This is a genomic window from Haemophilus haemolyticus M19501 (genome assembly GCF_000222025.1).
GTDB classification, from domain to species: Bacteria; Pseudomonadota; Gammaproteobacteria; order Enterobacterales; family Pasteurellaceae; genus Haemophilus; species Haemophilus haemolyticus_G.
Map to the genome: position 1 here is coordinate 1 of NZ_AFQO01000016.1, position 57,671 is coordinate 57,671.

At 38.9% G+C, this 57,671-nt stretch carries 47 protein-coding genes and 1 pseudogene (1 of these 48 running past the window's edge); 33 read left to right on the forward strand and 15 right to left on the reverse strand.

Annotated features, from left to right (window positions below):
• On the reverse strand, positions 1 to 399 hold a 399-nt coding region (locus GG9_RS0108975; RefSeq protein ID WP_100185037.1), incomplete at its 3' end, for a PRD domain-containing protein.
• A 113-nt stretch (positions 400 to 512) separates the two neighbouring features.
• Between GG9_RS0108975 and GG9_RS00950 the strand changes: the two genes are divergently transcribed.
• From GG9_RS00950 to purT, 4 genes are all read left to right on the forward strand, one after another.
• A complete protein-coding gene (locus GG9_RS00950) occupies positions 513 to 1,115 on the forward strand; it encodes a beta-phosphoglucomutase family hydrolase (protein ID WP_005632655.1) in 603 nt (200 codons plus the stop codon).
• Positions 1,115 to 1,588, forward strand: a complete 474-nt coding sequence (locus GG9_RS00945) for a YqaA family protein (protein WP_005632657.1) — start codon at positions 1,115 to 1,117, stop codon at positions 1,586 to 1,588. Before GG9_RS00950 ends, GG9_RS00945 begins: the two co-directional genes overlap by 1 nt.
• Positions 1,589 to 1,920: 332 nt before the next feature.
• On the forward strand, positions 1,921 to 2,424 hold the full coding sequence (gene luxS, locus GG9_RS00940; RefSeq protein WP_032825182.1) for an S-ribosylhomocysteine lyase: 504 nt from the start codon (positions 1,921 to 1,923) through the stop codon (positions 2,422 to 2,424).
• Positions 2,425 to 2,432: 8 nt separating this feature from the next.
• Positions 2,433 to 3,614 carry a formate-dependent phosphoribosylglycinamide formyltransferase gene (gene purT, locus GG9_RS00935; RefSeq protein WP_005632661.1) on the forward strand — a complete coding sequence of 394 codons (1,182 nt, stop codon included), beginning with the start codon at positions 2,433 to 2,435 and terminating at the stop codon, positions 3,612 to 3,614.
• A gap of 126 nt (positions 3,615 to 3,740) precedes the next feature.
• Here the strand turns inward: purT and GG9_RS00930 are convergent, their stop codons facing one another.
• Complete coding sequence (locus tag GG9_RS00930; RefSeq protein ID WP_005632662.1) at positions 3,741 to 5,393, reverse strand: phospho-sugar mutase; 1,653 nt, start codon at positions 5,391 to 5,393, stop codon at positions 3,741 to 3,743.
• A gap of 239 nt (positions 5,394 to 5,632) precedes the next feature.
• Between GG9_RS00930 and dnaE the strand changes: the two genes are divergently transcribed.
• Positions 5,633 to 9,112 (forward strand): DNA polymerase III subunit alpha, encoded by a 3,480-nt coding sequence (gene dnaE, locus GG9_RS00925; protein WP_005632664.1) that lies wholly within the window; start codon positions 5,633 to 5,635, stop codon positions 9,110 to 9,112.
• Between the two features lie 38 nt (positions 9,113 to 9,150).
• Here the strand turns inward: dnaE and ilvA are convergent, their stop codons facing one another.
• The 5 genes from ilvA to ilvG form a co-directional block, all read right to left on the reverse strand.
• Positions 9,151 to 10,692: a threonine ammonia-lyase, biosynthetic gene (gene ilvA / locus GG9_RS00920; protein ID WP_005632666.1), complete on the reverse strand. Its 1,542-nt coding sequence runs from the start codon at positions 10,690 to 10,692 to the stop codon at positions 9,151 to 9,153.
• An 80-nt stretch (positions 10,693 to 10,772) separates the two neighbouring features.
• Positions 10,773 to 12,611, reverse strand: coding sequence for a dihydroxy-acid dehydratase (ilvD, locus tag GG9_RS00915; RefSeq protein ID WP_005632668.1), 1,839 nt, complete (start codon positions 12,609 to 12,611; stop codon positions 10,773 to 10,775).
• Between the two features lie 112 nt (positions 12,612 to 12,723).
• Entirely contained in the window at positions 12,724 to 14,232 is a 1,509-nt protein-coding gene (locus GG9_RS0108980; protein ID WP_005632670.1) for an RNA-binding domain-containing protein, read from the reverse strand.
• A 13-nt stretch (positions 14,233 to 14,245) separates the two neighbouring features.
• A complete protein-coding gene (gene ilvM, locus GG9_RS00910; RefSeq protein ID WP_005632672.1) occupies positions 14,246 to 14,470 on the reverse strand; it encodes an acetolactate synthase 2 small subunit in 225 nt (74 codons plus the stop codon).
• On the reverse strand, positions 14,470 to 16,128 hold the full coding sequence (gene ilvG / locus GG9_RS00905) for an acetolactate synthase 2 catalytic subunit (RefSeq protein WP_005632674.1): 1,659 nt from the start codon (positions 16,126 to 16,128) through the stop codon (positions 14,470 to 14,472). Before ilvG ends, ilvM begins: the two co-directional genes overlap by 1 nt.
• 246 nt (positions 16,129 to 16,374) lie before the next feature.
• Between ilvG and GG9_RS00900 the strand changes: the two genes are divergently transcribed.
• Positions 16,375 to 17,901 carry a sodium-dependent transporter gene (locus GG9_RS00900; RefSeq protein WP_005632676.1) on the forward strand — a complete coding sequence of 509 codons (1,527 nt, stop codon included), beginning with the start codon at positions 16,375 to 16,377 and terminating at the stop codon, positions 17,899 to 17,901.
• A 1-nt stretch (position 17,902) separates the two neighbouring features.
• The gene (locus GG9_RS09390) at positions 17,903 to 17,998 is read left to right on the forward strand and encodes a methionine/alanine import family NSS transporter small subunit (protein WP_005629210.1); all 96 of its coding nucleotides are present in this window, start codon (positions 17,903 to 17,905) and stop codon (positions 17,996 to 17,998) included.
• A gap of 279 nt (positions 17,999 to 18,277) precedes the next feature.
• Here the strand turns inward: GG9_RS09390 and GG9_RS00890 are convergent, their stop codons facing one another.
• The gene (locus GG9_RS00890) at positions 18,278 to 20,518 is read right to left on the reverse strand and encodes a nitric-oxide reductase large subunit (protein WP_005632679.1); all 2,241 of its coding nucleotides are present in this window, start codon (positions 20,516 to 20,518) and stop codon (positions 18,278 to 18,280) included.
• Between the two features lie 379 nt (positions 20,519 to 20,897).
• Between GG9_RS00890 and GG9_RS00885 the strand changes: the two genes are divergently transcribed.
• From GG9_RS00885 to GG9_RS00840, 10 genes are all read left to right on the forward strand, one after another.
• On the forward strand, positions 20,898 to 22,028 hold the full coding sequence (locus tag GG9_RS00885; protein WP_005632681.1) for a cytochrome-c peroxidase: 1,131 nt from the start codon (positions 20,898 to 20,900) through the stop codon (positions 22,026 to 22,028).
• 80 nt (positions 22,029 to 22,108) lie between these two features.
• Positions 22,109 to 23,545 (forward strand): DNA recombination protein RmuC, encoded by a 1,437-nt coding sequence (locus GG9_RS00880; protein ID WP_005632683.1) that lies wholly within the window; start codon positions 22,109 to 22,111, stop codon positions 23,543 to 23,545.
• Positions 23,546 to 23,830: 285 nt separating this feature from the next.
• Positions 23,831 to 27,328 carry an autotransporter adhesin gene (locus GG9_RS00875; RefSeq protein ID WP_005632685.1) on the forward strand — a complete coding sequence of 1,166 codons (3,498 nt, stop codon included), beginning with the start codon at positions 23,831 to 23,833 and terminating at the stop codon, positions 27,326 to 27,328.
• Between the two features lie 205 nt (positions 27,329 to 27,533).
• Positions 27,534 to 28,466, forward strand: a complete 933-nt coding sequence (uriH, locus tag GG9_RS00870) for a uridine-preferring nucleoside hydrolase UriH (protein ID WP_005632687.1) — start codon at positions 27,534 to 27,536, stop codon at positions 28,464 to 28,466.
• 43 nt (positions 28,467 to 28,509) lie between these two features.
• Positions 28,510 to 29,757 (forward strand): NupC/NupG family nucleoside CNT transporter, encoded by a 1,248-nt coding sequence (locus GG9_RS00865; RefSeq protein WP_005632689.1) that lies wholly within the window; start codon positions 28,510 to 28,512, stop codon positions 29,755 to 29,757.
• Positions 29,758 to 29,839: 82 nt separating this feature from the next.
• Positions 29,840 to 30,763, forward strand: a complete 924-nt coding sequence (gene rbsK, locus GG9_RS00860; protein ID WP_005632692.1) for a ribokinase — start codon at positions 29,840 to 29,842, stop codon at positions 30,761 to 30,763.
• 27 nt (positions 30,764 to 30,790) lie between these two features.
• On the forward strand, positions 30,791 to 31,789 hold the full coding sequence (locus GG9_RS00855) for a substrate-binding domain-containing protein (RefSeq protein WP_005632694.1): 999 nt from the start codon (positions 30,791 to 30,793) through the stop codon (positions 31,787 to 31,789).
• A gap of 104 nt (positions 31,790 to 31,893) precedes the next feature.
• Positions 31,894 to 32,445 carry a TIGR00645 family protein gene (locus tag GG9_RS00850; RefSeq protein ID WP_005632696.1) on the forward strand — a complete coding sequence of 184 codons (552 nt, stop codon included), beginning with the start codon at positions 31,894 to 31,896 and terminating at the stop codon, positions 32,443 to 32,445.
• A 144-nt stretch (positions 32,446 to 32,589) separates the two neighbouring features.
• Positions 32,590 to 32,871: a BrnT family toxin gene (locus GG9_RS00845; protein ID WP_005632698.1), complete on the forward strand. Its 282-nt coding sequence runs from the start codon at positions 32,590 to 32,592 to the stop codon at positions 32,869 to 32,871.
• Complete coding sequence (locus tag GG9_RS00840) at positions 32,868 to 33,086, forward strand: BrnA antitoxin family protein (RefSeq protein WP_005632699.1); 219 nt, start codon at positions 32,868 to 32,870, stop codon at positions 33,084 to 33,086. Before GG9_RS00845 ends, GG9_RS00840 begins: the two co-directional genes overlap by 4 nt.
• Before the next feature lie 38 nt (positions 33,087 to 33,124).
• Here GG9_RS00840 and GG9_RS00835 read toward each other — a convergent pair whose 3' ends face one another.
• Positions 33,125 to 34,327, reverse strand: coding sequence for an aromatic amino acid transporter (locus GG9_RS00835; RefSeq protein ID WP_005632701.1), 1,203 nt, complete (start codon positions 34,325 to 34,327; stop codon positions 33,125 to 33,127).
• A gap of 185 nt (positions 34,328 to 34,512) precedes the next feature.
• Between GG9_RS00835 and GG9_RS00830 the strand changes: the two genes are divergently transcribed.
• Positions 34,513 to 35,376, forward strand: a complete 864-nt coding sequence (locus GG9_RS00830) for a YicC/YloC family endoribonuclease (RefSeq protein WP_005632704.1) — start codon at positions 34,513 to 34,515, stop codon at positions 35,374 to 35,376.
• Between the two features lie 9 nt (positions 35,377 to 35,385).
• Positions 35,386 to 36,228, forward strand: coding sequence for a CAF17-like 4Fe-4S cluster assembly/insertion protein YgfZ (gene ygfZ, locus GG9_RS00825; protein ID WP_005632705.1), 843 nt, complete (start codon positions 35,386 to 35,388; stop codon positions 36,226 to 36,228).
• 43 nt (positions 36,229 to 36,271) lie between these two features.
• On the opposite strand, the gene serA is transcribed toward ygfZ, so the two are convergent.
• The 4 genes from serA to lon all read right to left on the reverse strand — a co-directional run bounded on the left by serA (position 36,272) and on the right by lon (position 41,994).
• Positions 36,272 to 37,504, reverse strand: coding sequence for a phosphoglycerate dehydrogenase (serA, locus tag GG9_RS00820; protein ID WP_005632707.1), 1,233 nt, complete (start codon positions 37,502 to 37,504; stop codon positions 36,272 to 36,274).
• A gap of 29 nt (positions 37,505 to 37,533) precedes the next feature.
• Positions 37,534 to 38,193: a ribose-5-phosphate isomerase RpiA gene (gene rpiA / locus GG9_RS00815; RefSeq protein WP_005632710.1), complete on the reverse strand. Its 660-nt coding sequence runs from the start codon at positions 38,191 to 38,193 to the stop codon at positions 37,534 to 37,536.
• Positions 38,194 to 38,294: 101 nt separating this feature from the next.
• On the reverse strand, positions 38,295 to 39,446 hold the full coding sequence (gene hemW, locus GG9_RS00810) for a radical SAM family heme chaperone HemW (protein WP_005632712.1): 1,152 nt from the start codon (positions 39,444 to 39,446) through the stop codon (positions 38,295 to 38,297).
• 133 nt (positions 39,447 to 39,579) lie between these two features.
• Entirely contained in the window at positions 39,580 to 41,994 is a 2,415-nt protein-coding gene (gene lon, locus GG9_RS00805) for an endopeptidase La (RefSeq protein WP_005632713.1), read from the reverse strand.
• A 189-nt stretch (positions 41,995 to 42,183) separates the two neighbouring features.
• Between lon and GG9_RS00800 the strand changes: the two genes are divergently transcribed.
• Positions 42,184 to 43,059, forward strand: coding sequence for a VirK/YbjX family protein (locus tag GG9_RS00800; protein ID WP_005632716.1), 876 nt, complete (start codon positions 42,184 to 42,186; stop codon positions 43,057 to 43,059).
• A 48-nt stretch (positions 43,060 to 43,107) separates the two neighbouring features.
• Here the strand turns inward: GG9_RS00800 and mazG are convergent, their stop codons facing one another.
• Positions 43,108 to 43,899, reverse strand: a complete 792-nt coding sequence (gene mazG / locus GG9_RS00795; RefSeq protein ID WP_005632717.1) for a nucleoside triphosphate pyrophosphohydrolase — start codon at positions 43,897 to 43,899, stop codon at positions 43,108 to 43,110.
• Between the two features lie 131 nt (positions 43,900 to 44,030).
• Here mazG and pyrR point away from each other — a divergent pair, with 131 nt between their 5' ends.
• The 4 genes and pseudogenes from pyrR to tmk all read left to right on the forward strand — a co-directional run bounded on the left by pyrR (position 44,031) and on the right by tmk (position 47,348).
• Positions 44,031 to 44,570, forward strand: coding sequence for a bifunctional pyr operon transcriptional regulator/uracil phosphoribosyltransferase PyrR (gene pyrR, locus GG9_RS00790; protein WP_005632719.1), 540 nt, complete (start codon positions 44,031 to 44,033; stop codon positions 44,568 to 44,570).
• A 75-nt stretch (positions 44,571 to 44,645) separates the two neighbouring features.
• On the forward strand, positions 44,646 to 45,581 hold the full coding sequence (locus GG9_RS00785) for a peptidylprolyl isomerase (protein WP_032825184.1): 936 nt from the start codon (positions 44,646 to 44,648) through the stop codon (positions 45,579 to 45,581).
• Positions 45,582 to 45,650: 69 nt separating this feature from the next.
• Positions 45,651 to 46,697 (forward strand): endolytic transglycosylase MltG, encoded by a 1,047-nt coding sequence (gene mltG, locus GG9_RS0108985; protein ID WP_032825197.1) that lies wholly within the window; start codon positions 45,651 to 45,653, stop codon positions 46,695 to 46,697.
• A gap of 17 nt (positions 46,698 to 46,714) precedes the next feature.
• Positions 46,715 to 47,348, forward strand: a pseudogene (tmk, locus tag GG9_RS0108990) (dTMP kinase).
• A gap of 606 nt (positions 47,349 to 47,954) precedes the next feature.
• Here tmk and GG9_RS00780 read toward each other — a convergent pair.
• Complete coding sequence (locus GG9_RS00780) at positions 47,955 to 50,189, reverse strand: autotransporter outer membrane beta-barrel domain-containing protein (protein ID WP_005632725.1); 2,235 nt, start codon at positions 50,187 to 50,189, stop codon at positions 47,955 to 47,957.
• Positions 50,190 to 50,387: 198 nt separating this feature from the next.
• On the opposite strand from GG9_RS00780, the gene GG9_RS00775 reads away from it, so the two are divergent.
• The 9 genes from GG9_RS00775 to fruK all read left to right on the forward strand — a co-directional run.
• The gene (locus GG9_RS00775; protein WP_032825201.1) at positions 50,388 to 51,371 is read left to right on the forward strand and encodes a DNA polymerase III subunit delta'; all 984 of its coding nucleotides are present in this window, start codon (positions 50,388 to 50,390) and stop codon (positions 51,369 to 51,371) included.
• A gap of 54 nt (positions 51,372 to 51,425) precedes the next feature.
• Positions 51,426 to 52,208 carry a TatD family hydrolase gene (locus tag GG9_RS00770; RefSeq protein ID WP_005632730.1) on the forward strand — a complete coding sequence of 261 codons (783 nt, stop codon included), beginning with the start codon at positions 51,426 to 51,428 and terminating at the stop codon, positions 52,206 to 52,208.
• 26 nt (positions 52,209 to 52,234) lie between these two features.
• On the forward strand, positions 52,235 to 52,759 hold the full coding sequence (locus GG9_RS00765; protein WP_005632734.1) for a DUF1523 family protein: 525 nt from the start codon (positions 52,235 to 52,237) through the stop codon (positions 52,757 to 52,759).
• A 50-nt stretch (positions 52,760 to 52,809) separates the two neighbouring features.
• Positions 52,810 to 54,102 (forward strand): polyamine export protein PaeA, encoded by a 1,293-nt coding sequence (paeA, locus tag GG9_RS00760; protein WP_005632735.1) that lies wholly within the window; start codon positions 52,810 to 52,812, stop codon positions 54,100 to 54,102.
• Between the two features lie 8 nt (positions 54,103 to 54,110).
• Complete coding sequence (locus GG9_RS09585) at positions 54,111 to 54,287, forward strand: antitoxin VbhA family protein (RefSeq protein ID WP_157997938.1); 177 nt, start codon at positions 54,111 to 54,113, stop codon at positions 54,285 to 54,287.
• Complete coding sequence (locus GG9_RS00755; protein WP_005632737.1) at positions 54,268 to 54,852, forward strand: Fic/DOC family protein; 585 nt, start codon at positions 54,268 to 54,270, stop codon at positions 54,850 to 54,852. The genes GG9_RS09585 and GG9_RS00755 overlap by 20 nt, the downstream gene beginning before the upstream one ends.
• A 79-nt stretch (positions 54,853 to 54,931) precedes the next feature.
• Entirely contained in the window at positions 54,932 to 55,462 is a 531-nt protein-coding gene (locus GG9_RS00750) for a hypothetical protein (RefSeq protein ID WP_005632738.1), read from the forward strand.
• A 71-nt stretch (positions 55,463 to 55,533) separates the two neighbouring features.
• Positions 55,534 to 57,033: a fused PTS fructose transporter subunit IIA/HPr protein gene (gene fruB, locus GG9_RS00745; RefSeq protein WP_005632740.1), complete on the forward strand. Its 1,500-nt coding sequence runs from the start codon at positions 55,534 to 55,536 to the stop codon at positions 57,031 to 57,033.
• Position 57,034: 1 nt separating this feature from the next.
• Positions 57,035 to 57,671, forward strand: the 5' portion of a protein-coding gene (gene fruK / locus GG9_RS00740) for a 1-phosphofructokinase (RefSeq protein WP_005632741.1). It continues 305 nt past the right edge of the window; 637 of the gene's 942 nt are visible here — the first part of the coding sequence; the start codon lies at positions 57,035 to 57,037; the stop codon falls past the right edge of the window.

Genomic DNA, 57,671 nt, shown 5'->3' on the forward strand with positions numbered 1-57,671 from the left:
TTTTTTATGAGTGGGCTTATTTATTACCACATGCTTTAATTGTTTCTGTTCAAGAACCAAAGAATGAATATTCGCTAAAAAATAGGTTTGTTCTGCTTCAGGAATGGGAAACGGCATCAAGTTGAGTAAATCTTGATGGATGGCTAAAACTTGTGGAAAAATAACCGTACTTCGAATTTCTTCGAGCATTTCTGGATAAAGTGGAGAAACGCAACCTCCTCGTTCTATTCGACCTAAGCTGCAAGCAATGTGTAGCAGCATAAAATCCATTTGAGGCGTATTCACATCAGCTTGCCAGTAATAAGCTAATCGATCTCGTAAACGAAATACCACATCAATAATAGATTGATTTATTTGCCTGCGAATTTTCCAACGTTCTAGTTGCTTAAATAACCGCATTTGTTTTATTAGTTCAAAATTTGTTCACTAATTTACCGCACTTTACTGAAATAAAACAGTGCACAGATCACAGTTTTGTAGCAAAATGGTAAAAAATTTGTAAGGATGTAAAAATGTTAGATTATGAGATGTTCAATCCATATGAAGGATTGATTTTTGATATGGATGGAACTTTAATCGATACCATGCCCGTGCATGCGCAGGCTTGGACGATGGTGGGAGAGCGATTTGGCTATGAATTTGATTGCCAAATTATGTATAACTTTGGTGGAGCGACAGTTCGAACTATCGCGGGGGAAATGATGAAAGCAGCGAATATGCCACTAGATCGAATTGAGGATGTGCTGGCTGCAAAACGTGAGTTGTCTTATCAACTGATTCCGACTCAATCAAAGTTATTGCCAACCTTTGAGATTGTGAAATCCTTCCATCAGAAAAAGCCGATTGCTCTGGGATCTGGCTCACACCGTAAAATTATTGATATGTTGATGGATAAACTGGCTATTGCACCTTACTTTAATGCGGTTGTTAGTGCCGATGATGTAAAAGAACATAAACCACATCCAGAAACTTTTTTACGTTGTGCGGAATTAATTCAAGCAAATCCAAGTCGTTGTATCGTATTTGAAGATGCTGATTTAGGTGTGCAAGCGGGATTAAATGCGGGAATGGACGTGTTTGATGTGCGTACACGAGAAATCATTTCGCCAAGATAATGGATATTTTTTCATTTTTGAGCGCTGATTTTTGGCAAACTCATGCATTATGCCTTATGTTTGTCAGCGCATTCTTGAGTGCAACGGTATTACCAGGTAATTCAGAGGTTGTATTTGTTGCGCTTGCTGTACCTAAATTAGTGTTGGGATCTTTATTTAGTGCAGATATATTAGCTCTAATATTGATTGCAACCGCTGGAAATAGCTTAGGAAGTTTAACCACTTACGGGATTGGGCGATGGATGCCAAAATTCGATCCCAAAAATTACCGCACTTTATGGGCAATAAATCAGCTACGGCGTTATGGGGCGATTGCTTTACTTTTGAGCTGGCTGCCTGTAGTTGGCGATTTATTTTGTGCCATAGCAGGTTGGTTAAGATTAAATTTTGTAGCAAGTAGTCTCTTTATCTTTCTTGGAAAACTGGTTCGTTATGTTGCGTTATTGTTTTTTAGTGCACCATTCTTATTATAAAATGCGCAAGAAAAAGCCCCACAATGAATGCAGGGCAAATAACCTAAGGAACCAATTTTATTAAAACAACTGCAAGCTGCTTGTTCTATGAGACTAGCACTTTATAAGAAAGTTCAAATTTTTCTAAAAATTTTTTAAATAAAAATTCGGGATAAAAAAAGCCCCACAATAAATGTGGGGCAAATAACCTAAGGAACCAATTTTATTAAAACAACTGCAAGTTGCTTGTTACATAAGACAATGAGCCTTGCCATAAAGTTCATTAGAATTTGCAAAAAAATGAACATTTATTCAAATTTATTTTTAATTTACTGATTTATAAGGAAAACTTTATGCCATTACTTGATAGTTTTAAAGTGGATCATACCAAAATGAATGCACCAGCAGTACGTGTTGCAAAAACGATGCGCACGCCAAAAGGTGATGACATTACCATTTTTGATTTACGTTTTTGTATTCCAAATAAAGAAATTCTTCCGCCAAAAGGTATTCATACGCTTGAACATTTGTTTGCGGGTTTTATGCGTGATCATTTAAATAGCGATAGCATTGAAATTATTGATATTTCTCCGATGGGATGTCGCACGGGATTCTATATGTCCTTGATTGGTACGCCAAATGAACAGCAAGTAGCACAAGCTTGGCTAGCTTCAATGAAGGATATTTTAGGTGTGCAAGATCAAATAACTATCCCTGAATTAAATATCTATCAATGCGGTACTTATACGGAACATTCTTTGGAAGAAGCACACGAAATTGCAAAAAATGTTATCGCTCGTGGTGTGGGCGTGAATAAAAATGAAGATTTAGCACTCGATGATTCGTTATTAAAATAGGAGAAATCATGACAACACTTGGCACAGCATTAACCCCTAATGCAACCAAAGTAATGATGTTGGGTTCTGGTGAACTAGGTAAAGAAGTAGTGATTGAATTGCAACGTTTAGGCGTTGAAGTCATTGCAGTTGATCGCTATGAAAATGCCCCAGCACAACAAGTGGCACATCGTGCATACACCATTTCTATGTTAGATGGTAATGCATTGAAAACGCTTGTGGAGAAAGAAAAGCCTGACTACATTGTTCCCGAAGTTGAAGCTATTTCGACTGCCACTTTGGTTGAATTAGAACAAGCCGGCTTTAATGTTGTGCCGACTGCAAAAGCTACTCAACTTACGATGAATCGTGAAGGGATTCGTCGTCTAGCTTCAGAAGAGTTAGGGTTACCAACTTCGCCTTACCAATTTGTAGATAATTTTTCAGACTTTCAAAGTGCGGTCGAAAAAATTAGTATTCCTTGTGTGGTGAAACCGATTATGTCTTCTTCTGGACATGGGCAAAGTATTTTAAAGTCTAAAGATGACATTCAAAAAGCTTGGGATTACGCGCAAGAAGGTGGGCGCGCGGGAGCTGGTCGAGTAATTGTTGAAGGTTTTGTCAAATTTGATTATGAAATCACGTTACTGACAGTACGCCATATCAATGGTACAAGTTTCCTTGCGCCAATAGGTCATCGTCAAGAAGATGGTGATTATCGGGAATCTTGGCAGCCTCAAGCTATGTCAGATATTGCATTATCAAAAGCGCAATCGATTGCTGAGAAGATTACCAGTGCATTGGGTGGATTCGGTATTTTCGGTGTAGAGATGTTTGTGTGTGGTGATGAGGTGATTTTCAATGAAGTATCACCTCGTCCTCATGATACAGGAATGGTAACGCTGATTTCTCAAGAGCTTTCTGAATTCGCTTTACATGCTCGTGCGATCTTAGGTTTACCAATTCCCGAAATTACGTTGATTAGCCCATCGGCGTCTAAAGCTATTGTTGTGGAAGGCAAATCACAAAATGTGCAATTTGGTGGAATCGAAAAAGCACTGGCACAACCTCATACTAATATTCGATTATTTGGTAAAGGTGAAGTGAATGGTCATCGACGCTTAGGCGTTTTACTTGCGCGTGATGTATCCGTTGAAAAAGCGTTGGAAAAAGTAAAACAAGCTTATGAACAGCTAGAAATTAGTTTATAAGAATCGAAAGTGCGGTAAAAATTTATCGCATTTTATTAAATGACTAACAGTCGATTTTTTTAGCGATATTAGGTTCATAAAAAACGCACTTTATATAAAGTGCGTTTTATTTTTAGAAGCGATTAATTAGCAAGCTTGTTTGCCATAAGCATCTTGACGAAGAATGTGACGAACACCTTCATCAAATTCTGCCAATACGCGATCTGCATCTTTCGGATCTTTACCGCGAGCATCCAAGTAGAATTTAATTTTTGGTTCAGTACCTGAAGGACGAGCAATTAAGCGTCCGCCATTTTCCAAGTTAAATACAAGGATATCGCTTTGACGATCTGTTTTAGTATGATCGATAAATTGCGCCACTTTCACGCCCGCGATTTCTGCTGGTGGATTGTTACGAAGTGCGGTCATTAATTTTCCGATTTCTGAAAGATCGCTGACTCGAATAGAGATTTGTCCACTTACATAAGCACCAAATTCTTTGGTAAATTCATCAGCATAATCTGCTAAAGTTTTGCCTTGTTTTTTCAAGTTACGCACAAGATCTAAGAACACGATTGCCGCAGAAATACCGTCTTTATCGCGTACTTTGTCTGGGTCAACTAAATAGCCCAATGCTTCTTCAAAACCAAACAATAAGCCAGATACTTTACCGATGTATTTGAAACCAGTTAAGGTTTCTTCTGATTGGAAACCGTATTTTTTCGCAATTTCAGCAAGTGCAGGAGAAGAAACAAGTGAGCAAGCCAATGTGCCTTGTTTGCCTTGATATTGTTTTGCTAAGTACCACCCTAAGAAACAGCCTACCACATTGCCATGTAGTGATTTCCAGTTACCTTGCGCATCAGGCACCGCAACGGCTAAACGGTCTGCATCAGGGTCATTAGCAATAATAAATTCAGCATTCTTTTCTTTTGCCACTTTAATTGCTAAATCTAGCGCACCTTTTTCTTCTGGATTTGGAAAGTTTACAGTTGGGAATGTGCCATCTGGCCAAACTTGATCTGCTACTACGTGAGGTTGTGGTAATCCTGATTTTGCTAGCGTTTTACTTAAAACTTCATAGCCTACACCGTGCATAGCGGTATAAACATAGTTAATGTCGCAAGCTGGCTCTTTAGCTAATGATGCTGTTTTTGCAATGTACGCATCTACAACTTCATCATCTAACACCACATAATTATCGTTACGTGGTAAATCTTGGATATTGCCAGCCGCAACTTTATCAATTAATGCTGCGATGTCTTTATCTGCTGGTGAAACGATTTGACCGCCGCCGTTTGCTTTGCCCAAATACACTTTATAGCCGTTATCTTCCGGTGGATTATGGCTTGCAGTTACCATTACACCCGCAGTGGTATCAAAATATTGGATGGCATAAGCTAAAACTGGAGTCGGTAATTTGCGTGGTAATAAATAAGCTTTTACGCCTGCACCCGCCATAATTTCAGCGGTGTCACGGGCAAAAACATCAGAGTTTTTACGGCCGTCGTAACCAATTACGATAGATGGTTCTTTATCGTAACCTTTTAAATATTCCGCTAAACCGCCAGCAGCTTGAGAAACTAAAACTCGGTTCATCCCCATTGAGCCAGCTTGTAAACGGCCACGTAAACCTGCCGTACCAAATTGCAAACGACCATTAAAACGTGCGTGCAATTCTGCTTCTGCCGCTTTATCTCCGCCTTTTGCTGCATCTAAAAGTGCGGTTAATTCTGCACGAGTTTCTGCGTCAGGATCTTGGTTTAACCAATGTTGTGCAACCTCAAAAAGTGTTGTCATAGCGTTATCCTTATTCGTTGAAATAAATAAAAAAATCGCCCTTAGACTAGCGGAAATCTAACAAAATGAAAACGGCTAATTATTAATTTTTTGATCTACTTAACATTTTTTATTCACGCAATCGGTTATCTGAGCTAATTTGGGAACGCTATTTGTATCGTAGGAATTTGTTTGAAAAATTCGCTATAATATCGCCCCAATATTTACAGCAAAATTTAACCGCACTTTAAGGATTTTCAATGTCATCCCAACCTCGTTTCGTCCATCTTCGCACGCACACTGATTTCTCGATGATCGACAGTATTGTCAAAGTGAAACCTTTAGTGAAAGCCTGTGCAGCTAATGAAATGATCGCGATGGGATTAACGGATTTTACTAATTTTTGCGGTGTGGTGCGTTTTTATGGCGAAATGCTTTCTTCAGGTATGAAGCCAATTATCGGTGCAGATATAAAAGTAAAAAGCCCATTGTGTGGCGATGAATACTTTGATCTTACTTTGCTGGCTAAAAATAATGAAGGCTATAAAAATATTACTTTATTGTTATCAAAAGCTTATCAGCGAGGTTATAACGATTTACCTTATATTGATCAAAATTGGTTAATTGAACATCGCGAAGGTGTGATTATTTTATCTGGCGGCACGCAAGGCGATGTAGGTAAAAAATTGTTGAAAGAAAACATAGCCGAAATTGAAAGTGCGGTCGCTTTTTACCAAGAATTTTTTGCTGATCATTTTTATTTGGCATTAAGCCGTACTGGTCGCCCAAATGAAGAACGTTATATTCAAGCGGCTTTGAAATTAGCAGAACGTTGTAATTTGCCACTAGTCGCAACTAATGATGTGATGTTTTTGAATGCAGAGGATTTTGAAGCCCACGAAATTCGCGTAGCGATTCACGATGGCTATACTTTAGACGATCCTAAACGTCCAAAACATTATACCTCACAGCAATATTTCCGCAGCGAAGACGAAATGTGCAAGTTATTCGCTGACATTCCTTCCGCTCTCGAAAATACACTATTAATCGCGCAGCGTTGTAGTGTGACTTTACGCCTTGGTCAATATTTCTTGCCTCAATTCCCGACGGGAGATTTAAGTACAGAAGATTTCTTGGTGCAAAAAGCTAAAGAAGGTTTGGAAGAACGTTTAGCTTTTTTATTCCCTGATGAAAAAGTGCGGTTAGAAAAACGACCAAAATATGATGAGCGCTTGCAGGTTGAGCTGGATGTAATTAACCAAATGGGGTTCCCGGGTTATTTCTTGATCGTAATGGAATTTATTCAATGGTCTAAGGATAACGACATTCCTGTTGGGCCGGGTCGTGGTTCTGGTGCGGGTTCATTGGTAGCTTACGCATTAAAAATCACTGATTTAGATCCGCTAGAATTCGATTTGCTTTTTGAACGTTTCTTAAATCCAGAACGTGTATCTATGCCCGATTTTGACGTGGATTTTTGCATGGATGGTCGAGACCGAGTGATTGAGCACGTTGCTGAAACCTATGGCCGCGGCGCGGTATCACAAATTATCACTTTTGGAACCATGGCAGCAAAAGCGGTGATTCGTGATGTGGGGCGCGTATTAGGGCATCCGTATGGTTTCGTTGATCGTATTTCGAAATTAATTCCTCCCGATCCTGGTATGACCCTTGCGAAAGCATTTGAAGCCGAACCACAATTACAGACCGCCTACGATAGCGATGAAGAAGTGCAAGCGTTGATTGATATGGCGCGTAAGCTGGAAGGTGTGACGCGTAATGCAGGTAAACATGCTGGTGGCGTGGTCATTTCACCAACCTTAATTACTGATTTTGCACCGCTCTACTGTGATAATGAAGGCTTACATCCGGTTACTCACTTTGATAAAAATGATGTGGAATATGCGGGCCTTGTTAAATTCGACTTCTTAGGCTTGCGTACTCTCACTATCATTAAATGGGCATTGGATATGATTAATGCTCGTATGGTGCGTGAAGGCAAGCCTCGAGTAGATATTGCCGCCATTCCACTTGATGATCCTGAATCTTTTGAATTACTTAAACGTTCCGAAACTACAGCCGTGTTCCAGCTGGAATCGCGTGGAATGAAGGATTTGATTAAGCGCCTGCAACCGGACTGTTTTGAAGATATCATCGCGTTGGTGGCATTGTTCCGTCCTGGTCCGCTGCAATCAGGCATGGTGGATAACTTTATCGACCGTAAACATGGGCGAGAAGAAGTATCTTACCCTGACGCAGAATATCAACATGAAAGCTTGAAACCTATTCTTGAGCCGACTTACGGTATTATTTTGTACCAAGAACAAGTGATGCAAATTGCGCAGGTGTTGGCTGGCTATACGCTGGGTGGGGCTGACTTATTGCGTCGAGCAATGGGTAAAAAGAAACCAGAAGAAATGGCAAAACAGCGCTCTGTATTTAAAGAAGGTGCAGAGAAAAACGGTGTTGATGGTGAGTTATCCATGAAGATTTTCGACTTGGTGGAAAAATTTGCTGGCTATGGTTTTAATAAATCTCACTCCGCTGCTTATGCCTTGGTATCTTACCAAACCCTTTGGCTCAAAACTCATTTCCCTGCAGAATTTATGGCTGCAGTGATGACATCTGAAATGGATAACACGGATAAAATCGTAGGTTTGTACGACGAATGTTTGCGTATGGGCTTAAAAGTAACGCCACCAGATATTAATATCGGCAAACACCATTTTAGTGTCAATGAACAAGGTGAAATTGTATATGGGATTGGCGCGATTAAAGGTGTGGGGGAAGGCCCGATTGACGCACTTGTGACGGCAAGAAATGAAGGTGGGATTTTCAAAGATTTATTCGATTTATGCGCTCGTGTAGATTTGAAAAAAATTAACCGTCGCACCTTTGAAAGCCTAATTATGTCGGGCGCCTTTGATAAATTAGGCCCACATCGTGCCGCACTTTCTAAGAATTTGGAAGATGCGCTTAGAGCTTCCGATCAGCATGCAAAAGATGAAGCAATGGGGCAAACGGATATGTTCGGCGTGCTGACTGAAACCCATGAAGACGTAGAAAATGCCTATGCCAATACACCGCCTTATACCGAAAAACAAATCCTTGATGGTGAACGAGAAACCTTAGGGCTTTATTTAAGTAGCCATCCGGTTAGCCGTTATTTGAAAGAACTTTCTCATTACACTTCAACTCGCTTAAAAGATCTTGCACCAAATCGTCGTGGACAAATTAGCACTGTGGCGGGGCTAGTCGTGGCATCAAGAATTGCGATGACGAAAAAAGGCAATCGGCTAGGTATTGCTACATTGGATGACCGTTCAGGTCGCTTAGATTTGACATTATTTGGTGAAAGTCTAGAACAATTTGGTGATAAATTACAAAAAGATACCGTTGTTGTTGCTTCTGGGCAAGTGAGCTTTGATGATTTTTCTGGCGGATTAAAAATGGCGGTGCGAGAGTTAATGACCTTAGACGAAGCACGTTCTCGTTATGTCAAATCCTTAGCTATTAGTCTTTCTGAGCATCAAATTACACCAAGTTTCATTAAACAACTTAAAGCATTACTTGAGCCAGTGAGTGGTGGAACCTTGCCGATTAACGTGTATTATCAAAGTCCGAAAGGTCGTGCGTTGTTACGTTTGGGCGTGCAATGGTCGATCATTCCAACAGATGAAATTCTGACGGAATTGGTTAATTTACTTGGCGAAAGTGCGGTGGAATTAGAGTTTGAATAATACAAAGGCGTGAAAAATATCACGCCTTTTTTATAAGATTAACGTAAGAAATAACGATAAGATTTGCTTTCTGTTACATCTTCAAAAACATAATTGAGTTGGGCAAGTGTCTGTTCAAATTCTGCTTGTTCGTGTTCTTCAATTTGGAAACCAGCAAGGATATTTCCATAGTCCGCACCGTGGGCACGATAGTGGAATAATGAAATATTCCAACGATTTTGCAACGTTTCCAAGAATTTTAATAACGCACCTTTTTGCTCTGGGAATTCGAACGTATATAAGCGTTCATTATCATTGGCTGCTCGACCTCCCATTAAATAGCGAACGTGCGTTTTCGCAATATCATCATCAGACATATCCTCAACATCAAACCCATTTTTAGTGAGATCTGCAATAATATCTGCTTTTTCTTGCTCATTTGTCGTTCTTACCCCAACAAACACACAAGCTCGTTTATCATCTGCATAACGATAACTAAATTCGGTTACAGCTCGGTTACCTAATACATAAGCAAATTTTAAGAAACTACCGGGTTGTTCAGGCATGGTCACGGCTAATAAAGCTTCTCGGTTTTCACCAATTTCACAACGTTCAGATACATAACGTAATGTGTGGAAATTTAAATTTGCGCCAGACAAAATTGCTGCCATATTTTTGCCTTCAATATGGTTTTGTTTCGCATATTTTTTCAAACCAGCTAAACCTAATGCACCAGATGGTTCTGCTACAGCACGAACGTTCTCAAATAAATCTTTCATTGCTGCGCATACTTCGTCACTATCGACCAATACCATATCATCAAGATATTGTTGGCATAGACGGAATGTTTCGTCGCCAATGCGTTTTACGGCAACGCCGTCGGCAAATAATCCAACATGGGTTAAATCTGTTGGTTCGCCTTTATCGAGAGCGGCTTTTAAGCACGCAGAATCCTTTGATTCTACACCGATGATTTTAATTTCTGGCATAAATTGCTTAAGCAAAATTGCCACGCCCGCAGCTAAACCGCCTCCACCGACTTGTACAAACACATAATCCAAATCTGCCACTTGTTGTAGCATTTCCATCGCTAACGTGCCTTGCCCTGCGATCACTAATGGATGATCGAATGGTGGAATAAATGTCATATTTTTTTCTTTTGAAAGCTCAATAGCTTTTGCTTTGGCTTCATCGAAATTAGCACCATGCAACAATACCTCACCACCAAAACCACGCACTGCATCCACTTTAATGCTTGGGGTGTTTTGTGGCATGATGATCAATGCTTTTAAGCCTAATTGTTTCGCTGATAATGCCACGCCTTGTGCATGGTTACCTGCAGATGCCGCTATTACGCCCGCTGCTTTTTGTTCTGCTGAAAGGCTAGAAATCATTGCGTAAGCGCCGCGTAGTTTAAAGCTATTTACTGGTTGGCGATCTTCGCGCTTGATCCAAATATTATTGTGCAGTCGTTCAGAAAGTTTTCCCATTTTTTGTAAAGGGGTCACTTGCGCTGCTTCATATACGCGTGAACCAAGTTTAACAATGGCATTGATATAATCGGATTGAGAAGGTTGAGGATTGGTGAGTAGGTTTTTCATAGTGTTTGTTTTTATGATGAAGTGCGGTTGGTTTTTCCTTTGTTTTATCCCCCTCTTATGAAGGAGGGGGAACCGTTAAATTATTTTAACAATGTTTTATCGCGTACCGCACCTTTGTCTGCAGAGGTTGCAAAGTGACCGAATACTTTCAATGCGAAAGATACTTCACGTTCACGGCTAGCAGGCTGCCAACCTTTTTGATCTTGTTCAGATCTGCGTGCTGCGAGCTCTTCATTACTGATTTCTAGGTTAATTGCTCGGTTTGGAATATCAATGTTGATAATATCTCCATCGCGTACTAAGCCGATTGCACCGCCAGAGGCAGCTTCTGGTGAAGCGTGTCCAATAGACAAGCCTGATGTACCACCAGAGAAACGACCATCTGTTAATAAAGCACATTTTTTACCTAAGCCCATCGATTTTAAGTAACTGGTTGGGTATAACATTTCTTGCATACCAGGTCCGCCTTTAGGCCCTTCGTAACGGATAACAACGACATGACCTTCTTTGACTTTGCCACCTAAAATACCTGCAACCGCATCTTCTTGGCTTTCAAATACGATTGCAGTGCCAGTGAATTTCCAAATAGATTCATCTACGCCTGCGGTTTTAACGATACATCCGTCTTCAGCGAGATTACCGAATAATACGGCTAAGCCACCTTCTTGTGAAATCGCATTTTCTTTATTGCGAATACAACCGTTTACACGATCATTATCGACAGTATCCCAGCGACAATCTTGTGAGAATGCTTGAGTTGTGCGGATGCCTGCAGGGCCTGCGCGGAAGAATTTATGTAATTCTTCATCTTGATTGCGAATAATATCGTATTGGTCTAGTTGTTCTCTCATGCTCATTCCAAGCACGGTGTGTGTATTTTTATGAATTAATCCAGCGCGATCTAATTCCCCCAACAATCCCATAATACCGCCTGCACGGTGTACGTCTTCCATATGATATTTATTGGTGTTTGGTGCAATTTTGCTTAAACAAGGCACTTTGCGCGATAAACGGTCAATATCTTCCATTTTAAAATCTACGCCTGCTTCTTGTGCTGCCGCTAACAAGTGTAAAACAGTATTGCTTGAACCACCCATTGCGATATCGAGGCTCATTGCATTTTCAAAGGCATCAAAAGTACCGATTGAACGAGGTAATACGCTTGCATCATCTTGTTCGTAATAACGTTTGCAAAGCTCAACAATTTGACGACCTGCTTTTAAGAATAATTCTTTGCGGTCAGCATGGGTCGCCAACATAGAACCATTGCCTGGTAAAGATAAACCTAACGCTTCAGTTAAGCAGTTCATTGAGTTAGCAGTAAACATTCCTGAGCAAGAACCACAAGTTGGGCACGCACTGCGTTCGATGGCATCAATACGTTCATCTGACACATTTGGATCAGCTGCCTCAATCATCGCATCCACTAAATCTAAGCGAATTAATTGATCAGAAAGTTTAGTTTTACCCGCTTCCATTGGGCCGCCTGACACAAAAATTGTAGGAATGTTTAAGCGCATTGCCGCCATTAACATTCCCGGGGTGATTTTGTCACAGTTGGAAATACATACCATCGCATCAGCACAGTGCGCATTGACCATATATTCCACGCTATCTGCGATTAAATCACGGCTTGGTAAAGAATAAAGCATCCCGCCGTGTCCCATCGCGATACCATCATCCACCGCAATGGTGTTAAATTCTTTTGCTACGCCGCCCGCTTTTTCAATTTCTGCAGCAACAAGCTGTCCCATATCTTTTAAATGCACATGCCCTGGCACAAATTGGGTGAAAGAGTTTACCACCGCAATAATCGGTTTACCAAAGTCATTTTCTTTCATTCCTGTTGCACGCCATAAGGCACGTGCGCCTGCCATATTACGACCTTGTGTACTAGTCGCTGAACGTAGTTTTGGCATAAATAATCTCTCCAAGTTTTAAAAGTATATTTTATTCGTTAGACTTTACTTAAAAGTAGTCTGAAGTATTGAATCATTTTTCTTTTAAATCAAAATGTTAGCTCTTAAGTTATTACTTCTGAGTAACTTCATAGTTTCGATAGAAAAAATCAGTTAGTCTGAACCGCTGTTTCGGATTATTATTACTTTCTTCTGTTTTCTCAATCCAGTTTTTTAAAACTAAAGGTTCTATAAATTTTTGGTATGAATAAGTGCTGTTAGCTTTATTGAGTAAAGCTAAAATATCTTTACGGCTTTTTTCTCCCGTAAGTAGAAACTCAATAATTTTTTGTTCTGTTTCGGTACATAAGGGTAAATTAGATTTTATATGTTCATTTTTTGCTGTGAATTCAATAAGAAAAAAAGTTCTATCCTCATCAAACTCAAATTTTGCAGGCTCAGATCCATTTTTACGCAATTCATTTTTAATAGTGGGTAATCCTGTTCCTTTTCCTTCTGATAGCTTAAGTTCTTTCAAAAAATCTCCAAGACGGCGATTTTTATAACGTCTCGCTCTAACATTACCCGCAATTAAATCTGCTTTTTGAATTGATTTATCAGGTCCATTATAACTAATGATCTCTAGTGAATTTGGTTGAATAATGATCTCTACTGGCTGTCTTTCTTGATAATTTCGATGATATAACGCATTAACTACAGCCTCTTCAAGAGCTTGATATGGGTAATTAAATAACCGAATAGATTCTGCTTGTTCTTTTGGTTTTAATATAAATTCCTTGATTAGATTATTTCTGAGATAGCGTAGCGTATCATTAATAATAGAATCAATAGGGCCCTTTATTGATGGAATTTCCACAAAATAATCTGGGTTATTTATTTTCCCTTCAGGAAAAATAGTAATATCAACCTGAGTTTGAGGGAAAAATTGATCGGGATTATCACAAAACATCATTAATGCAATATTTTTAGGATAATATACACCACCTATATTTTCTACTAAGTCTAATTGTTTTAATAAGGATATTTTATCTGTTTCTAGTACATAAGATGCTAATTTACTTTCTGTTTTGACTAAAAAATCATTAATACGGAGTAATGAAATATCATTGATATTAGCCTGTCTATTAATACGATCATCAAAAGGAATTTTATTTGCTAATTCCTTTAATTCTTGTTCCTGTTCGCTATTAGCAATGATAGATGATGTATTATATCGAATATAATATTCATATTGCTTTTGTCTAGATGTAATTGATTGAGGAACCTGATAAGGCCGATTCGAGCCACTAATAACCCATAAAATAATAACTTTCTTACCATCTAGTTCTTCTACATAAGTTTTTGGGAAATAATTAGGTGTTATCAAATGATTAAAACCCAACATCTCACGCTGAATACGATCTATATCAGAATCATCAAGTCCTTTAACTGGTCTTTTTGCAATTCCATTTTCTTCTTCAACGCCAATAAAAATATATCCTCCGCCAATATCCTCAATATCATTTGCAAAAGCACAAATAGAACGATAAATCGAATCTGGGTTCCAACCAGATTTAAATTCAATCCGATTACTTTCGATCGTTTTATGTGTGAGCAATGATTCAATATTGATTGGCAACATAATAGTATTTCTCTTAGTATGTTGGAGCAGTAATCACATCTGGCAATTTTGCCAACTGATTCACTAATAGATCTAAAGTGCGGTCAGATTTTACGGTGATTTTTAACCGCACTTGGGTTTCAATCAGTGTCATTTCCATTGTTGTAACGGTAAATCCGCGGTGGCGTGCTACGCGTAAAATGCGTTCTAGTACTTCAGGACGATGGCGAGCGACGAGTTCCAGTTTATATTCATTCATTAGTTCATCTCCTCTACCATATCCGCGTTACATGCCCCCGGTGGCACAAGTGGCCATACACATTCATCAGGTGGAATACATACTTGTAATAAATAGGCTGTTTTGCTGTTTAATAATCGGTTGAGTGCTGCATCCACATCATCGGCTGATTCAATACGTTCTGCAGGAATACCGAATGCATTAGCAAGCATCACAAAATCTGGGTTGTCATCTAAAATGGTTTCACTGCGACGTTTATTCCAGAATAAATCCTGCCATTGACGAACCATACCTAAACGTTGGTTATCCAATAGCAAAATTTTTACTGGTAAATTGCCACGTTTGATTGAACCTAATTCTTGGATATTCATCATGAGTGAACCATCACCCGTAACCAAAATGACTTCATCTTGCGGGCGTGCTTTTTTTGCTCCCACTGCGGCAGGTAAGCCAAAACCCATTGTGCCGAAACCTGCTGAAGTAATGTAGTTCTCTGGCGCAAAATGTTTCATGTGTTGTGCTGACCACATTTGATGCTGACCCACATCAGTACAAATTACCGCATTATTTAGTTTTCGATTAGATAGGCTGTTGAGTAATGCCCAAGGATCAATCAGGCGATTGCCTTGATTTTCAACATAAGTGAAATCTAATTTTGCTTTGAAATTTCTGATTTGTTCACGCCAAGGTTCAATATCAAGATCTTGTTTGAGTGCATTTAGTGCTTGGATTAAATCCCCTTGTAGGGCAACATCTGCACGGCGTAATTTATGAATTTCCGCTGCATCAATATCGCAATGAATCACTTTGGCATGAGGCGCAAAAGTATCGAGTTTACCTGTTACACGATCGTCAAAACGCGCACCGCATACGAGTAATAAATCGCTTTCTTGCACGGCAAAATTAGCAGCTTTTGTGCCATGCATACCAATCATGCCCATATACACATCATCATTTGGATCAATTGAACCTAAACCTTTTAAAGTTGAGACGGATGGCATTTGTGTCTGGGCTAAAAATTCGCGTAAGGCAGGAACAGCCTTCGCCATACCAACGCCGCCCCCAACATAAAGCACAGGTTTTCTAGCATTTTTTAATAATTCTTTTGCTTCAGCAAGTTTATCTACTGAAAGTGCGGTCGGTTTTTCTGGTGTTTTAACGTAGGCTTTTATATTTACAGGTACTTTACCAACTTGAATATCACGAGGTACATCAATAAGAACGGGGCCGGGACGTCCGCTTTGAGCAATTTCAAAGGCTTCCGCAAAAACATCGGCTAATTCATCCGCACTTTGAACGATAAAACTGTGTTTAGTGCAAGCAAGGGAAAGACCAAGAACATCCGCTTCTTGGAACGCATCCGTGCCGATTAATGGAGAGGAAACTTGACCGGTAATGGCTACAACTGGAATGGAGTCCATCATGGCATCGCCTAATCCAGTGACTAAATTCGTTGCGCCAGGGCCTGATGTAGCAATACAGACGCCCACTTTTCCCGTGGAGCGAGCATAGCCAATCGCAGCCATTGCAGCCCCTTGTTCATTGCGACAAAGTAAGTGATCTAAGCCTGCGTCATAAAGGGCATCGTAGGTTGGCATAATTGCACCACCGGGATAACCGAAAAGAGTCGTGACATGGTGTGCTTTCAGGCACGCCATGATAAGTTGTGCACCTGTCATTGTGTTTGTTTCCTGTTATTTTTATTTTGGGATAAGTTCAGCATTGTAGCGAAATTTCGAGTCATTGGTAGGGCTTGGCACGAAAAAAAACGAAAAAAGTGCGGTAAAAATTGGCTTGCTTTGAATGTTTATGTTCTTTTTATTAAAAAATTCGTGAATTTTTACCGCTCTTTTGGCTTATTTATTGACTGATGATTAGATTTCATTATATTGAAACTCTTTTCATTTTTTTACATAGGATAATTTATGGCTCACTCAGCCCCAAAAGCACAAAAGCGTGAGACTTTTTCTGGTCGTCGCGCATTTATTATGGCCGCGATTGGCTCGGCCGTCGGTCTTGGTAATATTTGGCGTTTCCCTTATACCACTTATGAAAATGGTGGTGGCGCATTTATCATCCCTTACCTTATCGCATTATTAACCGCAGGGATTCCTCTTTTATTCTTAGATTATGCAATTGGGCACCGTCATCGTGGTGGTGCGCCACTTTCTTATCGTCGTTTTAGCCCTCACTTTGAAGTATTTGGTTGGTGGCAAATGATGGTAAATGTCATCATCGGACTATATTACGCCGTGGTATTAGGTTGGGCAGCAAGCTATACATATTTTTCTTTCACTGGTGCGTGGGGTGATAAGCCTATTGATTTCTTCATCGGCGAATTTTTAAAAATGGGCGATATTAAAAATGGTATCAGCTTTGAATTTGTTGGTATGGTAACCGCGCCATTAATTGCGATGTGGATTGTTGCGTTAGGCGTACTTTCTATGGGCGTCCAAAAAGGAATTGCTAAGGTCTCCTCAGTATTAATGCCAGTACTCGTTGTGATGTTTATGGCACTTGTGATTTATTCCTTATTCTTACCAGGCGCGGCAAAAGGTTTAGATGCATTATTTACGCCAGATTGGTCGAAACTTTCTAATCCAAGTGTGTGGATTGCCGCTTATGGACAAATCTTCTTCTCTCTTTCAATCGGCTTTGGGATTATGGTGACTTACGCCTCTTATCTTAAAAAAGAATCCGATTTGACTGGTAGTGGCTTGGTTGTGGGTTTTGCTAACAGTAGCTTTGAAGTGTTAGCAGGTATCGGCGTATTTGCAGCATTAGGCTTTATTGCAACAGCGCAAGGTCAAGAAGTCAGCGAAGTGGCAAAAGGCGGAATTGGTTTAGCATTTTTTGCGTTCCCAACCATCATCAATAAAGCACCATTTGGTGAAGTGCTAGGCATGTTATTCTTTGGTGCATTAACCTTTGCCGCATTGACTTCATTCATCTCAGTTATCGAAGTAATTATTTCCGCAATTCAGGATAAAATTCGCATTAGCCGTGGAAAAGTGACATTCATCGTGGGTGTACCAATGATGCTAGTTTCTGTCATCTTATTCGGTACAACAACTGGCTTACCGATGTTAGATGTGTTTGATAAATTTGTGAACTATTTCGGTATTGTTGCCGTAGCATTTGCGTCTTTAATTGCGATTGTGGCAAATGAAAAACTCGGTTTATTAGGTAATCACTTAAACGAAACGTCATCTTTCAAAGTGGGTTTCTTCTGGCGTTTATGCATTGTATTAACGAGTGGTGTTTTAGCATTTATGCTTTTCAGCGAAGGGGCAAAAGTCTTCTCTGAAGGTTACGAAGGTTATCCAAACTGGTTTGTAAATACCTTTGGTTGGGGGATGTCAATTAGCTTACTTGTCGTGGCATTCTTCCTTTCTCGCTTAAAATGGAAAAGTGAAACCAAGTTAACCATTGATGAAACTAAAGGAGAATAAAATGAGTACTGGTGCAATTATTATGATGATCGTGTCTCTCGCTTTGGTATGGGGTGGATTGGTTTACGCCCTGATTCGATTACCAAAAGAAGAATAATCATAAATCTGACCGCGCTTTGATCTGTCCCCCAAATTTGGACTAAATAACCAATTGATTAAGGTGTAGATTATTAACAAACATTATTCGATATTATTTAAGGGGCTGAAGCAGATTAACATAATTGCTAATCTACTTCAGCCTCTAATATTTTTAATGTTTATCTAGTATTAATGCTAATTTTATATAAAAAGTTTTGTAAGCTTATATGTAAGATATGGTAGATAAGAATAAAAAAGCGACTTACTTTCACATAAGCCGCTTTGGGGGATAACCTAACTAAGTATGTTTAGGTCTGAAGAAAATCATCGTAAAGATTTGCCAGAAGAAGGCGAGTGCACCGAAGATGAATACTACGTCACCACCTAAACGAACCCAACGTAAGGTATCGAATAATGGTTGTTGCATAAATTCTTCACTACGTGCATACCATAAGCCTTCAGAGATACTTGCATATCCTTGGATAACACCGATAGGTAGTAAGCTTGATATGATCATGAGTACTAAACCGCCGTTTAATAACCAGAAGCCCCATTTCATTAACTTATCGTTAAATGGTGTATCCGGACGTAAATAACGAGCGATTAAGAATACGAAGCCTAATGCTAAGAAACCATACACACCGAATAATGCAGCGTGAGCGTGAACGGCAGTCGTGTTCAAGCCTTGAACATAGTAGAGTGAAATTGGTGGGTTAATTAAGAAACCAAATACACCTGCACCTAACATATTCCAGAATGCGACGGCAACGAAGCAGTAAAGAGGCCATTTTAAACGGTCCATCCAAGGTGTTTTTTGTTGCATCGCCCAGTGTTCCCAAGCTTCATGACCTAATAACACTAATGGAACCACTTCAAGTGCAGAGAATGATGCACCTACAGCAATAATTGGTGTGGTTGCACCCGCGAAGTATAAGTGGTGGAATGTACCTGGGATACCACCGATTAAGAATAATGCTGCTTCAGTAATGGTTGCCACGGTCGCTGTACGACGTGAAACTAAACCTAAACTTACGAAGATGAATGAAAGCGCCGCTACAGAGAATACTTCGAAGAAGCCTTCTACCCATAGGTGAACTACCCACCAACGCCAGTATTCCATCACAGAAATGTGAGTGTGTTCACCGTAGAATAATGCAGGGCCATAGAATAAGCCGATTGCAATGACAGAAGCGAAGAATAACGCTAATAAGTTTTTGTCTCCTGGTTGTTTGAATGCGTTCACTGTACCGCGAAGCATTAAGACTAACCAGAATAAGATGCCTGCGAATTTCACTGCTTGCCAGAAACGACCTAAGTCAATGAACTCATAGCCTTGGTGGCCGAACATGAAGCTCCATTCTTCTGGAAGAATATGTGCAATTGCTAAATAGCTACCAGTGAATGAACCGACGACTAATACCACTAATGCCCAGAATAAAACATCCACACCTAATTTTTGGAATTTCGGATCTTTACCGCCATTAATGATTGGTGCCAGGAATAAACCACCGGCTAAGAATGCCATTGCAATCCAGAATAAGGCAGCTTGAATATGCCATGTACGCACTAATGAATAAGGGAAGTATTGAGAAATATCAATACCATAGAATTCTTGACCTTCAACGGTATAGTGAGCAACAATCGCCCCTAAGTTTACTTGTAGTAAGAATAATGCAAGCACCGTAAAGAGATATTTGCCTAATGCGCGTTGAGAGGGGGTAAGTTGTAATTTTGTAAGTGGATCGAACTCAGGTGTTGGTGGTTCTTTTTCATCTTCACGTTTTTTGAATGACCAAATCCATACCACAAAACCAATACCTGCAATTAGGAATACCACGCTCGCAATAGACCAAACCACGTTTTCTGGTGTTGGCACGTTATTGATTAATGGCTCATGTGGCCAGTTGTTGGTATAACTTGCATTTGTATTTGGACGTTCTGCAGAGGCTGTCCATGCAGTCCAGAAGAAGAATTTTGTTAAGTCTTTACGCGCTTGTAAGTCAGGAAGGGTATTATCCTTCATGGCGAAGTGTTCGCGAGTGACTTTGGTTGCAGGATCATCGCCGTATAAAGAAATGTAGTATTGTGCAGTTTTTTCCATTGCCGCTAAACGGGTATTTGAAAGCACAACAGTACCGTTTTCAACTTTGCTACCACGATATTCTTTGGTTAAACGCGCTTTTAATAAAGTTTGTTGCTCATCATTTAAATCAGAGAAGTTTTTACCAAATTCTTTATTTGCAGTGATATCTAACCAGTTGGTTAATTCACGATGTAGCCAATCAGCAGTCCAGTCAGGCGCTTGGTATGCACCATGACCCCAAACAGAACCTACTTGCATACCACCAGTGGTTTGCCAAGCGGTTTGACCATGTAAAATTTCATCGTGAGTAATCACTTTTTCACCTGATTCTGAAACATATTGTTGCGGAATTGGTGGTGCTTCACGATACACTTCGAACCCATAGTAACCGAGAATGGAGAATGCTCCAATTAATACGGCGACTAATAGGTACCAGAACTTTTTATACTGTCCCATTTTATCACTCCTAGGTTATTGAAAAATTAACTTCCTATTTAAAATCATAGGTAAATATTTTACATAAGGTAAAATACCTGACTAATTATATCGGGTATTTAAACGTTGGAATAATACCTCAAATAAAGTAATTGACTAAATTAGTAGGTTATTTTGATTGAGATCATCAAAAAAGTTCAGCTAAAAACTGTTTTAACAGTTTTTCAATTCCCAAAAGCATTGCTTTTCTACGATTAAGTTTAAGTATGTAAGAAAAGGTTTAAAAATTTGAGTTTGGTGTAAGATATCAATGTTTAAGTTAATTTATGCGTAGTCTAAATTTATAATAGTAAATTTACTTTGACTAAGTGCAGTTATTTTTTATGCTCATGGAGTTAGAATGAAAAAATATTTCTTGTCATTATTTGCCTTACCTATTTTTTGTTTCGCTCAAGAAGAACCCATAAATCCGGTATTGCTTGGATTGGGTCAGGCTTTCTTTTTTGATAAATCACTTTCTCACAATAAAACGCAGAGCTGTTCTACTTGCCATATGCCTGCAGCCGCTTTTGCGGATTTACGTCAAAATGATATAGATAAAATGGTTTCGCAAGGTGATGATCCGACAAAGTTTGGTAATCGCAATACACCAACGGCCATTTATGCAAAATATTCCCCTGATTTTCATTTCGATGAAAAAATTAAGGATTATGTTGGCGGCCAATTCTGGGATGGTCGAGCAAAACATTTAACTGAGCAGGCGGGGGGACCTCCTCTCAATCCTGTTGAAATGGGCATGAAAGACAAAGCCAGTGTAGTAAAACGCATTGCCGAAAATCAGGCAGTGAAAGACTACATTACCAAGCATTGGGGCGAGGAAATTTGGCAAGATGATGAGAAAATTTATGCCATTATGGAACAAGCACTAGCTGCGTTTCAGCAATTAGATTTGTTTGCTCAATTTAGTTCTAAATATGACCGCACTTTGGCAGGGCAAGATAAATTTACTGAGCAAGAGGCATTAGGCAAGGCGTTATTTTTTGATAAAGAAAAAACAACTTGCAGTAATTGCCATCAGCTGAATGACAAAGATCACCGTGAAGAAACTTTTACAAATTACCGTTATTTCAATCTCGGTGTGCCGAAAAATGAGGCGTTGATTACTCATAATAAATTAGGCGAAGATTGGGTGGATAATGGATTGTTAGATAATCCAATGGTGAAAGGTGATATCGCTCAAAAAGGCAAATTTAAAGTGCCGACATTGCGTAATGTATCCGTTACCGCGCCTTATATGCATAACGGCGTATTTAAAGAGCTGCGCACCGTATTATTATTTTTGGATAGCCATAACAACCCTGAGCGTAAGATTAATCCCGAAACCGGCAAACCTTGGTCGGCCGCTGAATACGCTCCAACGATAAGCCATAGTGATCTTAAAGGTAAACCGCTTACTGATGCAGAAATTGATGCGTTGGAAGTATTTTTGAAAACACTAACTGATGCAGCCTATGATAAGGGCGGAGAGTAAGATAATTTCACCGCACTTAAGGTTAAAATTTAACTCGCATTTCTATGTTACAATTTACGGCATCATGTTAAGGGGGATATATGTCAGAGAATTTGTGGCTTTTTAGCTTGTTAGCAATCGTTGTTCTATTGATTTTATTACTTATTCTACGCCAGCAAAAATATACACATCTTCATCAAGAATTATCGAAAACGACTCAAGATTACAATCAACTTGCCAGTAAATTTGATGAGCTCAGCGGTATTAAAAACCAGTTTGAACAACAAATAATTAAGGTACAGACTGAAAATCAAGGGCTGCAATATCGTTTAACTGAACGTGATGAACAAGTACATCATCTCACACAAGAACGACAAAATTTAACTGAAAAATTGACCGCACTTTCTCAAGAATTAACAGGATTAAAAACAACCTTAGCAGAAAAAGAAAAACATTTTTCCGAGCAACAACAAAACTTTGAACAATCCAAACAGCAATTGGGTGTGGAATTTCAAAATCTAGCCAATCGGATTTTGGATGAAAAAAGTCGATCATTTAGTCAATCAAATCAAACTGCCTTGGAAACGTTGCTCAAGCCTTTCCGTGAGCAAATTGAAGGTTTCCAAAAACGTGTTAATGAAATTCACTCCGAATCCGTGAAAGGCAATGCAGGCTTGGAAGCGGAAATTAAAAAAGTGCTGGAAATCGGTCTGAATATGTCGCAAGAGGCGAGTAATTTAACCTCTGCGCTGAAAGGCGAAAAGAAAACGTTAGGCAACTGGGGCGAAGTGCAATTAGAACGAGCATTGCAACTGGCAGGACTTGAAAAAAATGTGCATTACCGTGCTCAAACTCATTTTAAAGATGAACAAGGTGGGCGTAATTACCCTGATTTTGTGTTGAATTTACCCGATGAAAAACACTTAATTATCGACAGCAAAATGTCGTTAGTGGCTTACGAAAGTGCGGTGAATTCTGACGATGATTTTGAACGTGAGCGTTTACTAAAAGAACATATATCCGCATTGAAAAGTCATATTAATGATTTGCATAAAAAAGATTACAGTAATCTTATTGGCATGCGTAGCCCGAATTTTGTTCTCATGTTTATTGCAGTGGAACCCGCGTATATTGAGGCTTTAAAATCTGATCCTGCTTTATTTAATTACGGTTATGAACGTAATGTCATTATGGTGTCTCACACTACATTGATGCCGATTTTACGTACCGTAGCAAACCTCTGGCGCATCGAACGCGGCAATGCTGAAGCCAAAGAAATCGCTGAAAAAGCGGGTGATATTTATAACCAAATTTGCTTGGTCGCAGAGCGTTTAAGTAAGCTCGGCAATACGCTTTCCACCGTCAGCAACCAATACAACAGCACAGTAACTGCACTTGTTGGCCAACAAGGTTTAGTTGGCAAAGTAGAACGATTTAAAACCCTTTCCGCAAAAGCGAATAAAACGATGCCCGATGTGGAGTTGTTAAATAATCAAGTGGATTTGGCGAGGTTAGAAGCATTGAACTTATCTAAATAAATCTATTATTTCTCAAAAATTGCTCTCCCTCGGGGAGCGAAACGTGCTAGGATTAAAATCTTTTCCTTTTCACAAAATAGTAAATGGAATTTTGTTGTAATAACTTGTATCTAAGGATATATCAAATGAATACGCTCCGACAAACAAACAAACAAACAAACAAACAAACAAACAAACAAACAAACAAACAAACAAACAAACAAACAAACAAGTCTAGCTAAATCTATCCAAAAATCACCGCACTTTTATACAAAATTTTCTCTTGCTACCCTCGTTGTATTTTCGGTGTTAAATGCGCCAGTGTTTGCTGCTGATGTAAATCCATTAATGGGTGGATATGATCCGAAAATCTCTCAAACTATTAACGCAAAAGATCCTGCTTTTGGTTTAGACAAATGGCAGGAATATCAACAACAGGTAACGTTGAGCGCAACAAAAGCTACAGAACGTGATACGGCCAGAGCAAAAATGACTGCCTTAGTTGGCAGAGGAATTTATTCAGGGCCAGAGATGGATGCTGCTAGAGCTGAATGGACAGAGCGTTTCAACGAGGCAAAAGAAGCTCAGGATAAAGTACAAGCCATCAAAGATAAATGGAAGTTGATTTTAGGCACTGACGAGAAAGTCACGACATTTATTGATAATATGGCTATTGTCGCAAATGGTTCAGCAGACGCAAGTGCGAAACAAGCAGCACAAGCCCAAATTGATGCTTTATTCCCAATGCCAGATTATATTGGTGCAGTCCACAATCTCGGCGAAACTAATAGCAAATTACACCAAATCAAAAGCGTAGCAGCAGGCAAAGAGGATACCGATGCAGTGAATGTGGCACAGTTAAAGCAAGCAGAAACCCACTATTTCAGCATTAATGCAGATGAAAAAGAAAAAGGGGAAGACTCAAATTATGATAATCGTGGTGCAATTTATAAGAGTAAGAATGGGTTACAAGATTCTAAAAATGCAATGGCAATTGGTGTAAAAGCTAAAGCGACATCAGAGAGTTCAATTGCCATCGGTACAGAAAGTCTAGCTGGAACAGAATGTTACGATGGTAATTGCGGGGGAAGTGATGTCTCTTCAATTGCGATTGGTTACGGCGCAAAATCGTTAAATAATGGCACGATAAGTATAGGTGACAAAGCAATTGCAGCGCAAACGGGCGGTATTTCAATTGGTAGATCTTCGTTTGCATCTGAGCAAGCTGTGGCTATAGGTCAAAATGCCCAAGTAAAAACATCCTCTTCTAGTTCAATTGCTATTGGTGATCACGCACTTGTTGAAGGCAGTTCTCCAGAATCCGTTGCTTTAGGTTATGAAACCAAAGTAACAAAAGATAGAGCGTTAGCTTTAGGCTATCAAGCAAATGCAAATCTTTCTGAGGGGGTGGCGTTAGGCTCTCGATCAAAAACAGAGATTGATAAAGGTCAATTTGGTTATCATCCTGCAGGCAAAAATATAGAAGCAATTAGAGGTGCTATGACTGAAATCGAGTATGAGCAGGTTTTAACAGATCTAAAAGATGAAGTTGATAAACTACGAGATAATGAAAAATCACTTAAAGAAAAAGAAGATCGATTAGCAGATCCCACTGTTGCATCAGCAGATAAAACGACATTAACAAGTGAAATCAATACATTAAAGGAAAAGATTACAAAGAATAAAGAGAATATCACGGAGCGTAAGAATAAGATAAAAGATATTACCCCATGGCAAAGTACTGCAGCAGGTGTATCTGTTGGTAATTCAGAATTAGGTATCACTCGCCAAATTAATAATCTTGCAGCAGGTACTAAAGACACCGATGCAGTTAATGTGGCGCAATTAAAAGAGGTCGTATCTAAAATTGGAACTGGGAGTAGCCAAATAAAATATGTATCTATTAATTCCACAGAAACTGGGGAAGGATCTAATTTCAGTAATGATGGCGCAAAAAGTGTTAATTCCGTCGCGATAGGTCCTAAGGCTTATATTGATGTAAAAAGTATTCATTCTGTTGCGATTGGTCAAAATGCAAGAGTTGAGAGTTCGCAAAATACATCAACAACAAATCATGGCGAAAATGTTTTATCTGGGGAACGTAGTGTCGCTATTGGTGAAAATGCATTAACCACTCTATCTTGGGCTACAGCTGTTGGTGCAGATACACAAGCTAAAGGTTGGGGAAGTGGTGCGTTTGGACGTGGTGCACAAGCGTTTGGATTTAATTCAACTGCTTTAGGGAATAATGCAAAAGCGAATACATCGGAAAATAGTGCAGGTAATTATAATGCTTATGCTATCGCCGTTGGGGTGGAAAGTAATGCTAATGGTACTTATGCGATTTCTGTTGGTGGAAATTCTTCCTCGTCAGGTTATGGTTCCGTTGCTTTAGGCTCTTTGGCGGATTCATCAGCAGATAGATCAATTGGGCTTGGTTATTCTGCAAAAGCAACATTGAATGATGGTGTGGCAATTGGTTCAAATTCATTAACTGAAAAAAATGAAAAAATTTTTGGTTATTCGCCAATTGGATTAACAAATATCGAAGCTGTGATTGGTCAGGAAAATTATAAAAAGTACACAAATCTTTATGCTGAATATGATGAAGAGATCCAAAAAGCAAATAAAGCTAATCAGGATTTTCTTAATGTATCTCAACGCATCAAAGAATTGGATGAAAAGATTAAAGCTGAGTCAGATCCTTCTGAAAAAGCAAATCTACAAACTCAAAGAAACCAAGCGGCTCAAGAATGGCTGAATGCTGTGAATAAACGTAACGACCACAGAAAAAATGCAAGTGAGAAAAAAGCCGAGGCGGATAAACTCGTGCATATTTGGCAGTCTACAAGAGCAGGTGTATCTGTTGGTAATTCAGAATTAGGTATCACTCGTCAAATTAATAATCTTGCAGCGGGTACTAAAGACACCGATGCAGTCAATGTGGCGCAATTAAGAGCTTTGGCAAATGCACCTATTTCTTTTTATAGCAAGGGTTCTGAGACGGCCTTGGGAAATGCTACCTCACTTCCATTAAACAATTTGAATATTAATTTCACTGATGGCTTGAAAGCAGAGATAAAAGAAGTTGGAGATGAAAAGAAAAAGGTTCTCTTTGTGGGTTTAGACAAAACCTCTCTCCAAAATGATCCTGCTTTTAAAGGGGAGAAAGGAGATGCTGGCTTAGCTGGGAAAGATGGCAAAGACGGTAAGAATGGTCAAGATGGGCAATCCACCGAAATCGTTATGGACAACCAAGACAGCAATCTTGAGATTATTCATCAAACCCAAGGTGGAAAAAAACAGGTAAAAATTAACCTGAATAAAGACATCAAAAATTTAAACAGCGTTTCCTCCAAAGAATTTAAATCTGGAGAGACGGTAATGAATGAAAAAGGCGTAACGATTGGCAGTGGCGATAGCCAAGTTTTGCTGACCGAGAAAGGGCTAAATAATGGTGGAAACCGTATTGTCAATGTAGCTTCGGGGGTTAATCCAATGGATGCGGTAAACAAAGCCCAGCTTGATCAGGCAGAACGTAATATCCAACGCCGCATTGATAAAGTGGGTAAAAAAGCAGATGCTGGCACAGCAAGTGCAATTGCTCAAGGCTCAATTCCACAAGTTTCAGCCCCTGGTAAAATGGGTATAGGTATAGGAAGTGGTTTCTACGGTAATCAATCCTCAATTTCCCTTGGTGCATCAAGAATGACTGATAATGGAAAATGGATTTTTAAAGGCTCGTTTTCCAGCAACACGCAAGGTAAAGTCGGCGTAGGCGCTGGTGCAATGTATCAATGGTAGTGAAATATGAACGCCCTGTTGTTTAACAGGGCGTTTTCAATGTGTTGATCATTATCAGGTACAGAACACAAATATTTTGTGATCAAGTTCTAAAATCTGATATTTCTTTGTTGTTTTTCTGTTTTTGTTCTTTATATTTACCTTGTCGAAACGTTTCGATATAACAGTCAGCAGTTTATGACTATGAAAAATATAGGAGTAAAGAATGCGTAAAAAAATTATTTTGGATTGTGATCCTGGACATGATGATGCCATAGCTATGTTACTTGCTTATGGTAATCCTGAGATTGAACTGCTAGCAGTCACTACCGTAGTAGGTAATCAAACATTAGAGAAAGTATCACGCAATGCTTTGGCGATTGCTGAAATTGCGCAAATGAAAAATGTTCCTTTTGCGAAGGGTGCAGACAGACCTATTGTTAGGGAAATTGAGGTTGCTCCGAGTATTCATGGTGAATCAGGGTTAGATGGTCCAAAATTACCTGAATCTAATCGAACTTTCAATGAAAAGCATGCTGTTCAGTTAATCATTGATCTTATCATGTCTCATCCAGAGAATACGATTACACTTGTTCCAACGGGCGGGCTAACGAATATTGCCCTTGCTGCAAGATTAGAACCTAAAATTATTGATCGGGTAAAAGAAGTAGTTCTAATGGGCGGAGGGTATCATACTGGAAATTGGAGTGCCGTAGCTGAGTTTAATATAAAAATTGATCCCGAAGCAGCACATATTGTATTTAATGCAGGATGGAAAGTGACTATGGTTGGATTAGATTTAACACACCAAGCATTAGCTACCCCTGATGTTGTTGAGCGTATCGCAAAAATTGACACTAAGCCTGCCGAATTTGTTGTCGAATTACTTGAATTTTTTGGAAAAATGTATAAACAAGCTCAAGGCTTTAATTATCCTCCAGTTCATGATCCTTGCGCTGTAGCTTATGTTATTGATCCAACTTTAATAGAAACAGTCAGTGTTCCAGTTAATATTGAATTAACGGGAACGCACACATTAGGCATGACAGTTGCAGATTTCCGTTATCCACCTAAACCTTGCAATACGCAAGTTGCTACAAAGTTAGATAAAGAACGATTTTGGAATTTAATTATTGATGCAATCAAACGATTAAATTAGCAATAAAGTTTATCTTTCCTTTTACTTTCAATGAGGTCAAATTATGGACGCATTTATTAGTATTTTAGGGATTTTTGTATTATTAGGCATAGCCTATCTCCTTTCCAATAATAGAAAAGCTATTCGTGTAAGAACGGTATTTGGTGCATTAGCAATTCAAATCGCTATTGGTGCATTTATTTTGTATGTACCTATTGGTAGAGACGCCCTCTTGGGTATGTCTAATGCAGTAAGTAAAGTTATTGCTTACGCAAATGAAGGCATTTCATTTGTTTTTGGTAAATTGGCATCAGGTGAAAGTGTTGGTTTCATTTTTGCTATTAAGGTGCTTCCAGTCATAGTTTTTTTCTCTGCATTGATTTCCTTGCTTTATTATATAGGTGTAATGCAATGGGTCATCAAATTAATTGGAGGTGGATTGCAAAAAGTCTTGGGAACATCAAAAGCAGAGTCTATGTCTGCTGCAGCTAATATTTTTGTTGGACAAACAGAAGCGCCACTGGTTGTAAAACCCTATATTAGCAAAATGACGGAATCAGAGCTTTTTGCTATTATGTGTGGAGGACTCGCATCCATTTCAGGTTCTGTTTTAGCTGGATACGCTGGATTAGGTGTACCTTTAACCTACCTAATCGCAGCCTCTTTTATGGCAGCACCAGCTGGTTTATTATTCGCAAAAATATTATATCCACAAACTGAAAAATTTAACGACGAAATCGAAAATGTTGAATTAGATAAACCATCTAATGCGCTTGAAGCCATTGCTTCTGGTGCTGGTGCGGGAATGACTATGGCATTAAGTATTGGGGCTATGCTAGTTGCATTTATCGCTCTAATTGCACTTATTAACGGTATGTTAGGAGGCATTGGAGAATGGTTTAATCAACCAGAGCTCTCTTTAGGTATAATTTTAGGTTGGATTTTTAAACCATTGGCATGGGTTATGGGAGTACCTTGGAGTGATGCTGAAGTAGCTGGTCATATGATAGGTATCAAATTAACCGTAAACGAATTTGTTGGTTATTCTGAATTTTCAACTTATCTAGGTATCAATCCACCAGTAGAACTTTCTGATAAAACAAAGGCTATCATTACTTTTGCTCTTTGTGGCTTTGCTAATTTTGGTTCTATAGCTGTATTAATTGGTGGGGTTGGTGGTATGGCTCCAAATCGTCGTGGAGATATTGCTCGATTAGGAATTAAGGCTGTTATTGCTGGCTCTTTAGCTAATTTATTAAGCGCAACTATTGCAGGTTTTTTTATTGGTTTAAGTGGTGTCGCTTTAGCTTAAGTTTCAAAAGTGCGGTAAAAATAGCCGCACTTTAGGTTTATAATTGCTTGATATATGCCTACTTTTATAGTGGAGAATAATTATGAAAGGGAAGACTCTCACAATTCTGGGTAGTATCAATACTGATCACGTTATTTCTGTGCCTTACTTTGCTAAACCCGGTGAAACGCTAACTGGTCAAAATTATCAAATTACCTATGGTGGCAAAGGTGCCAATCAAGCAGTGGCAGCCGCTCGTTTAGGGGCAAAGGTCGCGTTCATTAGTTGCATTGGATCAGATAGCATAGGCAAAACAATGAAAAATGCGTTTGAGCAAGAAGGAATTGATACAACCCATATTAATACCGTTTCACAGGAAATGACGGGAATGGCATTTATTCAAGTTGCCCAATCAGGTGAGAACAGTATTGTGTTGGCTAGCGGTGCAAATGCACATTTGGGTGAGATGGTTGTTCGTCAAAGTGAGGCACAAATTGCACAATCGGATTGCTTGTTAATGCAATTAGAAACCCCACTTTCTGGTGTGGAGCTGGCTGCTCAAATCGCTAAGAAAAATGGTGTTAAGGTTGTGCTAAATCCTGCTCCAGCGCAGATTTTATCGGACGAATTATTGAGTTTGATTGATATTATTACACCAAATGAAACAGAAGCTGAAATCCTGACGGGGGTAGCGGTAACCGACGAGCAAAGTGCGGTGAAAGCTGCGAGTGTTTTTCACGATAAAGGCATTAAAACCGTAATGATTACCCTTGGCGCGAAAGGTGTGTTTGTCAGTCGAAAAGGTAAAAGCCGCATCATTAAGGGCTTTTGTGTGCAAGCAATAGATACTACCGCAGCTGGTGATACATTTAATGGCGGTTTTGTTACGGCTTTATTGGAAGAAAAATCCTTTGATGAAGCCATTCGTTTTGGGCAAGCTGCCGCTGCGATTAGTGTGACGAAAAAAGGGGCTCAATCCTCTATTCCAACGCGTCAAGAAACTTTGGAATTTCTTGAACACGCTTAAAGTGCGGTGAATTTTTAGGGTGTTTTTATGGCGACAATGAAAGATATTGCACGACTGGCGCAAGTTTCGACTTCCACAGTTTCACATGTCATTAATGGATCGCGTTTTGTTAGCGATGAAATTCGTGAGAAAGTGATGCGTATTGTCGCTGAACTGAATTACACCCCCTCAGCTGTTGCACGAAGCCTTAAGGTGCGCAAAACCAAAACTATCGGGCTACTTGTCACCGCAACAAATAATCCCTTCTTTGCGGAAGTGATGGCTGGAGTGGAGCAATATTGTCAGAAAAATCAATATAATCTTATTATTGCTACAACGGGTGGAGATGCCAAACGCCTACAACAAAATCTGCAAACTCTAATGCACAAACAAGTAGATGGTTTGCTTTTGATGTGTGGTGATAGCCGTTTTCAGGCTGATATAGAGTTAGCCATTTCGCTGCCACTCGTTGTGATGGACTGGTGGTTTACTGAGTTAAATGCAGATAAAATACTCGAAAATTCAGTACTTGGTGGCTATTTGGCGACAAAAGCATTAATTGATGCAGGACATCGTAAAATTGGCATTATTACGGGGAATCTCAAAAAATCTGTCGCACAAAATCGTTTGCAAGGTTATAAAAATGCACTGTCGGAAGCAAAAATTGCGTTAAATCCTCATTGGATTGTTGAAAGTCATTTTGACTTTGAAGGCGGTGTGCTTGGCATACAATCTTTACTTACTCAATCTTCACGTCCAACAGCAGTTTTTTGTTGTAGTGACACCATTGCTGTCGGTGCATACCAAGCTATTCAGCAACAAGGCTTACGTATTCCGCAAGATCTTTCAATTATGGGTTATGATGACATTGAATTGGCTCGTTATCTCTCACCTCCCCTTTCCACCATTTGCCAACCGAAAGCTGAACTTGGCAAACTCGCTGTTGAAACACTATTGCAACGAATTAAAAATCCTAATGAAAATTACCGCACTTTGGTTTTAGAACCGACTTGTGTGTTAAGAGAGTCTATTTACAGTTTCAAATAAAATTAGAATAACTCAATTTCCTTATTGCTATTTTCAAAAAAACTGCTATTTTCTTGCGGTTTTTTGTTTATTTAACCCACTGTTTAATTTAGGAATAAAATCTTATGGAAGAAAACAAACCTGTTGATCCTTATGCGAAATATAACGAACAATCAAATATTATCGCGAAAATAATTTTTGCTAGTCGCTGGTTGCAAGTGCCGATTTATTTGGGCTTGATTGTCACCCTTGCAATCTACTCTTATAAATTTATCAAAGGATTATGGGAGTTAGTGATTAATGTAAATGATATGGATTCCAACACAATTATGTTAGGTGTGTTGAATTTGATTGATGTCGTGATGATCGCCAACTTGCTTGTGATGGTGACTATCGGTGGCTATGAAATTTTCGTATCCAAATTGCGTACACGTAATCACCCAGATCAGCCTGAATGGATGAGCCATGTAAATGCAACTGTGTTGAAAGTTAAACTTTCTATGTCTATTATCGGCATTTCATCTATCCATATGTTGCAAACTTTTGTGAATGCAAGCAATATGCCAGAAAAAACGATGATGTGGCAGTTATTATTGCATTTAGGCTTTTTAGTGTCGGCAATTGCTTTGGCTTATACGGACAAAATTTTGTATAGTACAAGCCACAAAACGCATTAAAAATTTACCGCATTTTTTAAAGCATTAAAAATAAAAATCTTAGCGTTTTTTTGTTAATGTTCGGTAATAATAACTTATATGTAGTTTGTTTTTTCATCAAATTATAAATATAATATATTGACATTTTAATATTGAATAATACTTATGCTAAATGGGTTTGAATGGGATCGTAATAAAGCAGAACTCAATAAAATTAAACATGGTATAAGCTTTGAAGAAGCGATGACGGTATTTTATGATGATTATGCATTGTTAATCCCCGATCCCGAGCATTCTTTTTATGAAGAACGTTTTTTATTGTTAGGACGTAGTGAAAAAAATAATACACTTGTGGTTGTTCATTGTGAACGAGATGAGAATATTCGGATTATTTCAGCTCGCTTAGCAACTATTTATGAAAGCAAACAATATAAGGAGAATTTATGATGAAAGATGAATATGATTTTTCTCAGGGGATTCGTAACCCTTATGCGGGACAATTGAAAGCGAAAAAAGTGGTGACAATTCGTTTAGACGATGATGCAGTTGATTACTTTAAGGCATTATCTAAAGAGGTAGGTATTCCTTATCAAACTTTAATTAATGCCTATTTAAAAGATTGTGCAATAAATCATCGTAAACTGAATATGATTTGGCGTTAAAAAAGCACCGTTCAAAATTGAACGGTGTTTTTATATTATTAGCCCACTACAAATGGCAAGTAACCCGCACGAATCGCAAATGGAATGGATGTAATGATTACGCCTAATACCAATACGATAATTAAAGTCAGATTTCCTCCCCATACTTTGTATGGCAAATTAGCGTGGGCACGACGAGCTTTCCAAACAAGGCTAACTGGCAATACTACGGCATAGAATGCAAACATTTGGCCTGCGTAGCCTAGCGCTAAAATAAAGCCTTCAGGATAGAAAAGCGCAAAGACAAGTGGTGGAATGAACGTCATTAAGCCAAGGGATATGCGCCCTGCAGAAATATTAAAGGATCGTTTTAATAAATCTTCGATACATTCCAATAAGCCAAGCCCTACGCCTAAGAAAGAGGTAACCAGCGCTAAAGTTGAGAATAATTTTACCGCACCTGCGATCATGTTACTGCCAGTGATAGCAAGCGTTGCTTTTACTAAGCCATTTAAGGTGGCATCTTCTTTTAAGATTTGTAAGAACTCATTTTGTGTGAGCAAACCATGAGTGGACATTTGCCACAAAATATAAGCGCAAAGGGTAATTGCTGAACCGACCAAAATAGAAATGCGTAATGCTTTTACGTTGCCGTCTAAGTATTTATTTAAACTTGGAATGGAACCATGGAAACCAAATGCCGTGAAAAATACAGGGCTTGCAGAGATAATTAAAGCCTTATCAATTGGCGTCGCCATTAAGTTATCAAATTTGATTTCTGGCAACATTAAGCTTAACACTACGGCAAAGGCTGCAAGCATCACAAAAAATAACACGCGATTAATTTTATCTACGCTATGTGTACCGATGACGATAAATGAACCGAAAATCACGGTAAATAATAAGATGCTAACTTTATCGCCAAAACTTTCAGGCAATAAATCTTTTAGTAGTGAACCGCCACCGCTGATATAAGCGGCAATTAATGCGTATAAGAAAATAATTAGCACTGCCGTAGCAATAATGCGTCCTGCTTTACCAAAATATTGTTCAGCAAGTGTGCCGATACCTGCATCACTTTCCGCAGTTTGATAGAGTTCAACGAATAAAAGTGCGCTAAAAGTTAATAATGCCCAAAGTCCTAATAATAAGACTAAAGTAAAGCCGAAGCCGATGCCTGCAGAAGTGAGTGGCATAGCCAACATTCCCGCACCAATCATCGTACCAGCAACAAGAAGTGTGCTGCCAACAGTTTTGTTCATTTTTGTTTCCTTATAGTGTAATGTAAAATTTACGATGATTGTATTGTATAATTTACAGTATGTAAACAACAGAATACAAAATATCTTTATTATTTACCGCACTTTTCTTTTCCCTTTCTGTGTTCATCTCGTTAAAATACTTAGCGAATCAACTAAGACAAAGTTAAGAGAAAATAGGAGAGCTTATGATTTACAGTATGACCGCTTTTGCACGCCTTGAAGTGAAAAAAGATTGGGGCGATGCGGTATGGGAAATTCGTTCCGTCAATCAACGTTATTTAGAAAACTTTTTCCGTTTGCCAGAGCAATTTCGCGGATTAGAAAACACGTTGCGTGAGAAACTTCGTCAAAGTCTTACTCGCGGGAAAATTGAATGTTCTTTGCGTATTGAAACAAAAAAACAAACAAATGCTGAATTGAATTTAAATAAAGAACTTGCGAATCAAGTCATTCAATCTTTGCAATGGATTAAAACGCAAGCTGGCGAAGGCGATATTAATTTAACAGATGTATTGCGTTATCCTGGTGTGGTGGAAGCGCAAGAGCAAGATTTAGATGCGATTAGTCAAGATTTATTGACAGCCTTTGATGATTTACTGACAGATTTTATTGCAATGCGTGGTCGTGAGGGGGAAAAACTGAACGATATTATTCAACAACGTTTAGATGCCATTGCTGTGGAAACGGAGAAAGTGCGGTCACAAATGCCAGCAGTTTTACAATGGCAGCGTGAACGGTTATTGCAACGTTTTGAAGATGCTCAAATTAATCTTGATCCGCAACGTGTGGAACAAGAAATGATTTTACTCGCTCAACGCGTTGATGTGGCGGAAGAGCTTGATCGTTTACAAATGCACGTGAAAGAAACCACGAATATTTTGAAAAAAGGCGGTGCAGTTGGGCGTAAATTAGATTTTATGATGCAAGAATTGAATCGTGAATCGAATACCCTTGCGTCTAAATCCATTAATGCTGATATTACGGCTTCTGCGGTAGAACTAAAAGTGCTTATCGAACAAATGCGTGAGCAAATCCAGAATTTAGAATAGGAAAGCAGAATGTCTCAATTTATTTCTCTTACTCAATATCAACTGATTGAGGCACATGGTGCGGATGCAGAAAAATATTTGCAAGGACAGTTAACCACGGATGTTGTGCGATTAGCAAGTGGCGCAACGACACTTACAGCTCACTGCGATCCGAAAGGTAAAATGAATGCAATTTACCGTTTGTTTAAAGTAAGTAGTGAACAATTCTTTTTGCTTATTAAGAAAGAACTTTTGCCAAGCGGGCTAGATGCCTTGAAAAAATATGCGGTGTTTTCAAAAGTGAGTTTTGATTTACGTGATTGGCAAATCATTGGCGTGATAGGTGAAAAATGTGGAAAAATTACACCGCACTTTTCATGGGAAATTGATGGACTGCGTTCAATTTTATTAAATAAAACTGAATTATCTGTGAATTTTAATGGCGATGAAAAAATTTGGGATGTAGCAGATATTCAAGCGGGATTGCCAAATTTAAGCCCGCAAACGCAAAATGAATTTATCCCACAAGCGCTAAATTTACAGGCTATTGAGCAAGCCATTTCTTTTACTAAAGGTTGCTATATTGGACAAGAAACGGTAGCTCGTGCGAAATATCGTGGGGCGAACAAACGTGCAATGTTTATCTTTAAAGCACAAACCCAGCAGGAAGTAGAAATTGGCAGTGAAATCGAAATGCAGATTGAATCTAATTGGCGAAAAACAGGCACGATTACAAGTGCGGTCAATTTAGACGGTGTTTTATGGTTGCAAGTTGTGATGAATAATGACATTGATTCGGCGCAAGTATTTAGATTGCCGAATAGTGAAATACTGTTAGAGCGAGAGCAATTACCTTATTCGATTACTGAATAATAAAGCAAAAAAAGATCAGGCATTAACCTGATCTTTTTTCTATTTAGTAAAGTACCCGAGCACGAATTGTGCCATCGATTTCCTTCAATTTCGTCAGTAATGGCGATGCATCATTCGTTTCTACATCAACGACAACATAACCAATTTTGGGGTCAGTTTGTAAATATTGCGCCGCAATATTTAGGTCGGCTTCGACGAAAATTTGATTCAGTTTGTTCAATATACCAGGACGATTTTCGTGAATATGCAATAAGCGTTTTGTTCCTTCATGTTCTGGCAAAGATACTTCAGGGAAGTTGACGGAAGAAAGCGTTGAACCATTGTCTGAATATTTGACAAATTTACCTGCCACTTCAAAACCGATATTTTCCTGTGCCTCTGCTGTTGAACCGCCGATATGTGGAGTTAAAATCACATTATCAAATTCGCGTAACGGTGAGACAAATTCTTCATTAATTGACGCAGGTTCAATTGGGAATACATCAATTGCTGCACCGTGAATTTTACCGTCTTTTAAGGCTTGAGTGAGCGCATCAATATCTACCACTGTGCCACGCGCAGCATTGATCAAAATTGCACCTTGTTTTAATTGTGCGATACGCTCAGCGTTCATTAAGTTTTTGGTAGATGGCAGTTCTGGCACATGTAATGAAACCACATCGCAAGAACTGAGTAATTCTTCAAGGCTACGAACCTGTTTGGCATTACCGAGCGGAAGTTTATTTTCGATATCGTAGAAATACACATCCATGCCTAATGATTCAGCAATAATACTTAATTGTGAACCAATGTGACCGTAACCAATAATTCCTAATTTTTTACCCCGCACTTCATGAGAGCCAGTCGCTGATTTATTCCAGACGCCACGGTGTACTTCGGCATTAGCCTGTGGCACATTGCGCATAAGTAATAAAATCTCACCTAATACAAGTTCTGCGACGGAACGAGTGTTTGAGAATGGGGCATTAAATACAGGGATTCCACGCGCTTTTGCTGCATTTAAATCCACTTGGTTGGTACCAATACAGAAACATCCCACAGCGATTAATTTGGGTGCGGCTTCAATCATTTCTGCCGTTAAATGGGTGCGAGAACGCAAGCCGATAAAGTGTGCATTTTTAATGGCTTCTTTTAATTCCTCACCATCTAACGCTTTTTTATAGTAATCAATATTGGTATAGCCAGCCGCATGGAGCGTATCAAGTGCGCTTTGATGCACACCTTCAAACAATACAAATTTGATTTTTGATTTGTCTAGAGAGACTTTGTTTGTCATGTTTACTTCCTTATGATTTTTATTATGAATTAGTCAATAATTTTAGCGCCTTCAGGCGTACCGACGATCACAACGTCTGCGCCACGTAACGCGAATATCCCGTTAGTGACGACACCCGCAACGTTATTTAATTCTTTTTCCATTTCAACTGGATTTAAAATAGTGAAGTTGTGCACATCTAAAATCACATTGCCGTTGTCTGTCACCACGCCTTCACGATATTCAGGTGATCCACCAAGTGCGGCTAATTTTCTGCCTACTTGTGAACGAGCCATTGGAATAACTTCAACGGGTAATGGGAAGGTCGAGCCTAACACATCTACTTGTTTACTCGAATCCACAATACAAATAAATTTTTTCGCTAATGCAGCGACGATTTTTTCACGAGTGAGTGCTGCGCCACCGCCTTTAATCATCATTTTTTGTGGATTGATTTCATCTGCACCATCCACATAAATATCTAAGCTAGAGACATCATTTGCATTAAATACTTCAATACCTTGTTTACGGAGTAATTCTTCTGATGCTTTTGAAGCCGCAACGGCACCTTGAATTTTATCTTTGATTGTACCTAAAGCCTCAATAAAGCAATTCACCGTGGAGCCACTACCCACGCCAACAATTGTGTCAGCTTTTACATATTGTAATGCGGCTTGTGCGGCGAGTTTTTTCATTTCTAATTGATTCATTTCTTTTCCTTATTTTAATAAGTAAACGATTGCGTTACTTTATTACGGGAGTATTTAATAAACAAGTGTAATTTTCAGCAATGAGAGGTTTAACGGATAAGCTACGATTCCGTTAAAAATAATTCCAATAGTTCATTGAGAAATAACTTGCCATGCTCAGTGATTTGCCAAGAATCAGCGTTTTCCACAATATAGTTTTGTTGAATGGCAAAATCAATTTGATTTTTCACCGCACTTTGCAATAACCCTGTGTAATCTTCAAATTCTTGTTTGGGTACCGCTTCTAACAAACGAAAGCGATTCATGAAAAACTCAAAAGGGCGGTCAATTTCTGGCACGTTTTTTTCTTCGTAAAGATATTCGCCACGCAAGTAACCTTTCGGGTGCTTTGTTTTAGCAAAGCGGGTAATTTCACCATTCGGAAACGTCAATTTCCCGTGTGCGCCACATCCAATGGCTAAATAATCCCCAAATCGCCAATAATTCAAATTATGTTTACATTGAAAACCCGCTTTTGCGTAAGCCGAGGTTTCATATTGCTGATAGCCTGCTGCGGTTAACAGTTGGTGGCCTTGCTCAAAAATATCCCAAAGCTCATCATCATCTGGCAATTTAGGTGGGCGGTAAGCAAACATCGTATTTGGCTCAATAGTGAGCTGATACCAAGAAAGGTGAGGAGGAGATAGCTCAATAGCTTGGCGAAGATCATCTAAGGCTTCTTCCAGCGTTTGGTTCGGCAAACCGTGCATTAAATCCAAATTGAAACTTTTTAGCCCAGAAACTTTCGCTAAATTGACCGCACTTTTTGCCTCCACTGCATTATGAATTCGCCCAAGACGCTGTAATTTGTCATCATTGAAACTTTGAATCCCCATAGAAATTCGCGTAATGCCTGCTGAAACATAACCTTTAAAACGTTCAGCTTCTACCGTGCCAGGATTAGCCTCTAATGTGATTTCAATATTATCTTCAAAATCAATCTGCTTTTTTATTTCTTTTAAGAGATACGCAATGCTTTCTGCCGAGAACAAACTTGGCGTACCGCCACCAATAAAAATCGAATGGAGTTTTCGTTGTTGAATGGAATCGTTAAAGCGCTGTAAATCAGCCCTAAGATCTTGTAGAAGGTGATGAATATAGTCTTGTTCTGGTATATCGCCTTTTTGTGCGTGCGAATTAAAATCACAATAAGGGCATTTTTGAACGCACCATGGAATGTGTATATAAAGGGAAAGTGGAGGAAGTTTGAGCATGCTGTTATTAACAAGTTTTAAATGTGAGAACAGTTGAAAAAGTACAAATTAACGTTGTGTAAATATGAAATTTTAGCTGACACTGTGAATGTTGATAAAAAGGGCCTGTTTTCACAAGCCCTAAAACATTCAATTAATTGACCGCTCTTGTTGTCTTACTGGTCGCTTTACGGCGTGGTGATTTTGCCGCTTTAGCTTCAACTCTGACAAACTCAATGCCTTCAGGCGGATTTTCCAAAGCAAGACCAAGCACTTCATCAATGGTTTCTACTGCATGAATCGCAAGATTTTGTTTCACGTTTTCTGGAATTTCTTCGAGATCTTTAACGTTCTCTTTTGGAATTAATACGGTTTTAATTCCGCCACGATGTGCCGCAAGAAGTTTTTCTTTTAATCCACCGATTGGTAATACTTTACCGCGTAAACTGATTTCACCTGTCATGGCTACATCCGCACGCACAGGATTACCTGTTAAACAAGAAACTAATGCAGTACACATTGCAATACCAGCACTCGGGCCATCTTTTGGTGTCGCACCATCCGGCACGTGAATGTGAATATCGCGTTTCTCATGAAACTCAGAATTAATACCAAGTTTATCCGCACGAGCGCGCACAACAGTCATGGCTGCTTGGATGGATTCTTTCATCACATCGCCTAATGAACCAGTGAAAGAAAGTTTTCCTTTGCCCACAACGGAGGCAGTTTCAATAGTGAGTAAATCACCGCCCACTTCTGTCCAAGCTAGACCTGTCACTTCACCAATGCGGTTTTGTGTGTCAGCTTTGCCAAATTCAAATCGTTTGACACCAAGATAATCGTGCAGATTATCTGAATTTACCGTGATAGATTTGAGTTTTGGATTTACTAATAAATTTTTCACTGCTTTACGGCAGATTTTTGAAATTTCACGTTCTAACCCACGAACGCCCGCTTCACGCGTGTAATAGCGGATAATATCTAAAATTGCACTTTCTTCTACGGTAAGTTCGCCTTTCTTCAAACCATTACGTTCAATTTGTTTCGCTAACAAATGACGCATCGCGATATTAAGTTTTTCATCTTCTGTGTAACCAGAAAGACGAATAACTTCCATACGATCCAATAATGGACCTGGAATATTCATAGAGTTTGATGTTGCGACAAACATTACATCAGAAAGATCATAATCCACTTCTAAATAGTGATCGTTAAATGTAGTATTTTGCTCAGGGTCTAATACTTCAAGCAATGCTGATGCTGGATCGCCTCGCATATCGGATGCCATTTTGTCGATTTCATCAAGCAAGAATAACGGATTTTTCACCCCCACTTTTGCCATCTTTTGAATTAATTTGCCCGGTAATGCACCAATATAGGTTTTACGGTGACCACGGATTTCTGCCTCATCGCGAACACCGCCTAATGCCATGCGTACATATTTACGACCAGTGGCATTAGCAATAGATTGACCAAGAGAGGTTTTACCTACGCCTGGAGGGCCAACTAAGCAAAGAATGGGGCCTTTCACTTTGTTTAAACGAGCTTGTACTGCAAGATATTCAAGAATACGTTCTTTCACTCGTTCTAAACCATAGTGATCGGCATCTAATACTTGTTGTGCTTTCGAAATGTCTTTTTTCACTTTAGAACGTTGATGCCAAGGCACTTGGATCATCCATTCAATGTAGCTACGAACAACGGTTGCTTCAGAAGACATGGCTGACATCATTTTGAGTTTTTGTAACTCATTTTCCACTTTGTCGCGTACCTCTGCGGGCATGCCTGCTGCTTCTACTTTTTGACGAAGTTGTTCAACTTCATCAATCGTGTCTTCATTTTCGCCACTATCCATTTCTTTGCGAATGGCTTTAATTTGTTCGCTTAGATAATAGTTACGTTGGCTTTTCTCCATTTGTTTTTTTACACGACCGCGAATGCGTTTTTCAACTTGAAGAATGTCTGCTTCTGATTCCATCATGCCAAGCAGATATTCTAAGCGATCTTGCACGTTGGCAAGTTCCAACAGGCTTTGTTTATGGCGAACATTTACTGGCAAATGCGCAGCCATTGTGTCAGATAAGCGATCTGCATCACCAAGACGATGAAGTGCATTTAATACATCTGCAGGGAATTTTTTATTTAAGGTGAGATAATTTTCGAATTCAGAAAGTACCGCTTTTTTCGCAACATCTAACTCTTTCTCATCACCATAAGTGGTTTCGATAGGGGTAATTTTGGCAGAAAAGCACTTTTCGCCATCTTCAAGGCTGTTAATTTTCGCGCGATTTTGACCTTCAACTAGCACTTTTACTGTGCCATCAGGTAATTTTAGTAGCTGAATAATGTTAGCAATGGTACCCACATCAAATAAATCTTCGGGGGTTGGTTCTTCCAAATCCGCTTCTCTTTGAGATACCAAAAGAAGCTGTTTATCATCGTTCATCGCTTCTTCAAGGGCATTAATTGATTTTGCGCGCCCTACAAAAAGTGGCATCACCATATAAGGGAAAACGACGACATCGCGTAATGGCAATACGGGCATCGTACGTTGGGTATTCTTCGCCATAATTTATCTCTCTTAATTCTTTCCGATAATTTGGGTAAATATTGGGGTAGGGAAAAAGGAATTCAAGGAAAAGATTATAACAAAATCTGAGTTATAAAGTGGGTTTTAAACAAAAAAGAATTTTGGCAAATGACGTGATAATCGCTAAAATGGCTGACAATTTTATTAAATTTCACAAAATATTGAGTTATGTCCACGAAAAATAATTTTATTTTCCCTACTTATGTTCAAATGTATCCTTATTCCAAGGATCGCCCTTTTCTCAAACAAGTGCGGGAAAAATTACGCTATTATGGCTATAAATGGTTGTATCAAAAGCAATGTAGCCAATTAGTGGATTTTCTTAATACAGAAACTCAATGGCAGCCTTTATTTACACAAGATTATTATCGTATCAATACAATTCTTACTACTTTTTGTGATAAACGCTTTTCTGCTTCAGAACGTTTAACGGCGATTACGGAGAATTTACGTTTGGCAGAAGAAAAAATGGGACGTTCGCTTTGCCAACAATTATTGGATCAGCAAAATATCGTGTTAACACAATTAACAGATGATTTGCGTTTATCTTTGAGTATCAATCATATCGATCCCTTTGAAGGATATTTTTCTATTAATATTCGTAATCAACATAATGAGCGAGTATATGATGCTTCTTTCACTTTTTTGAGCCCGAATAAATTGCTTATCGCCTCGATTCAAGGCCCCTCAAGTGACAATGCTCAAGAGCTTGTGAAACAGGCTACGAAATCATTGCACGGTATGCGTCCAATGTTTCTGTTAGTCAATGCATTCAAAATGCTCGCTGAAAAATGGCAATGTGAGCTAGTGGGCATTCCGCACAAAGCGCAAGGAAAATATCGTCTTTCTGCGCGCAGTAAGATTTTGTTTAATTACGATGAGTTCTGGCAAGAGAATCAAGGGGAATATCGCCATAATTATTGGCAATTACCTTTGGATATTGAACGCAAACAATTAGAAGATATCGCAAGTAAAAAACGTTCTATGTATCGTAAACGTTATGAAATGTTAGACCAAATGGCATTGGATATTCAGCAACTTTAATGAAGAAAGTGCGGTAAAAATGAGAGAAATTTTTACCGCACTTTTCAATTAGTTTTCTTGTTTTTTCACTTCATCCCACAACAAATCTAATTCAATCAGTGGCACATCATTAACTTGCTTACCTTGTTGTTGAACCGATTGTTCTACTGTTCGAAAACGACGTTCAAATTTTAAATTTGCTTTCCGCAATGCATCTTCAGGATCACATTTTAAGTGACGAGCAAGATTGACCGTTGCGAACAATAAATCGCCGATTTCTTCTTCCACTTTATTTTGTTCAATCGAAGTGCGGTTAATTTCAGCTTGAACTTCTTCTAATTCTTCCCGCACTTTGTCAAATACGGGTGAAATTTCTTCCCAATCAAAACCTACTTTTGAACAACGTTTTTGTAATTTTGCCGCTCGTGTAAGAGAAGGTAAAGCACGAGGTACATTATCTAAAATAGAGGTTTCTGCACTTTTACCTTGTTTTTCTTTGGCTTTCATTTCGTTCCAACGGGAAAGAGCTTCTGTTTCGTCCCCCGCTTTTGCATCGCCAAACACGTGAGGATGACGGCGCACAATTTTTTCAGCGATATCTTGCAATACATCGTCAAAAGTAAAGTATTTATCTTCCGTTGCAAGCTGGCTGAAGAAAATGACTTGCAACAATAAATCGCCTAATTCTTCGCGTAAATTTGGTATATCTTTTTTCTCAATCGCTTCGATTACTTCGTAAGTTTCTTCCGTTAAGCAAGGAATCATAGATTGATAATTTTGTTTTAAATCCCAAGGGCATCCGCCATTTGGATTACGAAGTTGGGCAATGAGTTGAATAAAATCTTGAATAGAGTAGCGCATAATTTTATTTCCTTTGATGGAATGTTTTGGATAGTATAACGAACAAGAAAAATGGTGCAAATACCATCGCTTTTTAGGCGTATTTTCTTTATACTTTGCGCATTAAAACATTATTGATAAAGCTGGGAAAAATGGAAAAAATTATTATCGACCACGATCGTTTTCTTCGCACGATTTCGCGTATTTCTCACGAAATTATTGAAAAACATCAAACGTTGGATGATCTTGTTATTGTTGGGATTAAACGCCGTGGCGCGGAAATTGCAGAATTATTACAACATCGAGTTGAAGAATTAAGTGGTATAAATTTACCCTCAATGGAACTGGATATCACCTTTTATCGCGATGATTTAACTTTGGTTGATCAGGAAGATAAAATGCCAGTTTATAGTGGTTCATCACAATATTTGAATATTCAAGATAAAACCGTCATTTTGGTTGATGATGTATTGTTTACTGGTCGAACCATTCGAGCAGCAATGGATGCACTCACCGATTTTGGTCGTGCTGCAAAAATTGAATTAGTGATTTTTGTTGATCGTGGCCATCGTGAATTACCAATTCGTGCTGATTACGTAGGTAAAAATGTGCCAACAAGCCGTGATGAACTTGTCCAAGTTCGCACTGAAAAACAAGATGGCTGTTACGAAGTCGTTATATTAGGGAAATAAATTTTGTCTATTGTGAACCTTCAGTAGAATTGTTACTCTAACCAACGTTATTGACTCTTTTTTGATGAGATGAAAATGAAAAAATTTATTCTAAAATCTTTTTTATTGGCTACTTTAGGTTGTGTTGCTTTTATTTCTATGGCCCAAGCTGGGGAACGTGTTGTCGCAACAGTAGATGGTATTCCTATTTTAGAAAGCCAAGTTCGTGCAAATATGGGTAAAAAAGGCGATCGCCAAAGTGCACTTGATAAAATTATTGATGATCTTTTAGTACAAAAAGCGATTCAAGAATCTGGTGTGAAAATTGATCCTCGAGAAATCGATCGTGTAGTGGAAGATACTGCGGCAAGAAATGGTTTAACTTATGGTCAATTTTTGGATGCGTTAGATTATCAAGGCATTTCATTAAATACATTTCGCCAACAAATTGCCAATCAAATGATGATGGGGGCAGTGCGTAATAAAGCGATCAATGAAAGCGTTGCGGTGACGCGTGAAGAAGTTGTTGCGCTTGGTCAAAAAATGTTAGATGAGGCAAAATCGCAAGGCACAGCACAAAAAGTAACGGGTAAAGAATACGAAGTTCGTCATATTTTGTTAAAACTTAACCCGATGTTAAATGATGCACAGGCCAAAGCTGAATTAACAAGAATTCGCTCTGATATTATTGCGGGCAAAATGACTTTTGCAGATGCGGCTTTAAAATATTCTAAAGATTATTTATCAGGTGCGAATGGCGGTAGTTTAGGTTATGCGTTCCCAGAAACTTATGCACCACAGTTTGCGCAAACCGTCGTGAAAAGTAAACAAGGTGTGATTTCTGCACCATTTAAAACTGAGTTTGGTTGGCATATTTTGGAAGTAATTGGCGTACGTGATGGTGATCTTACAGCAGAAGCCTACACACAAAAAGCATATGAACGTTTAGTGAACACTCAATTACAAGATGCGACGAACGATTGGGTTAAAGCATTGCGTAAAAGAGCGAATATTCAGTATTTTAATAAATAACAAAGTATCAAAAATAAAGGGGCTTAATTGCCCCTTTTGTTGTTTTTTATTTTCTCTTTCTTATATCTTATGAAGAAATTTTTAATTGCGATTTTACTTTTAATTTTGATTTTAGCGGGCGCGGCGAGTTTTGCTTATTACAAAATTACTGAATTTGTCAAAACACCAGTAAATGTGCAGGCAGATCAACTTTTAACGATTGAACGTGGTACAACAGGTTCAAAATTAACCGCGCTTTTTGAGCACGAAAAGTTAATTGATGATGGGAAATTATTACCTTATTTGCTGAAGTTAAAACCTGAGCTAAATAAAATAAAAGCAGGGACTTATTCTCTTGAGGGTGTGAAAACGTTGCAAGATTTATTGGATATCATTAATTCCGGCAAGGAAGCGCAATTTAGTGTGAAGTTTATTGAAGGTAAAACGTTCAAGGAATGGCGTAAAAACCTTGAAAACGCACCGCACTTAAAACAAACCTTGCAAGGTAAAAGTGATAAAGAAATTATGGCGTTATTGGATATTCCAGCCATTGCAAAAGCCGTTTACGAATGGAATAACATGGATGGGTGGTTGTATCCAGATACCTATAATTACACGCCAAACTCAACAGATCTTGAATTATTAAAACGTTCAACGACTCGTCTACAAAAAGCCTTAGATAAAGCGTGGAATGAACGTGATGAAAACCTCCCATTAGCGGATCCGTATCAGATGCTGATTTTGGCTTCTATTGTGGAGAAAGAAACGGGGATTGCGGCGGAGCGCCCACAAGTGGCTTCCGTATTTATTAATCGCTTAAGAGCCAATATGAAACTACAAACTGACCCAACCGTGATTTATGGAATGGGTGAGAGTTATACCGGTAATATTCGTAAGAAAGATTTGGAAACGATAACCCCTTACAATACCTATATGATTGAGGGGCTACCACCAACACCAATTGCGATGGTGAGTGAGAGTGCTTTACAAGCTGTGGCTCATCCAGCAAAAACAGACTTTTATTATTTTGTTGCCGATGGAAATGGCGGCCATAAATTTACTCGTAATCTGAACGAGCATAATAAAGCCGTGCAAGAATATTTACGTTGGTATCGCAGCCAGAAAAATGCCAAATAAAAAGTGCGGAAGAAAATATGAAAGGAAAATTTATTGTCATTGAAGGTTTGGAAGGCGCGGGGAAAAGCTCTGCTCATCAGTCTGTTGTGCGAGTCTTGCATGAACTCGGTATTAAAGATGTGGTGTTTACTCGCGAACCGGGCGGAACACCATTGGCAGAGAAATTACGTCATCTCATCAAACATGAAACCGAAGAACCTGTGACAGCGAAAGCAGAGTTATTAATGCTTTATGCAGCACGTATCCAGTTGGTGGAAAATGTGATTAAACCTGCCTTAATGCAAGGGAAATGGGTGGTGGGTGATCGTCACGATATGTCATCTCAGGCATATCAAGGGGGGGGGACGTCAATTAGACCCGCATTTTATGCTCACCTTGAAAGAAACCGTATTAGGTGATTTTGAGCCAGATCTCACGATTTATTTGGATATAGATCCGAGCGTCGGTTTAGCGCGAGCTCGTGGACGTGGCGAGTTAGACCGTATTGAGCAAATGGATTTGGATTTTTTTCACCGTACTCGAGCACGCTATTTAGAATTAGTAAAAGATAATCCAAAAGCAGTAATGATTAATGCTGAGCAGAGTATTGAACTTGTGCAAGCTGATATCGAAAGCGCGGTAAAAAATTGGTGGAAATCAAACGAAAAATGACCGCACTTTTAAAAATAAAAAATCGGCAAGAAAATTTCCTGCCGATTTTTTTGTTACTACTAAACTTAAAACGTCCACTGTAAATTCAGCTCACCTTGTTTAGCGTGATGATGCTTGCCTGTTTGACGATTGAATGTAGCTTGTAAGGTTAAGCCCGTAGGGTGGGCGTAAGCCCACGAAAAAAAGAATATTATTAATAATACTACATTGGCTACATTAGCTGGAATTGAAAGAGCGGTAAAAAATTGGTGGAAATCAAACGAAAAATGACCACACTTTCGAAATAAAAAAATCGGCAGAAAATTTACCTTGCCGATTTTTTGTTACTACTAAACTTAAAACGTCCACTGTAAATTCAACGCACCTTGTTTAGCGTGATGATGCTTGCCTGTTTGATGATTGAATGTAGCTTGTAAGGTTAAGCCCACGAAAAAAAGAATATTATTAATAATACGCGTGGGCTTACGCCCACCCTACATTGGCTACATTAGCTGGAATTGAAAGCGCGGTAAAAAATTGGTGGAAATCACACGAAAAATGACCGCACTTTTAGAATAAAAAAATCGGCAGAAAATTTTCCTGCCGATTTTTTTGTTACTACTAAACTTAAAACGTCCACTGTAAATTCAGCGCACCTTGTTTAGCGTGGTGATGTTTGCCTGTTTGGCGATTGAATGTTGCTTGTAAAGTTAAGTGAGATTTAATTTTCAATGCTACACCTAATTGACTTTCAATTGCCATTTTATTGTTTATCACTCGACGTTCATTGTCTATTTCCACGCCGAAAGGTTTTTGTTGGTAAATTGAATTGACAGCAACAAATGGTTGGAAAATGACACCATTAGTAAAAGTAAATTGGGCTTTAGCTTGTGCGCCCACTCGAGTTTGTAATTGGCGAGAGCCAAGTAAATTTACTTTACTATTACCACTATCGGTTAAGCCGCCATTTACACCCAAATAAGTCAATTGTGCCTGTGGTTGTAGGTAAAAACGAATTTGAGTGCCTTTTTCAGTTAAGTGTTCTGCCAATAAAGCATTGTAACCTGCTTCAATTGAGGCAGTAATACCTTTTGAAGTAAAACGTTCTGTACCATCTTCAGTGTTAATGCGGTGGCGGAAACGTTGATATTGTGCCCAGCTATCAACATACGCACCTGTTTGTTTATCTTGAAGTTGATGCCAAGTGGCATAAACGCCTGCGCCCAAGCCTTTCATATTTCCCGTTGTAAGATTATCTGCATCTGGATTGCGGAAAGTGCTACGTTGTTCTGCCTGTCCGCCCATTAAGCCAACGGAAAGTTGATAGTCTTGATGCTGTAAGGAGAAAACATCGCCACCAAGTTGTATGCCTTTACGATTGCCTTCTACTGGTGCAGTCTTACCTTGTACATTTTGGCTTAAGTGACCACTAATTAAACGCAACCACAAGCCTTTGCGCGGTAAAGTGCGGTCAAAAATATCGCTGTTTTTGTCGTTTAAACGCAAGGCGAATAACGTATTGGCGGCTTGAGCCTGTTGTGCATAGGAGGCGACAAGATGAGTTGGAATGGCGAGTTTTTCTACACCGATACAAAAACCGTTTGGACATTGTCGTAAAAATAAACGATATCTGCCTTTTTTATATTCTTCTAAAAGATAAAACGCATTCGGTTCAACATCGGTTTCTGTTTTGATGAGTTGTCGGTAAGTCAGGTTTTTTAAATTGTTTAAGGCTTTTTCTTCAAAAACAATAGCCGTTTTTCCTGTTACCTTGCTTTTTAACGTTAATACGGGCTTGTCAGCCTCTCTTTCGCTTAAATCATAAGCAAAGCGAATATAATTGTTTCCGATGTCACTATGATAGCCTGTATCGCCAAAATTTCTTTTTAAATATTTTTCGTTATCCAAGGCATTATCGGGGGTTGGTCTAATACGGCTTTCGCCTACAACAAGGCTGTCATTTTTGGTATTAAAACGAATATGGCTATTGAATAAATTTAAATAACTAACATCAGAATCCCAACGAGGCTCCCAAAGAGAATTCTCTAAGTCTAATCGGTAAAGATGAATAATTTGCCCAATAACGTGGGAATTTTCGGAAACTTTTAATCTAGGAAAGGGGCTAGTCAATGAAGACCAATCCGCATATATAAATGGATTTCTTATGAAGTGTTTATAATACAAATCAGCAACATTACCAACAGCAAGAATTTCACTGTTAATATTGCTATGTTTTACTGTTCCATAAGAATTGAAAATATCATTGCGATAATGATTATACAGCCAGCTATCGCCGCTTCCATCATTTAATTGAAAATATCCCAGCTGGGCGGCTGCGATTATAGGAGCGGTTTTTAATTTTGTTCTCAATTCATCAATATATTTTTTAGCTTGTTCTTCCGTATAGCCATTTCTTTCTTTAACGCCAAATCCCTGAACGAAAGCAGCCGTGTAGCCGGGGGTATAAGGGCTGTCGAAAAAAGAGATCTTTTTGTCAGGATCAATAGGTTTATCATCAATTGGGATATAAAAAATTGGATACGAGAAATTTCCTGTTGCTGCCCCCTCAATGTCATGACGGAGACCAGTTGCTTTTGGCACATCAAGCCTGAACAAATCATCTTTCCAATATTCACTATTTCTATCACGAAGTTTTTTTAAGCGGGTAATTTCATCATCAGTGAGCTTGGTTTTGTCGTAAACGTAATCAACAGCCAAAAGCGGGGAAGAATAAAGAACAGAAAACAATAGACTTACAATAAATGATTTTTTAAACTTCTGCTTGCTTGCTTGCTTGCTTGCTTGCTTGCTTGCTTGCTTGCTTGCTTGCTTGCTTGCTTGCTTGCTTGCTTCGAGTTTCATAATAAATTTTCCTTTGTCAAGTAAAAATAAATGGGGCGTGGATCTTAGCATAAAAACTGAACAAAAAATGTTATTTGGTTTAAATTTTCTCTATTTATTTCTTATTTATTAAAAGTAAACGTTTGCTTTTTGCTATTTTGTCAAGCCAGTTTGAAAATGTGTATAATTGCCCTCGTTATTCACAAAATTTCTGGAAAAATGACCGCACTTTACCCTTGGCTAATGCCTACTTACCATCAAATTGCTCAAACCTTTGACGAAGGGTTGGGGCATCATGCTGTGCTGATTAAAGCTGATTCTGGTTTAGGTGTAGAACGTTTATTTAATGCACTTGCACAGAAAATAATGTGTGTGGCTCAAGGCGATAAGCCTTGTGGTCAATGCCATTCTTGTCATTTAATGCAAGCCCATAGTCATCCAGATTATCATGAATTGAGTCCTATTGACGGTAAGGATATTGGCGTCGATCAAGTACGCGATATTAATGAAATGGTTGCGCAGCACGCACAACAAAATGGTAATAAAGTGGTGTATGTGCAAGGTGCGGAACGTTTAACGGAAGCCGCTGCCAATGCGTTATTGAAAACATTGGAAGAGCCTCGTCCAAATACTTATTTTTTACTTCAAACAGATAGTTCGTCAAGTTTGTTGGCAACTATTTACAGTCGATGCCAAGTGTGGAATCTGTCCGTGCCTAATGAACAAATGGCTCTTGATTGGTTGAAATCAGAAAGCGCGGCTGAAAATCAGGAAATTTTGACCGCACTTGCGATGAATCTTGGACGACCACTTTTAGCATTGGAGACTTTACAACAAGGGCTGATTGAACAGCGTAAAAACTTCTTACGTCAATTTTGGGTGTTCTATCGCCGACGTTCACCATTGGAATTACTTCCGTTGTTTGACAAAGAACGTTATGTTCAGCAAGTAGATTGGATTTTGGCTTTTCTTTCCGATTGTTTAAAACATAGACTTGAAATTAACAGTCATCGACAAGTGGCCGATCTTGGCCGTGGTATCGAACAATTCAGTAACGAGCAAACAGCTCTTGGTTTATTACAAGCAATCAAAATTATGCAAAAAGTGCGGTCAGATTTGCTTGCAATTAATGGTGTGAATGTTGAATTAATGCTATTGGATGGCTTGACGCGATTAGTCACAGAAGTATTTGAAACGCAATAAATTAAAGATATATTGTCTATGGCGTTCAAGCCTTAGGCATAAGGAAAAATAATTATGTTCATTGTAGATTCCCACTGCCATTTAGATGCGTTGGATTATGAAAATTTACACAAAAATATCTCGGATGTGGTGGAAAAAGCGCGCGCACGTGATGTGAAACATTTGCTCGCGATTGGTGTAACCTTAAGCCGTTTTGAGCAGGCTTATGACTCTTTACGGGAATTTAATAATGTCTCGCTTGCTTGCGGTGTCCATCCCCTTGATTTTGAAGAGGAACCTTATGACGCAGAACGCTTATTGCGTTTAGCGCAAGATCCAAAAGTGATTGCTATTGGCGAAATTGGCTTAGATTATTATTACAGCGCGGATAATAAAGCGGCGCAACAAGCGGTGTTTGGTAGCCAAATCGATATTGCAAACCAATTAGACAAGCCTGTAATTATTCATACACGTTCGGCAGGCGATGACACCATTACAATGTTACGCCAACACCATGCTGAAAAGTGCGGTGGCGTTATTCATTGTTTTACGGAAACCATGGAATTTGCGAAAAAAGCGTTGGATTTAGGTTTTTACATTTCTTGTTCTGGTATTGTAACCTTTAAAAATGCCGAAGCGATTCGTGAGGTTATTCGTTATGTGCCAATGGATCGCTTATTGGTGGAAACGGATTCGCCTTATCTTGCGCCAGTGCCTTATCGAGGAAAAGAAAATCAACCAGCTTATACGAGAGAAGTCTGTGAATACGTGGCAACCCTAAAAGACGTTTCTGCAGAGGCGTTTGCTCAAATCACTACACAAAATTTCGAGCGTTTATTTAAAATTCGTGTAGAATAAATGCACAGTTCTGACAAGGGAAAAGTATGCGAAAGTTTTTTAAATATTTCTTATTTATTGTTGTTTTTTTATTCCACGGTTTTATGTTTTCCGTAGTGAATTATGTGTTCCCCCATTATGATGTGACACGTGTTACTGGCGTAGAAGTTAAACGTGTTGATAAAGATGGCCCAATCACAAAATCGAATCCAGCTGATGGCCCAACACGTGATGTGTATTACATCAATACGCAAAATGATGATGGCAAAATTATGGTGTATCGCAATGAAGATACACGTTGGGGTTTCCCGTTCTACTTCAAATTTGGATCAGCCAATTTACAGGCTGAAGCGCAGGCTTTGGGTAATGACAACAAACTTGTGCAAATTAAATACTATGGTTGGCGTATTACGATCATGGATGAATATCGTAATGCAACCTCAATTAAAGAAATGACCGCTGATGACACACCAAGCAATCCGATCGTTTCGTGGATTTTATATGTATTCTTGCTGGCGACATTATTTTTGTCTATCCAATTTATTCGCGGCTGGTTTGACAGCGACAAGTAATATCCCAAACGGCCGCAAAGTGCGGTCGTTTTCTTTTATATTTTTGAGTAATGATTATGGAATTATTTCATACTATTTTGGCAATTGTGGCTTTAATTTTAAGTAGCGCAGTTGTTTCTTCTGCTGAAATTTCTCTGGCGAGTTCTCGCAAATTAAAATTACAATCTCTTGCAAATGAAGGAGACGTGCGCGCGCTTCAAGTGCTTAAATTACAAGAACATCCTGGTCGTTTTATTACGGTGGTTCAAATCGGTTTGAATATGGTAGCGATTTTGGGTGGGGGAATTGGCGAAAGTGCGCTAAGTCCTTATATTGCAGATATTTTAAATCGTTCTTTTGAAGGAAGTTGGATTGAACCAACCGCCTCTACAATTGCGTTTGTGTTGGTTACTTGTTTCTTTATCTTATTTGCTGATCTTATTCCAAAACGTATTGCCATTACTTATCCTGAAATGGTAGCGTTGCGCGTTGTCGGCATTATGAATTTCAGTATGTTTGTGTTTAAGCCGCTTGTGTGGTTTTTTGATACGCTTGCTAATGTATTTTTCCGCTTATTTCGTATTTCCACTGTGCGTGAAGATGGCATGACCTCTGAAGATATTTTCGCTGTAGTAGAAGCAGGCGCAGAAGCAGGTGTATTAAAAACTCAAGAGCATTATCTCATTGAAAATATTTTCGATATGCAATCACGTACAGTGACTTCCACCATGACAACCCGTGAAAATATCGTGTATTTAGACCGCACTTTTTCTCGCCAAGAAGTCATGGATACGCTTTCTCGTGATTCTCATTCTAAAATTGTGATTTGTGACAATAGCCTCGACAAAATCTTAGGTTATGTAGAATCCCATACGTTGCTCACCATGTATTTGCAGAATGAAAATGTGGTGCTCACAGATCCTAAACTACTCCGTAAAGCATTATTTGTGCCTGATACGCTTTCTCTTTACGAAGTGTTGGAATTGTTTAAATCTACTGGCGAAGATTTTGCGATTATTGTGAATGAATATGCCCTTGTAGTGGGTATCGTTACGCTAAATGATGTCATGAGTATTGTCATGGGGGAATTGGTTTCTAACGAAGAAGAATATATTGTGAGTCGTGATGAAAATTCATGGCTTATTGATGGCGCAACGCCATTAGAAGATGTGACACGAGTGTTAGATATTGAATCTTTCCCAGATGAAGAAAATTACGAAACCATCAGTGGTTTTATGATGTATATGTTACGTAAAATCCCGAAAAAAACCGATTCTGTGGTTTACGGAAAATACAAGTTTGAAGTGATTGATACGGAAAACTTTAAAATCGATCAGATTTTGGTGTCGTTGGTGAAGGAGTAGGAGTAAAAATGACTCAACGAGAATATGAAAGTCGTCAGCGAGCAGTTCAATTTGCGCTGGATAATAATCGTTTAGAAGGATTAACGACGGATGATGATCTTTTGCAACTTTCTCAAGAATGGATGAAAGGCAACATTTCTTATCAGCAATTACAGGATAGAGTGTATGAAATATACGGGATCTGATCCCTTTGTATATGAAAACGGTGTGCTTGTTAATAAGAAAAACATTTCTGATTCTGCAGAATTAGAAAGGCTAGAGAGAGTTATCACTTATGTTAAGGCATTAGAACTAAAAGAAAATCCTGTAAAAGGCAAATTTAATCTTGCGCATTTAAAGAGAATTCATAAACATTTGTTTGGTGATCTTTATCCTTGGGCAGGAAAAATACGTGATGGTTACCTTCAAAAGGGTGAGCAAGATTTTATGATGGGGTATCGTATTGAGCCCGAATCAAAAAAATTGTTTACTCAGTTAAAAAAAGAAAATTATCTTAAAGGTTTATCTTTACCTGAATTTGCGGAACGCTTGGCTTATTATTTCGGCGAAATTAATGCTATTCATCCTTTTAGAGAAGGAAATGGCCGAACACAACGTGTTTTTTTAGTTCAATTATCGAAAGAAGCCGGCTACGAGCTAAGTTTTAAGCATGTATCGCAAGAAGAAATGATTTCGGCTTCGATAGAAGCTCATAAGCTAAACTACAAACCTTTAGAAAAGATTATTTTGAATGGACTCATATCCTTATAGATAACATTCGCTACCTTGCTTAATCCCACGCAGCCAGTATAATGGCTGCGTTTTTGTTGATTCTCAATTAGGTATGACTATGTTTAAAAAAATCTCTGTTTTATTTTTTACGTTAATGTTGGCAGGTTGTTCTTCTTGGTCATCGGTTACCAACTATATTCCATTTATGGGGAACGATAAAAAAGTGATTGATTTAGATAAAGATAAAATCGATCAGAAATCCTATGCAGCAGCTTATGAAGCGACTGTAGCGACATATAAAGGTCGCGTGAATGAAAATTTCTTTGTAGATAATTTTGCAAGTGGTGCGAATGACTGGTATTTAGGCCGTATTTTAGTTCCTGTGAAACAAATTCAGGATAAACTTTACACTGGCGGCCATGATTCTGATGTATATGCTTATTATAGCGGCGTGTTACATGCGGAAGCCTTGCAAGCTAATATTAAACGTTTGAACGCAAATTGTTGGGAAAAAGTGGATTCGCAAAGCATGACTCAAGGTATTTATGATGCGATGCGTGATTTGCAAAAAGGCAAAGAGCGCGGTGAAAATGATGAATATATTGCGCAAGGTAGTGAAGCACTGCTGAAAGCCTGCACATCTAAATAATTGTTTTTCAACAAGCTGCTGGTCGATTTATTTCACCAGCAGCTTTATTTTTAAATTATTAAGGAGCAAGAATGTTAGAACTTTCGGAAAGCAACATTCATTTAAATGCTAACGCAGCTGATAAACAACAAGCGATTGAAATGGCAGCGTCCGCATTAGTTCAAGCAGACAATGTCGAAAATGGTTACTTGCAAGGAATGCTAGCGCGTGAACAGCATTCCTCAACCTTTTTAGGTAATGGCATCGCTATTCCTCATGGCACCTTGGATACTCGTTCGATGGTAAAGAAAACAGGTGTGCAAGTGTTTCAATTTCCTCAAGGCATAGAATGGGGCGAAGGAAATATTGCTTATGTCGTGATTGGTATTGCGGCGCGATCTGATGAGCATTTGTCCTTATTACGTCAACTTACTCACGTTTTGAGTGATGAAGATACCGCAGCAAAATTAGCAAAAATAACGGATATTGCTGAATTTCGTGCGATTTTAATGGGCGAGACAATTGAGCCATTTGCAATTCCTACTGCCAATATCAGTTTAGATGTAGATACCCAAAGTTTATTAACTTTAGTCGCGATTAATGCGGGGCAATTGCAGGTGCAAAGTGCGGTGGAAAATCGTTTTATTTCTGAAGTGATTAACAATGCGGCATTACCGCTTGGCAAAGGGTTATGGGTAACGGATTCTGTCGTAGGAAATGTGAAAAATGCCTTAACATTTAGTCGTGCCAAAACGATTTTTAGCCACAATGGCAAAGCGGTAAAAGGCGTGATAACTGTTGCAGCCGTCAGTGATCAAATTAATCCAACTTTAGCGCGTTTATTAGATGACGATGTTCAAACAACCTTGCTCAATGGTAATTCAACAGAAATTTTGACCGCACTTTTGGGTTCATCGAGTGATGTTGAAACTCAATCTGTAGAAGGTGCCGTTGTGGGAACTTTTACGATTCGTAATGAACATGGTTTACATGCGCGTCCAAGTGCAAATTTGGTTAATGAAGTGAAAAAATTCACTTCGAAAATTACTGTGCAAAATCTTACTCGTGAAAGTGAAGTCATCAGTGCAAAAAGTTTGATGAAGATTGTTGCGCTTGGAGTAACACAAGGGCATCGTTTACGTTTTGTGGCAGAAGGGGAAGATGCTAAACAAGCTATTGAAGCATTGAGCAAAGCGATTGCTGATGGTTTGGGCGAGAATGTTTCTGCTGTGCCGCCATCTGAACCAGATACCATTGAGATTATGGGAGAACAAATTCACGCACCAGCGGTAAGCGAAGATCATAACTTGCCAGCAAATGCTATTGAGGCAGTTTTTGTGGTTAAGAACGAACACGGTTTGCACGCTCGCCCAAGTGCAGTGTTAGTAAACGAAGTGAAAAAATATAATGCCTCTGTGGCGGTTCAAAATCTTGATCGTAATTCTCAATTAGTGAGCGCGAAAAGCTTAATGAAAATTGTGGCATTAGGCGTAGTGAAAGGGACTCGTTTACGTTTTGTTGCGACGGGCGATGAAGCGCAACAAGCTATTGACGGAATCGGTGCTGTGATTGAATCGGGTTTAGGTGAATAGTATGGCAAGCGTCGTAACAATTACTTTAAATGCCGCCTATGATTTAGTCGGCCGTTTAAATCGTATCCAACTTGGTGAAGTAAATACCGTAGAAACCCTTGGCTTATTTCCTGCTGGGAAAGGCATTAATGTCGCAAAAGTACTAAAAGATTTAGGCGTTGATGTTGCAGTAGGCGGTTTCTTGGGCAAGGATAATTCAGCTGATTTCGAGCAAATGTTTAATAAGCACGGTTTGGAAGATAAATTCCACCGAGTTGATGGCAAAACGCGTATCAATGTAAAAATTACCGAGACTGAAGCTGATGTGACAGATTTAAATTTCTTGGGATATCAAATAAGCCCACAAGTTTGGCAACAATTTGTGACGGATTCTTTGGCTTATTGTTTAAATTATGACATTGTCGCAGTGTGTGGCAGTTTACCTCGAGGTGTGTCTCCTGAATTATTTGCTGATTGGTTGAATCAGCTTCACCAAGCTGGCGTTAAAGTGGTGCTTGATAGTAGCAATGCTGCGCTCACCGCTGGATTAAAAGCGAAACCTTGGCTAGTAAAACCCAATCATCGAGAACTTGAGGCTTGGGTTGGTTATCCATTAAATCGTCTTGAAGAAATTATTGCCGCTGCACAGCAACTCAAAG

Coding starts and splice junctions, on each gene's coding strand:
- GG9_RS00950 (WP_005632655.1), top strand. CDS start 513: ATGTTAGATTATGAGATGTTCAATCCATATGAAGGATTGATTTTTGAT.
- GG9_RS00945 (WP_005632657.1), top strand. CDS start 1,115: ATGGATATTTTTTCATTTTTGAGCGCTGATTTTTGGCAAACTCATGCA.
- luxS (WP_032825182.1), top strand. CDS start 1,921: ATGCCATTACTTGATAGTTTTAAAGTGGATCATACCAAAATGAATGCA.
- purT (WP_005632661.1), top strand. CDS start 2,433: ATGACAACACTTGGCACAGCATTAACCCCTAATGCAACCAAAGTAATG.
- GG9_RS00930 (WP_005632662.1), bottom strand. CDS start 5,393: ATGACAACACTTTTTGAGGTTGCACAACATTGGTTAAACCAAGATCCT.
- dnaE (WP_005632664.1), top strand. CDS start 5,633: ATGTCATCCCAACCTCGTTTCGTCCATCTTCGCACGCACACTGATTTC.
- ilvA (WP_005632666.1), bottom strand. CDS start 10,692: ATGAAAAACCTACTCACCAATCCTCAACCTTCTCAATCCGATTATATC.
- ilvD (WP_005632668.1), bottom strand. CDS start 12,611: ATGCCAAAACTACGTTCAGCGACTAGTACACAAGGTCGTAATATGGCA.
- GG9_RS0108980 (WP_005632670.1), bottom strand. CDS start 14,232: ATGTTGCCAATCAATATTGAATCATTGCTCACACATAAAACGATCGAA.
- ilvM (WP_005632672.1), bottom strand. CDS start 14,470: ATGAATGAATATAAACTGGAACTCGTCGCTCGCCATCGTCCTGAAGTA.
- ilvG (WP_005632674.1), bottom strand. CDS start 16,128: ATGACAGGTGCACAACTTATCATGGCGTGCCTGAAAGCACACCATGTC.
- GG9_RS00900 (WP_005632676.1), top strand. CDS start 16,375: ATGGCTCACTCAGCCCCAAAAGCACAAAAGCGTGAGACTTTTTCTGGT.
- GG9_RS09390 (WP_005629210.1), top strand. CDS start 17,903: ATGAGTACTGGTGCAATTATTATGATGATCGTGTCTCTCGCTTTGGTA.
- GG9_RS00890 (WP_005632679.1), bottom strand. CDS start 20,518: ATGGGACAGTATAAAAAGTTCTGGTACCTATTAGTCGCCGTATTAATT.
- GG9_RS00885 (WP_005632681.1), top strand. CDS start 20,898: ATGAAAAAATATTTCTTGTCATTATTTGCCTTACCTATTTTTTGTTTC.
- GG9_RS00880 (WP_005632683.1), top strand. CDS start 22,109: ATGTCAGAGAATTTGTGGCTTTTTAGCTTGTTAGCAATCGTTGTTCTA.
- uriH (WP_005632687.1), top strand. CDS start 27,534: ATGCGTAAAAAAATTATTTTGGATTGTGATCCTGGACATGATGATGCC.
- GG9_RS00865 (WP_005632689.1), top strand. CDS start 28,510: ATGGACGCATTTATTAGTATTTTAGGGATTTTTGTATTATTAGGCATA.
- rbsK (WP_005632692.1), top strand. CDS start 29,840: ATGAAAGGGAAGACTCTCACAATTCTGGGTAGTATCAATACTGATCAC.
- GG9_RS00855 (WP_005632694.1), top strand. CDS start 30,791: ATGGCGACAATGAAAGATATTGCACGACTGGCGCAAGTTTCGACTTCC.
- GG9_RS00850 (WP_005632696.1), top strand. CDS start 31,894: ATGGAAGAAAACAAACCTGTTGATCCTTATGCGAAATATAACGAACAA.
- GG9_RS00845 (WP_005632698.1), top strand. CDS start 32,590: ATGCTAAATGGGTTTGAATGGGATCGTAATAAAGCAGAACTCAATAAA.
- GG9_RS00840 (WP_005632699.1), top strand. CDS start 32,868: ATGATGAAAGATGAATATGATTTTTCTCAGGGGATTCGTAACCCTTAT.
- GG9_RS00835 (WP_005632701.1), bottom strand. CDS start 34,327: ATGAACAAAACTGTTGGCAGCACACTTCTTGTTGCTGGTACGATGATT.
- GG9_RS00830 (WP_005632704.1), top strand. CDS start 34,513: ATGATTTACAGTATGACCGCTTTTGCACGCCTTGAAGTGAAAAAAGAT.
- ygfZ (WP_005632705.1), top strand. CDS start 35,386: ATGTCTCAATTTATTTCTCTTACTCAATATCAACTGATTGAGGCACAT.
- serA (WP_005632707.1), bottom strand. CDS start 37,504: ATGACAAACAAAGTCTCTCTAGACAAATCAAAAATCAAATTTGTATTG.
- rpiA (WP_005632710.1), bottom strand. CDS start 38,193: ATGAATCAATTAGAAATGAAAAAACTCGCCGCACAAGCCGCATTACAA.
- hemW (WP_005632712.1), bottom strand. CDS start 39,446: ATGCTCAAACTTCCTCCACTTTCCCTTTATATACACATTCCATGGTGC.
- lon (WP_005632713.1), bottom strand. CDS start 41,994: ATGGCGAAGAATACCCAACGTACGATGCCCGTATTGCCATTACGCGAT.
- GG9_RS00800 (WP_005632716.1), top strand. CDS start 42,184: ATGTCCACGAAAAATAATTTTATTTTCCCTACTTATGTTCAAATGTAT.
- mazG (WP_005632717.1), bottom strand. CDS start 43,899: ATGCGCTACTCTATTCAAGATTTTATTCAACTCATTGCCCAACTTCGT.
- pyrR (WP_005632719.1), top strand. CDS start 44,031: ATGGAAAAAATTATTATCGACCACGATCGTTTTCTTCGCACGATTTCG.
- GG9_RS00785 (WP_032825184.1), top strand. CDS start 44,646: ATGAAAAAATTTATTCTAAAATCTTTTTTATTGGCTACTTTAGGTTGT.
- mltG (WP_032825197.1), top strand. CDS start 45,651: ATGAAGAAATTTTTAATTGCGATTTTACTTTTAATTTTGATTTTAGCG.
- GG9_RS00780 (WP_005632725.1), bottom strand. CDS start 50,189: ATGAAACTCGAAGCAAGCAAGCAAGCAAGCAAGCAAGCAAGCAAGCAA.
- GG9_RS00775 (WP_032825201.1), top strand. CDS start 50,388: ATGACCGCACTTTACCCTTGGCTAATGCCTACTTACCATCAAATTGCT.
- GG9_RS00770 (WP_005632730.1), top strand. CDS start 51,426: ATGTTCATTGTAGATTCCCACTGCCATTTAGATGCGTTGGATTATGAA.
- GG9_RS00765 (WP_005632734.1), top strand. CDS start 52,235: ATGCGAAAGTTTTTTAAATATTTCTTATTTATTGTTGTTTTTTTATTC.
- paeA (WP_005632735.1), top strand. CDS start 52,810: ATGATTATGGAATTATTTCATACTATTTTGGCAATTGTGGCTTTAATT.
- GG9_RS09585 (WP_157997938.1), top strand. CDS start 54,111: ATGACTCAACGAGAATATGAAAGTCGTCAGCGAGCAGTTCAATTTGCG.
- GG9_RS00755 (WP_005632737.1), top strand. CDS start 54,268: ATGAAATATACGGGATCTGATCCCTTTGTATATGAAAACGGTGTGCTT.
- GG9_RS00750 (WP_005632738.1), top strand. CDS start 54,932: ATGTTTAAAAAAATCTCTGTTTTATTTTTTACGTTAATGTTGGCAGGT.
- fruB (WP_005632740.1), top strand. CDS start 55,534: ATGTTAGAACTTTCGGAAAGCAACATTCATTTAAATGCTAACGCAGCT.